The organism is Brevundimonas sp. 2YAF1 (genome assembly GCF_052114745.1).
Classification (GTDB): Bacteria; Pseudomonadota; Alphaproteobacteria; order Caulobacterales; family Caulobacteraceae; genus Brevundimonas.
In genome coordinates this window covers 164,391-222,061 of sequence record NZ_JBFRFI010000006.1, presented here as the reverse complement: position 1 = coordinate 222,061, position 57,671 = coordinate 164,391, and the positions used below count along the sequence as shown (strand labels likewise).

General features: G+C 67.3%; 44 protein-coding genes and 2 tRNA genes (2 of these 46 cut by a window edge). 26 read left to right on the top strand and 20 right to left on the bottom strand.

Annotated features, from left to right (window positions below; translation table 11 throughout):
- The 18 genes from AB4Y68_RS10430 to AB4Y68_RS10345 form a co-directional block, all read left to right on the top strand.
- Positions 1 to 20 carry the 3' portion of a hypothetical protein gene (locus tag AB4Y68_RS10430; RefSeq protein ID WP_441455554.1) on the top strand. The gene continues 415 nt to the left of window position 1, outside the view, so only the last 20 of its 435 coding nucleotides appear in the window; its start codon lies off the left edge, out of view; the stop codon is at positions 18 to 20.
- Positions 17 to 223 carry a hypothetical protein gene (locus tag AB4Y68_RS10425; RefSeq protein ID WP_441455552.1) on the top strand — a complete coding sequence of 69 codons (207 nt, stop codon included), beginning with the start codon at positions 17 to 19 and terminating at the stop codon, positions 221 to 223. The genes AB4Y68_RS10430 and AB4Y68_RS10425 overlap by 4 nt, the downstream gene beginning before the upstream one ends.
- Positions 224 to 285: 62 nt before the next feature.
- Complete coding sequence (locus AB4Y68_RS10420) at positions 286 to 1,146, top strand: AAA family ATPase (protein ID WP_441455551.1); 861 nt, start codon at positions 286 to 288, stop codon at positions 1,144 to 1,146.
- Positions 1,147 to 1,239: 93 nt separating this feature from the next.
- Complete coding sequence (locus tag AB4Y68_RS10415) at positions 1,240 to 2,130, top strand: methyltransferase type 11 (protein WP_441455550.1); 891 nt, start codon at positions 1,240 to 1,242, stop codon at positions 2,128 to 2,130.
- A gap of 156 nt (positions 2,131 to 2,286) precedes the next feature.
- Positions 2,287 to 2,880, top strand: coding sequence for a YfbR-like 5'-deoxynucleotidase (locus AB4Y68_RS10410; RefSeq protein WP_441455625.1), 594 nt, complete (start codon positions 2,287 to 2,289; stop codon positions 2,878 to 2,880).
- 7 nt (positions 2,881 to 2,887) lie between these two features.
- Complete coding sequence (locus AB4Y68_RS10405; RefSeq protein ID WP_441455548.1) at positions 2,888 to 3,844, top strand: NUDIX hydrolase; 957 nt, start codon at positions 2,888 to 2,890, stop codon at positions 3,842 to 3,844.
- A 95-nt stretch (positions 3,845 to 3,939) separates the two neighbouring features.
- A tRNA-Ser gene (locus AB4Y68_RS10400) sits at positions 3,940 to 4,029 on the top strand.
- 247 nt (positions 4,030 to 4,276) lie between these two features.
- Positions 4,277 to 5,725 (top strand): aldehyde dehydrogenase family protein, encoded by a 1,449-nt coding sequence (locus AB4Y68_RS10395; protein WP_441455547.1) that lies wholly within the window; start codon positions 4,277 to 4,279, stop codon positions 5,723 to 5,725.
- A 12-nt stretch (positions 5,726 to 5,737) separates the two neighbouring features.
- On the top strand, positions 5,738 to 6,502 hold the full coding sequence (locus AB4Y68_RS10390; protein WP_441455545.1) for a glucose 1-dehydrogenase: 765 nt from the start codon (positions 5,738 to 5,740) through the stop codon (positions 6,500 to 6,502).
- Positions 6,486 to 7,607: a 3-isopropylmalate dehydrogenase gene (leuB, locus tag AB4Y68_RS10385; protein WP_441455543.1), complete on the top strand. Its 1,122-nt coding sequence runs from the start codon at positions 6,486 to 6,488 to the stop codon at positions 7,605 to 7,607. The genes AB4Y68_RS10390 and leuB overlap by 17 nt, the downstream gene beginning before the upstream one ends.
- Positions 7,608 to 7,617: 10 nt before the next feature.
- Entirely contained in the window at positions 7,618 to 8,904 is a 1,287-nt protein-coding gene (locus tag AB4Y68_RS10380; RefSeq protein WP_441455542.1) for an acetylornithine deacetylase/succinyl-diaminopimelate desuccinylase family protein, read from the top strand.
- 5 nt (positions 8,905 to 8,909) lie between these two features.
- A complete protein-coding gene (locus tag AB4Y68_RS10375; protein ID WP_441455540.1) occupies positions 8,910 to 9,479 on the top strand; it encodes a cupin domain-containing protein in 570 nt (189 codons plus the stop codon).
- A 292-nt stretch (positions 9,480 to 9,771) separates the two neighbouring features.
- A complete protein-coding gene (locus tag AB4Y68_RS10370) occupies positions 9,772 to 11,967 on the top strand; it encodes a TonB-dependent receptor (protein WP_441455539.1) in 2,196 nt (731 codons plus the stop codon).
- A 181-nt stretch (positions 11,968 to 12,148) separates the two neighbouring features.
- Complete coding sequence (locus tag AB4Y68_RS10365; RefSeq protein WP_441455537.1) at positions 12,149 to 13,468, top strand: aspartate aminotransferase family protein; 1,320 nt, start codon at positions 12,149 to 12,151, stop codon at positions 13,466 to 13,468.
- A 64-nt stretch (positions 13,469 to 13,532) separates the two neighbouring features.
- Positions 13,533 to 16,103, top strand: coding sequence for an ABC transporter substrate-binding protein (locus tag AB4Y68_RS10360; protein WP_441455535.1), 2,571 nt, complete (start codon positions 13,533 to 13,535; stop codon positions 16,101 to 16,103).
- Positions 16,100 to 16,960 carry an ABC transporter permease gene (locus tag AB4Y68_RS10355; protein WP_441455533.1) on the top strand — a complete coding sequence of 287 codons (861 nt, stop codon included), beginning with the start codon at positions 16,100 to 16,102 and terminating at the stop codon, positions 16,958 to 16,960. Before AB4Y68_RS10360 ends, AB4Y68_RS10355 begins: the two co-directional genes overlap by 4 nt.
- A gap of 2 nt (positions 16,961 to 16,962) precedes the next feature.
- On the top strand, positions 16,963 to 18,591 hold the full coding sequence (locus AB4Y68_RS10350) for an ABC transporter ATP-binding protein (RefSeq protein WP_441455532.1): 1,629 nt from the start codon (positions 16,963 to 16,965) through the stop codon (positions 18,589 to 18,591).
- A complete protein-coding gene (locus AB4Y68_RS10345) occupies positions 18,588 to 19,715 on the top strand; it encodes a P1 family peptidase (protein ID WP_441455531.1) in 1,128 nt (375 codons plus the stop codon). Before AB4Y68_RS10350 ends, AB4Y68_RS10345 begins: the two co-directional genes overlap by 4 nt.
- A 176-nt stretch (positions 19,716 to 19,891) precedes the next feature.
- Here the strand turns inward: AB4Y68_RS10345 and AB4Y68_RS10340 are convergent, their stop codons facing one another.
- Both AB4Y68_RS10340 and ggt read right to left on the bottom strand, forming a co-directional pair.
- On the bottom strand, positions 19,892 to 22,357 hold the full coding sequence (locus AB4Y68_RS10340; RefSeq protein WP_441455529.1) for a zinc-dependent metalloprotease: 2,466 nt from the start codon (positions 22,355 to 22,357) through the stop codon (positions 19,892 to 19,894).
- 34 nt (positions 22,358 to 22,391) lie between these two features.
- Positions 22,392 to 24,131 carry a gamma-glutamyltransferase gene (gene ggt, locus AB4Y68_RS10335; RefSeq protein ID WP_441455527.1) on the bottom strand — a complete coding sequence of 580 codons (1,740 nt, stop codon included), beginning with the start codon at positions 24,129 to 24,131 and terminating at the stop codon, positions 22,392 to 22,394.
- Positions 24,132 to 24,529: 398 nt separating this feature from the next.
- Between ggt and AB4Y68_RS10330 the strand changes: the two genes are divergently transcribed.
- Complete coding sequence (locus AB4Y68_RS10330) at positions 24,530 to 27,583, top strand: TonB-dependent receptor domain-containing protein (protein WP_441455526.1); 3,054 nt, start codon at positions 24,530 to 24,532, stop codon at positions 27,581 to 27,583.
- Positions 27,584 to 27,668: 85 nt separating this feature from the next.
- Positions 27,669 to 29,120 carry an amidohydrolase gene (locus AB4Y68_RS10325; RefSeq protein ID WP_441455524.1) on the top strand — a complete coding sequence of 484 codons (1,452 nt, stop codon included), beginning with the start codon at positions 27,669 to 27,671 and terminating at the stop codon, positions 29,118 to 29,120.
- 356 nt (positions 29,121 to 29,476) lie between these two features.
- Here the strand turns inward: AB4Y68_RS10325 and AB4Y68_RS10320 are convergent, their stop codons facing one another.
- Positions 29,477 to 30,793 carry an amidase gene (locus AB4Y68_RS10320; protein ID WP_441455624.1) on the bottom strand — a complete coding sequence of 439 codons (1,317 nt, stop codon included), beginning with the start codon at positions 30,791 to 30,793 and terminating at the stop codon, positions 29,477 to 29,479.
- 239 nt (positions 30,794 to 31,032) lie between these two features.
- Entirely contained in the window at positions 31,033 to 33,351 is a 2,319-nt protein-coding gene (locus AB4Y68_RS10315) for a S9 family peptidase (RefSeq protein WP_441455523.1), read from the bottom strand.
- 70 nt (positions 33,352 to 33,421) lie between these two features.
- Here AB4Y68_RS10315 and AB4Y68_RS10310 point away from each other — a divergent pair, with 70 nt between their 5' ends.
- Together AB4Y68_RS10310 and AB4Y68_RS10305 are read left to right on the top strand one after the other, a co-directional pair.
- Positions 33,422 to 34,249 carry a ferredoxin--NADP reductase gene (locus AB4Y68_RS10310; RefSeq protein ID WP_441455521.1) on the top strand — a complete coding sequence of 276 codons (828 nt, stop codon included), beginning with the start codon at positions 33,422 to 33,424 and terminating at the stop codon, positions 34,247 to 34,249.
- A 4-nt stretch (positions 34,250 to 34,253) separates the two neighbouring features.
- Positions 34,254 to 34,586, top strand: coding sequence for a chorismate mutase (locus AB4Y68_RS10305; protein ID WP_441455520.1), 333 nt, complete (start codon positions 34,254 to 34,256; stop codon positions 34,584 to 34,586).
- Between the two features lie 139 nt (positions 34,587 to 34,725).
- Here the strand turns inward: AB4Y68_RS10305 and AB4Y68_RS10300 are convergent, their stop codons facing one another.
- Together AB4Y68_RS10300 and AB4Y68_RS10295 are read right to left on the bottom strand one after the other, a co-directional pair.
- The gene (locus AB4Y68_RS10300) at positions 34,726 to 35,079 is read right to left on the bottom strand and encodes an Hpt domain-containing protein (protein ID WP_441455519.1); all 354 of its coding nucleotides are present in this window, start codon (positions 35,077 to 35,079) and stop codon (positions 34,726 to 34,728) included.
- The gene (locus AB4Y68_RS10295; protein WP_441455518.1) at positions 35,079 to 36,488 is read right to left on the bottom strand and encodes an amino acid permease; all 1,410 of its coding nucleotides are present in this window, start codon (positions 36,486 to 36,488) and stop codon (positions 35,079 to 35,081) included. The genes AB4Y68_RS10300 and AB4Y68_RS10295 overlap by 1 nt, the downstream gene beginning before the upstream one ends.
- A 195-nt stretch (positions 36,489 to 36,683) precedes the next feature.
- Here AB4Y68_RS10295 and AB4Y68_RS10290 point away from each other — a divergent pair.
- Positions 36,684 to 36,759, top strand: a tRNA-Lys gene (locus tag AB4Y68_RS10290).
- Positions 36,760 to 36,819: 60 nt separating this feature from the next.
- Here the strand turns inward: AB4Y68_RS10290 and AB4Y68_RS10285 are convergent.
- The 7 genes from AB4Y68_RS10285 to cyoA form a co-directional block, all read right to left on the bottom strand.
- A complete protein-coding gene (locus AB4Y68_RS10285) occupies positions 36,820 to 37,356 on the bottom strand; it encodes a response regulator transcription factor (RefSeq protein WP_441455623.1) in 537 nt (178 codons plus the stop codon).
- 5 nt (positions 37,357 to 37,361) lie between these two features.
- Positions 37,362 to 38,684 (bottom strand): ATP-binding protein, encoded by a 1,323-nt coding sequence (locus AB4Y68_RS10280; protein ID WP_441455516.1) that lies wholly within the window; start codon positions 38,682 to 38,684, stop codon positions 37,362 to 37,364.
- Entirely contained in the window at positions 38,681 to 39,394 is a 714-nt protein-coding gene (locus AB4Y68_RS10275) for an SURF1 family protein (RefSeq protein ID WP_441455514.1), read from the bottom strand. Before AB4Y68_RS10275 ends, AB4Y68_RS10280 begins: the two co-directional genes overlap by 4 nt.
- A gap of 69 nt (positions 39,395 to 39,463) precedes the next feature.
- Positions 39,464 to 39,841, bottom strand: coding sequence for a cytochrome o ubiquinol oxidase subunit IV (gene cyoD / locus AB4Y68_RS10270; protein WP_441455513.1), 378 nt, complete (start codon positions 39,839 to 39,841; stop codon positions 39,464 to 39,466).
- On the bottom strand, positions 39,838 to 40,485 hold the full coding sequence (cyoC, locus tag AB4Y68_RS10265) for a cytochrome o ubiquinol oxidase subunit III (protein WP_441455512.1): 648 nt from the start codon (positions 40,483 to 40,485) through the stop codon (positions 39,838 to 39,840). The genes cyoD and cyoC overlap by 4 nt, the downstream gene beginning before the upstream one ends.
- On the bottom strand, positions 40,482 to 42,503 hold the full coding sequence (gene cyoB / locus AB4Y68_RS10260) for a cytochrome o ubiquinol oxidase subunit I (RefSeq protein ID WP_441455511.1): 2,022 nt from the start codon (positions 42,501 to 42,503) through the stop codon (positions 40,482 to 40,484). Before cyoB ends, cyoC begins: the two co-directional genes overlap by 4 nt.
- Before the next feature lie 13 nt (positions 42,504 to 42,516).
- Positions 42,517 to 43,722, bottom strand: coding sequence for a ubiquinol oxidase subunit II (gene cyoA, locus AB4Y68_RS10255; protein WP_441455510.1), 1,206 nt, complete (start codon positions 43,720 to 43,722; stop codon positions 42,517 to 42,519).
- Between the two features lie 211 nt (positions 43,723 to 43,933).
- On the opposite strand from cyoA, the gene AB4Y68_RS10250 reads away from it, so the two are divergent.
- Positions 43,934 to 45,277, top strand: a complete 1,344-nt coding sequence (locus AB4Y68_RS10250; RefSeq protein ID WP_441455508.1) for an MFS transporter — start codon at positions 43,934 to 43,936, stop codon at positions 45,275 to 45,277.
- A 438-nt stretch (positions 45,278 to 45,715) separates the two neighbouring features.
- Entirely contained in the window at positions 45,716 to 46,141 is a 426-nt protein-coding gene (locus AB4Y68_RS10245) for a hypothetical protein (RefSeq protein ID WP_441455506.1), read from the top strand.
- A gap of 71 nt (positions 46,142 to 46,212) precedes the next feature.
- On the opposite strand, the gene AB4Y68_RS10240 is transcribed toward AB4Y68_RS10245, so the two are convergent.
- From AB4Y68_RS10240 to AB4Y68_RS10215, 6 genes are all read right to left on the bottom strand, one after another.
- Positions 46,213 to 47,160 carry a hypothetical protein gene (locus AB4Y68_RS10240; RefSeq protein ID WP_441455505.1) on the bottom strand — a complete coding sequence of 316 codons (948 nt, stop codon included), beginning with the start codon at positions 47,158 to 47,160 and terminating at the stop codon, positions 46,213 to 46,215.
- Positions 47,157 to 49,676 carry a hypothetical protein gene (locus AB4Y68_RS10235; protein WP_441455503.1) on the bottom strand — a complete coding sequence of 840 codons (2,520 nt, stop codon included), beginning with the start codon at positions 49,674 to 49,676 and terminating at the stop codon, positions 47,157 to 47,159. Before AB4Y68_RS10235 ends, AB4Y68_RS10240 begins: the two co-directional genes overlap by 4 nt.
- Positions 49,677 to 49,681: 5 nt before the next feature.
- Positions 49,682 to 50,437 (bottom strand): hypothetical protein, encoded by a 756-nt coding sequence (locus AB4Y68_RS10230; protein WP_441455501.1) that lies wholly within the window; start codon positions 50,435 to 50,437, stop codon positions 49,682 to 49,684.
- Between the two features lie 119 nt (positions 50,438 to 50,556).
- Positions 50,557 to 51,168 (bottom strand): hypothetical protein, encoded by a 612-nt coding sequence (locus AB4Y68_RS10225; RefSeq protein ID WP_441455500.1) that lies wholly within the window; start codon positions 51,166 to 51,168, stop codon positions 50,557 to 50,559.
- A 95-nt stretch (positions 51,169 to 51,263) separates the two neighbouring features.
- The gene (locus tag AB4Y68_RS10220) at positions 51,264 to 51,575 is read right to left on the bottom strand and encodes a hypothetical protein (protein WP_441455499.1); all 312 of its coding nucleotides are present in this window, start codon (positions 51,573 to 51,575) and stop codon (positions 51,264 to 51,266) included.
- Between the two features lie 514 nt (positions 51,576 to 52,089).
- A complete protein-coding gene (locus AB4Y68_RS10215; protein WP_441455498.1) occupies positions 52,090 to 54,243 on the bottom strand; it encodes a malate synthase G in 2,154 nt (717 codons plus the stop codon).
- A 103-nt stretch (positions 54,244 to 54,346) separates the two neighbouring features.
- Between AB4Y68_RS10215 and AB4Y68_RS10210 the strand changes: the two genes are divergently transcribed.
- A complete protein-coding gene (locus AB4Y68_RS10210) occupies positions 54,347 to 55,237 on the top strand; it encodes a LysR family transcriptional regulator (protein WP_441455497.1) in 891 nt (296 codons plus the stop codon).
- A 154-nt stretch (positions 55,238 to 55,391) separates the two neighbouring features.
- Here the strand turns inward: AB4Y68_RS10210 and AB4Y68_RS10205 are convergent, their stop codons facing one another.
- On the bottom strand, positions 55,392 to 57,671 hold the 3' portion of the coding sequence (locus AB4Y68_RS10205) for a prolyl oligopeptidase family serine peptidase (protein WP_441455496.1). 183 nt of this gene lie beyond the right edge of the window; only the last 2,280 of its 2,463 coding nucleotides appear in the window; the start codon falls outside the window, past its right edge; the stop codon is at positions 55,392 to 55,394.

Below are 57,671 nucleotides of genomic sequence, written 5' to 3'. Positions count from 1 at the left end.
ACAGCGAGGAGAAGCCATGACGGAGCGTCATCCTACCAAGGCCCATGAAGACGCCGACCCCAACACCCCGCCGTCCAAACACGCGGAACGGGAAGTGGGCAAGCCGGACCAGTTGAAAGACAAGACGAAGGGGGCCGAAAGCCGTCAGGAGGCCCTGATCGACGAAGCCGTCGAGGAGACCTTCCCGGCCAGCGACCCGGTGTCGGCCAAGCGCATCACCTGACCTGTTCAGGCGTGTCCTGATAAGCTACCTGCTCCCTTCCCCCCGATTGGAGCAGGGTTCGCATGAGCCGGTTCGAAGGCACGTCCGACTATATCGCCACCGAGGATCTGAAGGTCGCGGTGAACGCCGCCGTGGCGCTGGAGCGCCCGCTGCTGATCAAGGGCGAACCCGGCACGGGCAAGACGGTGCTGGCCTATGAACTGGCCCGCGCGCTGAACGCCCCGCTCATCACCTGGCACGTCAAGTCCACGACCAAGGCCCATAGCGGCCTTTATGAATACGACGCCGTCAGCCGCCTGCGCGACAGCCAACTGGGCGACGAGCGGGTGCATGACGTCCGCAACTACCTGAAGAAGGGCAAGCTGTGGGAGGCCTTCACCGCCCCCGTTCGCCCCGTCCTGCTGATCGACGAGATCGACAAGGCCGATATCGAGTTTCCAAACGACCTGCTGCAGGAACTCGACCGCATGGAATTCTATGTCCAGGAAACGGACGAGACGATCCGCGCCGAGGTTCGCCCCGTGGTCGTCATCACCTCGAACAACGAGAAGGAACTGCCGGACGCCTTCCTGCGCCGTTGCTTCTTCCACTACATCCGCTTCCCCGACGCCGGGACCATGCAGGACATCGTCGAGGTCCACTTCCCCGGCATCAAGCCGCGGCTGGTCGCCGAGGCGCTGAAGACCTTCTACGAAATCCGCGATACGCCGGGGCTGAAGAAGAAACCTTCGACGTCGGAATTGCTCGATTGGCTGAAGCTCCTCCTGGTCGACGACGTCAGCCCGGACACCCTGCGTGAAAAGGCGCCCGGCAAGCTGATCCCGCCCCTGCACGGCGCCCTGCTGAAGAACGAACAGGACGTGCATCTGTTCGAGCGGCTCGCCTTCCTGAACCGCCGCGAAGGCATCCGCCCCGGGTCCTGAAGACGCGCCGCGCTCCCGCCGCCTTCGATTACCGCGATTTCACTGGATAAGGCGCGCCTTGCGCGCACAATCGGACCCGAACTGGAGCCGACCATGCATCAGATTCTCTGGCCCATTTGCGCCCTCGCGCTGATGACCGCCGCCTGCGACAACGGGGGGAGCGTGCGGATCACCACGACCTCGTCCGGCAATGAGCCGCGCGGCGTGCTGAAGGTCGTGGATACGCTCCAATGTCCCCAGAACCAGGGCGTGCTGACGCGCAAGGGATCGGCCCGGGCCGATGGGGCCACCTGCATCTACAGCGGCCCGCGCGGCGCCGAGGTCACCCTGCATCTAGTGCCGCTGAACGGGGCCTCGGTCCATGACACGCTGAAGGCGTTCGAGAACCGTCTGGCTGCCGCCCTGCCTGAAGCCATGGCCGAGGTCAGAGGCTCGGAAGACAGCGCGCGCGCCGATGCGGCCGACGCCGACGCCGACGCCGCCAAGGCCGAGGGCGACGCTCAGCGCCCCGAAGTCGCGGCCGCACAGGCAGAAGCGATGGCGGACGCCGCGGGCGATTCCGCCCACGTCAGCGCGCCCGGCCTGCGGGTGGACGCCCAGGGCGACAAGGCTTCGGTGCGCCTGCCCGGCATGCGGATCGACGCCGATGGCGACCGCGCCAATATCAAGATCGGCGGCATCACCATCCGCGCCGACGACCGGAACAGCCAGGTGAACCTCGCCTCCGACAAGGCGACGGTCTCCATCGACGCCCGTAATGGCGGGGCCCGAATTCGCACCAGCGCGCCGGGCGAGGCCGTCCGCGCCACCTTCCGGATGACCGCCGACCAGTCCTCCACGACCGGCTGGCGCATCGTGGGCTATGAAGCGCGCGGCCCGTCGGGCGGGCCGATCATCGTGGCCACCGTGCGCGGCAAGGATCGTAACGAAAACCGGGTGTTCGACGCCGCCAGGGCTCTGGTGACGCTGAACGTCGGGGATTAACCCCCACGAATCGCAACGCTTGCCCTTGATCGGGCGTTCGGGATGCGTCACCTCACCTGCCCCATGCGCAGGATTCCGAACTTGCCCGAAGACTACGAAGACCTGGTGCCCAAGCCCAAGCCGAAGACGCCCAAGCCCCCGCGTGCCTGGCAGAGGATGCTGTCGGGCCGTCGCCTGGACCTGCTCGATCCGTCGCCGTTCGACATCGAGATCGAGGACATCGCCCACGGCCTGGCCCGCGTCGCCCGCTGGAACGGCCAGACCATCGGCGAGCACGCCTTCTCGGTCGCCCAGCACTCGCTGGTGGTCGAGGAGATCGCCGCCCATATCCGCCCCGGGCTGGAGCCGAAATGGCGCCTGGCCGCCCTGCTGCACGACGCCTCGGAATACGTCATCGGCGACATGATCTCGCCGTTCAAATCCGCCCTGGGCGCCGGCTACAAGGATTTCGAGGCCCGGCTGGAAGCCGCCATCCACGTCCGCTTCCAACTGCCGCCCAAGACGCCGCAGACGATCAAGACCCTGATCAAGAAGGCCGACCGCGCCTGCGCCTTCTACGAGGCGACGCAGCTGGCCGGGTTCAACAAGCGCGAGTCGCTGCAGATCTTCGGCACGCCGCCCGCCGGTTACGACCTGATTATCGACCCCCTGCCCGCCTCGGTGGCGCAGCAACGCTATCTGGACCGCTACCGCGTTCTGGCCGAAGCTGTCGGCATCCTGCCCGGCGCCGACGCCTGGCACACGGAATAGGGACTGCATGACGCAAGGGGGGGCGATCCAGGGCAACGAACAGGGCGTGCGGATCGGCCTGTCGGCCGTGGTCATCGCCCTGCGCGCCGGTCAGGCCGTGGTCCTGACCACCCACGCCGCCGACGGCGCCCCGGCTCTTCCCTTTGGCCCCTTCGACCCGGCGCGCGACCGCACGTTTGAGCTCGCCCTACGCGCCTTCGTCACCGAGCAGACGGGCTTTCCCCTCGGCTTTGTCGAACAGCTCTACACCTTCGGCGACGCGGGCCGCGCCTCGCCCCGCGCCACCCCCGGCCCCGAGCGCGCGCGCGAGGTCTCGGTCGGCTACCTGGCCCTGACCGCCGACGCCCCCGAAGCCCCCGGGCTGGACGCCGCCTGGACCCCCGTCTTCGACATCTTTCCCTGGGAGGACTGGCGCGACGGCCAACCCCCCGTGATGAAGACGCTGGAGCCCGCCCTGCGCGCCTGGGCCGACGGCGACGCCCGTCGCCTGGGTCGCGCCGAGACCCTGTTCGCCCTGACGCCCGAGCGCCGCTGGAACGAGGAACGGGTGCTGGAACGCTATGAGTTGCTCTACGAGGCCGGCCTCGTCGCCGAGTCCGCTCGCGACCATGACCGCCCGGCGCCGCCAGCCATGTCCGACCTGCCGATGGCCTCCGACCACCGCCGCATCGTCGCCACCGCCCTGGGGCGCCTGCGCTCGAAGTTGAAGTACCGCCCGGTCCTGTTCGACCTGACACCCGACACCTTCACCCTGTCCGCCTTGCAGGCCGCCGCCGAGGCCGTGGCGGGCCTCTCCCTGCACAAGCAGAACTTCCGTCGCGGCGTCGAACGCGCCGGTCTGGTCCAGGCCACGGGCGTGTTTTCCAGCGACACCGGCGGCCGTCCCGCCGAGCTGTTCCGCTTCGCCGGAGCCGATCCCCTGGGCGGCCCCGCACCCGGCCTGACCCTGCCCGGACAGCGCTGAAACTTTTATCGATTTTCTCGTCTCGAATCGCTTGCGGCCAGCGCCGCCTTTGACTAGAGAAGCCCCTCGCTCGACCAAGCGAATATCGGCCCCGCGGAGAGGTGGCAGAGTGGTCGAATGTACCGCACTCGAAATGCGGCGTAGGTGGAAGCCTACCGTGGGTTCGAATCCCACCCTCTCCGCCACCGGCCTTTGGCCATTTCAACGCATCGATAGCGACTAGGACAGGCCTTCGGGCCAGCGACCGCTGGGCGCGATGTCAGCCCGCCGATCATGATCATGAACGGCCAGGTCGCTCAGAATATCGATCGGTCAGAACGACAAATCAGTCACTTGCGCCGCGGCCATAAAGGGCTTGTTGCGTAATCGATAATTGTGCCCACTGGCCGTCGAGCGTTCGCTGCTGCGCGCGATGATGGTGAGCACGGATTGATGGTCGCGCCCTTTCCTACGGATCAGGTCTTCATCGGCGGCGAGTGGCGCGCGGCGACGGAGGAACGAACACTCCCCATAGAGAACCCCTCGACGGGCGAAACCCTGGGTGCGCTGGCGGCAGGCGGGGCCGAGGACATCGACGCGGCGGTTCAAGCTGCGCGCGCGGCGCTGGACGGTCCGTGGGGCCGGATGACGGCGGCTGAACGCGGGCGGGTGCTGGCGCGCATGGGCCGCGAGGTCGAGGCGCGCATCGACATGCTGGCGCAGTTGGAGGCGCTGGACGTCGGCAAGCCGCTGAAACAGGCGCGCGCCGATGTGGTCGCCCTGGCGCGGTATCTGGAGTTCTACGGCGGCGCGGCGGACAAGCTGCACGGCGAGACCATCCCCTTCCTCGACGGCTATACGGTCTACACCCTGCGCGAGCCGCACGGGGTGACGGGCCACATCATCCCCTGGAACTATCCGATGCAGATCATCGGCCGGTCCGTGGTCGCGGCCCTGGCGGTCGGCAATGCGGCGGTGTTGAAGCCCGCCGAGCAGGCCTCGCTGACGGCGCTCGCCTTTGCTCATATCGCCGAGGACTGCGGCCTGCCCGCAGGCGCCCTGAACGTCGTCACCGGCACGGGCGCCGAGGCGGGCGCGGCCTTGGCGACGCATCCGGGGGTCAATCATCTGTCCTTCACCGGCTCGACCGGCGTGGGCGTGGCCATCCAGCAGGCGGCGGCGGTCAACGCCGTGCCGGTGACGCTGGAGCTGGGCGGCAAGTCGCCTCAGCTGGTGTTCGACGACGCCGATCTGGACAAGGCCCTGCCCTTCCTCGTCAACGCCGGGGTCCAGAACGCGGGCCAGACCTGTTCGGCCGGCTCGCGCGTGCTGGTTCAGCGCGGCGTCTATGACGAGGTGGTCGCGCGGATGTCGGAACGCTATCGCGCGCTCAAGGTCGGCGCCGCCATCGACGACCTCGACGTCGGGCCGCTGATCTCAGCCAAGCAGAAGGCCATGGTCGACCGCTATCTGGACCTTGGCGCCCAAGCCGGCCTGATCGTGGCTCAGGGCGAGATCGCCGCCGACGCCCCCGCGGGCGGCCACTATGTGCGCCCCACCCTGTTCGCGGGCGTGGCCCCGGATCATGCCCTGGCGCAGGAAGAGATCTTTGGTCCCGCCGTCGTCGTCATCCCCTTCGACACCGAGGAGGATGCGGTCGCCATCGCCAACGGCACCGAATACGGCCTGGTCGCCGGGGTCTGGACCGCCGACGGCGGGCGGCAGATGCGGCTGGCGAAACGGCTGCGGGCCGGACAGGTCTTCATCAACAACTACGGCGCGGCGGGCGGGGTCGAACTGCCCTTCGGCGGCGTCGGCAAGTCGGGCCACGGTCGCGAAAAGGGGTTCGAGGCGCTCTACGCCTTCACCACCCTCAAGACCGTCGCGGCCCATCACGGCTAGGGAGTAGGCGTCTTGGGGGAGAACAGAACGAAGCGGCTGGAGGGCAAGCGAGCGATCGTCACGGGCGGAGCCTCCGGCTTCGGCGCCGGGATCGCACGCCGCTTCGCCGAGGAAGGCGCCCGCGTCATCGTCGCGGACCTGAACGCCGACGCGGCCCGCGTCCTAGCGGCTGAACTGGGCGACGCCGATCTTGGCGTGAAGGTCGATGTGGCCAACCCCGCCGACGTGGCCGCCCTGGCCGAGGCGGCGAACCGCCTGCTGGGCGGGGTCGACATCATCGTCAACAACGCCGGGGTCGGCCACACGCCCCAGCCGCTGGACGAACTGTCCGATGAGATGTTCGACCGCATTTTCAACGTCAACGCCCGCTCCATCTACCTGATGTCCAAGGCCTTCGTGCCGGAGATGAAGGCGCAAGGGTCCGGCGCCATCCTCAACATCGCCTCGACCGGCGGGGTCAGCCCCCGCCCGAACCTGACCTGGTACAACGCCTCGAAGGGCTGGGTCATCACGGCGACGCGGGCCATGGCGGTCGAACTGGCCCCCTTCCAGATCAGGGTGAACGCCCTCAACCCGGTGGCGGGCGAGACGCCGCTGCTGAAGACCTTCATGGGCGAGGACACGCCCGAGGTGCGCGCCAAATTCCTCGCCTCCATCCCGCTGGGCCGCTTCTCGACGCCCGAGGACATGGGCGCCGCCGCCGCCTTCCTCTGTTCAGACGACGCCTCGATGATCACCGGCGTGGCGATGGAGGTGGACGGTGGCCGCTGCATCTGACCGCCCCTTCAAGCTGCTGGTCCTGCCCGGCGACGGCATCGGGCCTGAGATCATCCGCGAGACCCTGCGCGTCGCCGACTGGTTCGGCCGCAACGCCGGCCTGCGATTTGAATTGAGCGAGGGATTGGCCGGGGGGGCCAGCATCGACGCCGTGGGCGCGCCTATCGCTGAGGACGTGGTGGATCAGGCCCGGGCCTCCGACGCCGTCCTGTTCGGCGCGGTCGGCGGACCCAAGTGGGACCATCTGCCCCGCGCCCAGCGGCCCGAGATGGGCATTCTGCGGCTGCGTCAGGCGCTGGACCTCTACGCCAACCTGCGGCCCGCCGTCTGTTTCGACGAACTACTGGACGCCTCGGCGCTGAAGCCCGACTTGATCCGGGGCCTCGACATCCTGATCGTGCGCGAGGCCACCGCAGGCGTCTATTTCAGCCTACCCCGCGCCAATGAGGTCGGTCCCGACGGCCAGCGTCGCGCCTATGACACCCAGGCCTATACCGAGGCCGAGATCGCCCGCGTCTGCCGCGTCGCCTTCGAGATCGCGCGCGGCCGCCAAGGCCGCGTCTGCTCGGTGGACAAGGCCAACGTCATGGAGACGGGCGCCCTGTGGCGGACGGTGGCCAGCGAGGTCGCGGCCGACTACCCCGACGTGGAGTTGAGCCACATGTACGCCGACAACTGCGCCATGCAGTTGGTCCGGCGGCCCGACCAGTTCGACGTCATCGTCACCGACAACCTATTCGGCGACATCCTGTCCGACGCCGCGGCGGCCCTGACCGGGTCGCTGGGCCTGCTGCCCTCGGCCTCCCTGTCCGGCCTTGGGCAGGGCGGGCGCAGCCGGGGCCTGTATGAGCCGATCCACGGCTCGGCGCCGGACATCGCGGGCCAGGGCGTCGCCAACCCCATCGCGACCATCCTGTCCTTCGCCCTATGCCTGCGCTGGTCGTTCGACCGCGCCGATCTGGCCGATGCGCTGGAGCGCGCCGTCCGGCAGGTCGTGTCCAGCGGCGTGCGCACCCCTGACATTGCGGCGCAAGGCGTCGCCCCCGTTTCCACCCTTCAGATGACCGACGCGGTGCTGGCCGCGTTGGACGCAGAGTTCGCGTGAGGTTCGACCGATGAGCGCCCCCACAATGCAGACCGTCATGGACCTGATCGACGGGCGCACCGACGAACTGGTCGCCCTGACCCAGGACCTGATCCGCTTTCCCACCGTCAATCCGCCCGGCGAGGCCTATCGCCCTTGCGCCGAATACATCGGCGAGCGGCTGAAGAAGCGCGGCTTCGTCGTCGAATACGTGCGTGGCGAAGGCTCGCCGGGCGACAGCGACGCCTATCCCCGCACCAATATCATCGCCCGCTGGACGGGGGCCGAGCCCGGCCCCTGCGTCCACTTCAACAGCCATATCGACGTGGTCGAGGTCGGCGCCGGCTGGACCGTCGATCCCTTCGCAGGCGTAGTGAAGGACGGCCGCGTCTATGGCCGGGGCGCCTGCGACATGAAGGGGGGCCTGGCCGCCTCCATCATCGCGGTCGAGGCCCTGATCGATTCCGGCCTGCCCCTGCCCGGCGCGCTGGAGATTTCCGGCACGGTGGACGAGGAATCCGGCGGTTACGGCGGCGTCGCCTATCTGGCCGAGCGCGGCTGGTTCTCCACCCCCCGCGTCGATCACGTCATCATCCCTGAGCCGCTGAACGTGGACCGGGTCTGCATCGGCCACCGCGGCGTCTGGTGGGCCGAGATCGAGACCAAGGGCCGCATCGCCCACGGCTCCATGCCCTTCCTCGGCGATTCCGCCATCCGTCACATGAATGCGGTGATGCAGGCCTTCGAGGACAAGCTCTATCCGGCCATGGCGGGCCGTCATTCGGACATGCCGGTCGTGCCCGAGGGCGCGCGCCAGTCGACCATGAACATCAACTCCGTCCACGGCGGCCAGGCCGAGGGCTTCGACGGCCTGCCCGCGCCTTGCGTCGCGGATTCCAGCCGCATGATCATCGACCGCCGCTTCCTGATCGAGGAGACGCTGGACGACGTGAAGGGCGAGGTGAAATCCATCCTCGACGGGCTGGCGGCCCAGCGCCACGGCTTCCGCTACGAAATGCGCGACCTGTTCGAAGTGGCGCCCAGCATGGCCGACCGCGACGGGCCGGTGGCCAGCACCACCGCCGCCGCCATCGAGACCGTTCTGGGGCGCAAGGCCCAGTTCGTCTGCTCGCCCGGCACCTATGACCAGAAGCACATCGACCGCATCGGCAAGCTGAAGGACTGCATCGCCTATGGCCCCGGCGTGCTCGACCTGGCGCACCAGCCCGACGAATGGGTGGGGATCGAGGACATGACCAACTCGGCCAAGGTCATGGCCCGCGCGGCCTATGGCCTGCTGACCCGCAAGCGAGGATGACGCAGATGGCGCGCGGCGATGCAGATGACGGCGACAACATCATCGGCCCGCGCCTGCGGGCGCTGCGGGACCGACTGGGCCTATCGCAACGCGCCCTGGCGCGAAAGGCGGGCGTGCCGTCCAGCACGGTCAGCCTGGTCGAAAGCGGCCGGACCAGCCCCTCGGTCGGCTCGCTGAAACGCCTGCTGGACGCGGCGGGCGTCTCGCTGGGCGAGTTCTTCAGCTCCGAGTTCGAAAGTCCGACCAAGCACTTCTATCGCCACGATGAACTGACCGAAATCTCGCGCGGCGAGGTCTCGTATCGCCAGCTTGGCTCGGGCCAGGACAGCAGTCTGCAGATCCTCCACGAAACCTATCAGCCCGGCTCCGACAGCGGGCGGGTCATGCTGTCCCACGAGGGCGAGGAAGGCGGCCTGATCATTTCCGGCCGCCTGGAAGTCACCGTCGACGGCCAGTCGCGCGTGCTGAAGGCGGGCGACGGCTACCTGTTCGCCAGCACCCTGCCGCACCGATTCCGCAACATCGGCGATGTCCCCTGCGTCGTCATCAGCGCCTGCACGCCGCCGACCTTCTGACGCTGCGTTGCGATTGATCGGAATACTGAGCGAGAAAAATATAATTCCTCGACTTGTCAGTGAATTGGTCTGTTGAAGAAACAGTCTTGCCGACCGCCCCATTTCGCCAGCTACTTCATGCATGACACTTGGATGACACCGGGAGGATGGTCGAGACGCTGCAAAGCTTGCTGCATTGCACAACGTCCTGGACCTGAGGAGTATGCAGGGGTGGCGGGCCCTTCGTCCCGCTCACGGCCGTAACGAGATCGCTCAGAACGATCCGTGCGGTTTCATTGGGAGGGATGAGGCGATGAATCGTCTGTTGGTCAGCGTATCCGCCGGGGCGCTCGCGGCCCTGTGCTCCACCACCGCCATGGCGCAGCAGGCGCCGCCCGAGCGGGCCACGACGGTCGACGAAGTCATCGTCACCGCCCAGCGCCGCGAACAGGCGGCCCAGGACGTGGGCATCGCCCTCAGCGTGCTCAGCGGCGAGAGCCTGATCCGGCAGGGCGTCACCAACGTCAATCAGCTTCAGAACGCCACGCCCAACCTCGAGGTCGAACCCGCCTTCGGCGGCGGTGCGGCCCAGTTCCGCATGCGCGGCGTGGGGTTTCAGGACTACGCCTCGAACAACTCGCCCACCGTGGGCGTCTATGTGAACGAGGTGGCCTATCCGGTCCCGGTCATGACCCAGGGACTGATCTTCGACATCGACCGGGTCGAGGTGCTGCGCGGCCCCCAAGGCACCCTCTATGGCCGCAACACCACCGGCGGGGCCATCAGCTTCGTCACCAAGCGCCCGACCGAGGAACTGGCCGCCGGTCTGATCTCCGAATGGGGCAGCCAGGAGCAGTTTCGCGCCGAGGGCTTTGTCTCCGGCCCGCTGGCATCGACCCTGCGCGGCCGTCTGGCCGTCTCGACCGAACAGGGCGGGGCCTGGCAGCATAACCGCGTCACCGGCGAGAGCATCGGCGACGCCGACCGCACCGGCGCCCGCGCCCTGCTGGCCTGGGATCCGAACGAGACCCTGTCCCTGCTGCTCGACGTCCACGGCGGCGTCGACAAGTCCGAGAACCAGGCCCTCTATCTGTTCAGCGACCTGAGGACGCGCGGCGGAACGGGCGTCCTGATTCCCGCCGACAAGGATCACTCCCATACCGGCTGGGGCCTGTCGCCGCGCTTCGCCGCCTCGATCGGGCGCGACGTGAAGGCCAAGCCGGGTCGGGACAACTCCTCCTGGGGCACGTCGCTGAACGCCAATCTGGCGCTCAAGGATATGAACCTGACCAGCATCACCAGCTATGAAACGCTGAAACGCAGCGAATACGGCGACTGGGATGCGTCATCCTCAGTCGAGGCCGACACCTTCTTCGGCAGCGACGTGGACGTGATCTCGCAGGAAATCCGCCTGGCTTCGGACAATGACAGCCCCCTGACCTGGGTCGCCGGCCTCTATTATTCGAAGCAGGACCTGCACGAGCGCTACTTCTCGGACTTCATCGACATCTACGGCACCTACGGTCAGGTGACCTATGATCAGAAGGTCGAGTCAATCAGCGCCTTCGGTCAGGCGGAGTACGCCTTCAGCCAGCGCATAAAGCTGATCGGCGGCCTGCGCTACGAGGAGGAAACGCGCGATCTGGACGGCTTCGGCACGGCCTTCGGCGGCGCCACCGCCCTGCCGCCGACCACGGTCTCGACCAAGATGACGCCCCTGACCGGCAAGGCGGCGCTGGAGTTCAAGCCGATCGACAACCTCCTGCTGTACGGCTCCGCCAGCCGCGGGGCCAAATCGGGCGGTTTCACCACCTACAACACGGGCAACTCCAGCTCGATCCAGCCCTTCAACCCGGAAATCCTCTGGGCCTACGAAGTTGGCTTCAAGGCCGATCCGTCGCGGGCGGTCCAGATCAACGGCGCGGCCTACTACTACGACTACACCGACCAGCAGGTGCTGTCGGCGGTCTGGGGCCAGAACGGACCGGTCGGCCGCTTCACCAACGTCCCGTCCTCGCACATCTGGGGCGCCGAACTGGAAGCAGTGGTGAAGCCGGTCCAGGGCCTGCGGATCAGCCAGTCGCTCAGCTACAAGAGGGGCGAATACGACCAGTATGAAGCGCTGGACGTCCCGGCCTCGCGCGCGGCGAACATGGCCATCTACGTCGACAAGGCCGGCGATCCGATCCTGTTCCCGAAATGGAGCTACGCCGGGTCGGCCAGTTACGACTGGACTGTCAGCGGCTTCGCCGTCACGGCCGAGGCCAACTACAGCTATCGCGACGACTATCCCTCGTGGCTGGGCGCCAAATACGACGTCGAGGCCTACTGGCTGGCCAACGCCAGCGTGACCGTCGGCCCCGAGGCCGCCAACTGGTCCGTCACCTTCTGGGCGCGCAACCTGTTCGATCAGGAATACGACCTGACGCGCAACTTCTTCACCAGCGCCGACATCGCCCAGCCGGGTCGGCCGCGCACCATCGGCGCGCGCCTCAGCCTGCAGTACTGAGGAAGGCCCGGGCCGGAAGGCGGCGCGTCCGCCTTCCGCGCCCGCCCCTTGATCGGGGCGCCCACGATCCTGATCGTCGACCGCCCAACAGACGAAAAATCAGTCGCTTAGGGCGTACGAATAACAGACTTCCCTTCCCCCGCCATTCATCCGCTACTGGGCGTTCTGAAAGGATGCATGCATGACCGCTCGGGCCGCCAACGACCTCGATCCCTTCTGGATGCCGTTCACCGCGAACCGCAGTTTCAAGGCGCATCCGCGGCTGCTGGCCTCGGCCAAGGACATGCACTACTTCACGCCCGAGGGGCGTCCGATCCTCGACGGCACGGCCGGCCTGTGGTGCGTCAACGCCGGCCACGCCCGCCGGCCCATCGTCGAGGCCATCCAGCGCCAGGCCGAGGTTCTGGACTACGCCCCGACCTTCCAACTGGGGCATCCGCTGGCGTTCGAGCTGGCCGCGCGACTGGCGATGCTGTTCCCCGCCGATATCGACCATGTCTTCTTCGCCGGCTCGGGCTCCGAGGGCGTCGACACCGCCCTGAAGATCGCCCTCGCCTATCAGCAGGCGCGCGGCCATCCCGAACGCACCCGCCTGGTCGGGCGGCAAAAGGGCTATCACGGCGTCGGCTTCGGCGGCATTTCCGTGGGCGGGCTCGAGAACAACCGGCGCGGCTTCCCCACCCTGCCCGGCGTCGATCACCTGTCGCACACGCTGAACCTCGAAGAAGCCGCCTTCTCGCGCGGTCAGCCGACCTGGGGCGCACATCTGGCCGACGAACTGGAATCCCTGATCTGGTCACACGGCGCCGAGACCATCGCCGCCGTCATCGTCGAGCCTCTGTCGGGGTCGGCGGGCGTGATCGTGCCGCCTGTCGGCTATCTGGAGCGGCTGCGCGAGATCGCCACCCGCCACGGCATCCTGCTGATCTTCGACGAAGTCATCACCGGCTTCGGCCGCGTCGGCGGGGCCACGGCGTCCGAGACCCTGGGCGTCATCCCCGACATCCTGGTCTGCGCCAAGGGCCTGACCAACGGCGCGGTGCCGATGGGCGCGGTCGGGGTGCGCGGCGAAATCTATGAGGCCGTGGTCAATCAGGCGACTGCGCCGGGGATCGAGTTCTTCCACGGCTACACCTATTCCGGCCACCCGCTGGCCGCCGCCGCCGGTCTGGCGACGCTCGACGTCTACGAGGACGAAGGCCTGTTCCAGCGCGCCACAGACATGGCGCCCTATTGGGAAGAGGCGGTGCACGGCCTGAAGGGCCTGCCCCACGTCATCGACATTCGCAATCTGGGCATGGTCGCCGCCATCGAGCTGGCCCCGCGCCCCGACGCGCCCGGCGCCCGCGCCACCGAGGTCTTCCACCGGGCCTTTGACGAAGGGGCGCTGATCCGCGTCACCGGCGACGTCATCGCCCTGTCGCCGCCGCTGATCATCAGCCGCGAACAGATCGACGAACTGATCGGACGGCTGGCCGACATTCTGCGAAACACGCCCTGACGCCGCGCGCGTTTTGGGCGATGCTGAATCTTCAAACGGGAGGCAGGACTGCGTGAAGCGGAGTGTGGGGCGTAAGACATGGCTGGGTCGCACCCTGCTGGCGGCTGCGCTGCTGGTCGGCCTGACGGTCTTCGCGCCCGCGCAGAACGCCACTGCGGCGCCCGTCCGCGACCGTCTAGTGCTGGGCCTGCCCCTGGAGCCGCCGAACCTCGACCCGACCTCGGGCGCGGCGGCGGCGGTGGACGAGGTCGTCTATGGCAACGTCTTCGAGGGCCTGACCAGGCTGACCCAGAACGGCGCCGTGGCCCCGGCCCTGGCGGAATCGTGGGAAGCCGCGCCCGACGGCCTCAGCTGGACCTTCCACCTGCGGCGCGGCGTGACCTTCCAGGACGGTTCGCCGTTCGACGCCTCGACCGCCAAGTTCTCACTGGACCGGATCACGGCCGAGGGGTCGACCAACGCCCAGAAGGCCCTGTTCGCGCCGATCCAGAGCGTCGAGGTCGTCGATCCGGCGACCCTGCGCATCCACCTGTCCCGGCCGATGGCGACCCTGCCCTATGTCCTGGCCTGGGGCGACGCGGTCATGGTCTCGCCGAAGAGCGCGGCGACCAACGCGGTCGCCCCCATCGGCACCGGCCCCTTCCGCTTTGACAGCTGGCAGCGCGGCAGCCAGCTGACCCTGAACCGCTGGCCCGGCTACTGGGGCGCCGCCCCGCGCCTGAACACTGTCGTTTTCCGCTTCATCAGCGACCCGACCGCCGCCTTCGCCGCCGTCAGCGCCGGCGATGTCGACGCCTTTCCCAACTATCCCGCGCCGGAAAACGTGGCTCAGTTCCAGCGCGACCCGCGCTTCCGCGTCGTCGTCGGCGCGTCCGAGGGCAAGGTCATTCTGGGGATCAACAACACCAAGGCACCGTTCAACGACGTGCGGGTGCGCCGCGCCCTGTCCTACGCCATCGACCGAGACGCTCTGATCCAGGGGGCCATGTTCGGCTTCGGCCAGCCCATCGGCAGCCACTATTCGCGGCAGGCGCCGGGCTATGTCGACCTGACCGGCGCCTATCCGCACAATGTCGCCAAGGCGCGGCAATTGCTGGACGAGGCGGGCTATCCCGACGGCATCGACGTGACGCTGCGCCTGCCGCCCCGCCCCTATGCCCGACGCAGCGGCGAGGTCCTGGCCTCGCAACTGGCCCAGGCCGGCATCCGCGTGAAGATCGAGAATCTGGAATGGGCCCAGTGGCTGGATCAGGTGTTCAAGCGCCGCCAGTTCGACCTGACCATCGTCGAGCATGTCGAGCCGATGGATTACGACATCTATGGCCGCAAGGACTATTACTTCGGCTACGACAGCCCGGCCTTCGACGCCCTGCTGGCTCAGGTTCAGGCGGCCCCGGACGAACCGACGCGGCTGCGCCTGCTGGGCGATCTGCAACGCCGCATCACCGAGGATGCGGTCAACGGCTTCCTGTTCCAGTCCTCGCGCATCGGCGTGTGGAAGGCGGACCTGAACGGCCTGTGGATCAACGCCCCCATCGCCGCCAATGTCGTGTCGGGCGCCTACTTCACCGGCGCGGGCGCAGCCGGTGCAACGACCGCCGAGCGAACTGGCGGCGGCCTGCCCTGGGGCTGGATGTCCGTAATCGCGGGCGCGGCGCTGCTGGCCTTCGTCGGCTGGCGTTTCGGGATCAGTTGGCTGTCGCGCAAGCTAGGCGGCCACGCCCTGACGCTGCTGGCCGCCACGGTCGTCATCTTCCTGCTGCTGCAGGTCGTGCCCGGCGACCCCGCCAGCTACATGATGGGGCTGAACGCCAGCCCTGAGTCCATCGCCGCCCTGCGTCAGCAGATGGGGTTGGAGGGCTCCGGCGTCGAACGCTACCTCGCCTGGCTCGGCGATCTTCTGACCGGCCAGTTCGGGACCAGCTACACCTATCAGGTGCCGGTCGGCGGCCTGATCGCCGAGCGGTTGGCGGTCTCCGCGCCGCTGGCCTTGATGGCGACGATCCTGTCGCTGGCCGTCGCCCTGCCCGTCGGCGTCATGGCCGCCAGCCGACGCGGCACGGCGGTCGACACCGGCCTGATCGGCGTGACCCAGGTGGGCGTCGCCCTGCCCAATTTCTGGATCGCCATGCTGCTGATCCTGCTGTTCTCGGTGAACCTCGGCTGGTTCTCAGCCGGCGGCTTCCCGGGCTGGGGTCAAGGCTTCTGGCCCGCCTTCAAGGCCCTGATCCTGCCCGCTGTAGCCCTGGCCGCACCGCAGGCCGCCATTCTGGCCCGCGTCCTGCGCACCGCCCTGCTCGACACGATGAACGAGGACTATGTCCGCACCGCCCGCGCCAAGGGTCTGTCGGTCAATCAGGCCCTGTGGCGACACGCCCTGAGGAACGCCTGGATTCCCGTCCTGACCATTCTGGGGCTGCAGTTTCCCTTCCTGCTGGCGGGCGGCATCATCATCGAGAACGTCTTCTCCCTGCCCGGTCTAGGTCGACTGGTCTTCCAGGCCATCACCCAGCGCGACCTGATCGTGGTGCAGGGCGTGGTGGTGGTGCTGGTCTTCGCCGTGGTTCTGGTCAGCTTCCTGATCGACCTGGCCTATCTGTTCGCCGATCCGCGCCTGAGGGGACGCCGCGCATGACCGACGCCCCCGTTCCTCTCGCCTTGGCCGCCAAGCCGCTTTCCCGCTGGCCGCTGTCGCTGGTCGTCGGCGGTGCCCTGACCGCCGTGGTGGTGCTGACCGCCCTGATCGCCTTCGTCTGGACCCCCTATGACGTCGAAGCGGTGAACATCGCCGCCAAGCTGACCGCCCCCTCGACGGCCCACCCGTTCGGCACCGATCATTTCGGCCGCGACGTCCTGTCGATGATCATGGTCGGGGCGCAGAACTCGTTGGCCGTGGCTCTGATCGCCGTCGGCATCGGCGCGGGGGTCGGCGTGCCGCTGGGCCTGACCGCGGCGGCGCGTGGCGGCTGGGTCGATGAGCTGGTGATGCGCGGCAACGACCTGATCTTCGCCTTCCCCGCCCTGCTGCTGGCGGTGATGATCACCGCCGTCTTCGGCCCCGGCGCGATCAACGCCATCATCGCCATCGGCCTGTTCAACATCCCCGTCTTCACCCGCGTCGCGCGCGGCGCGGCCATGGGCCTGTGGACGCGCGAATACGTCCTGGCGGCGCGCACGGCGGGCAAGTCCAAGGCCCTGATCTCCATCCAGCACATCCTGCCCAATCTGATGAGCCTGCTGGTCGTGCAGGCGGCGATCCAGTTCGCCGTCGGCATCGTCGCCGAGGCCGGGCTCTCCTACGTCGGTCTCGGCGCCCAGCCGCCCATGCCGAGTTGGGGCCGGATGCTGGCCGAGGCCCAGACCATGATCGGCTTCGCCCCCTGGCTGGCCGTCATGCCCGGCGTGGCCATCTTCGTGACCGTGCTCGGCCTCAGCCTGACCGGCGACGGCCTGCGCGACCTGTTCGACCCGCGCGTGCGGCGGGAGCGTTGACCATGAGCGTCCTGAGCATCCGCGACCTCAACCTGTCGATCGGTCGGGTGCCGATCCTCAAGAACGTCAGCCTGTCCGTCGCCCCCGGCGAAATCCTCGGCCTGGTCGGCGAAAGCGGCTCGGGCAAGTCCATGACCGCGCTGGCGGTACTGGGCCTGACGCCGCCGCGCGCGACGATGACCGGCGAGATCCGCCTGAACGGCCAGCTCATCTCAGGCGCGTCCGACGCCGCCTTGCAAAAGGTGCGTGGCCGCGACGTCGGCATCATCTTCCAGGAGCCGATGACGGCCCTGAACCCCGTGATGACCATCGGCGATCAGGTCGCCGAGACGGTGCGCCTGCATAAGGGCGCGTCGCGCAAGCAAGCCCTCGCCGTCGCCCGCGCCGTGCTGGACCGGGTCGGACTGCCCGCCGAACGCTTCCCGCTGGGCCGCTTCCCGCACGAGTTGTCGGGCGGCCAGAGACAGCGCGTCGCCATCGCCATCGCCATCGCCCTGACGCCCAAGCTGCTGATCGCGGACGAGGCGACGACGGCGCTGGACGTGACGACGCAAGCCCAGGTGCTGGAGCTGCTGAAGCGGCTGGTGCGCGAGGACGGCATGGGCCTGATCCTGATCACCCACGACCTCGCTGTGGTGGCCGAGACCGCCGACCGGGTGGCGGTGATGAAGGACGGCGAACTGGTCGAAGAGGGCGATACCCGCCGCATCTTCACCGGCATGACCCACCCCTATTCGCAGCGGCTGCTGGCCAATGCGACCCACGCCCCGACGCGCAAAGCCGCCGTCCAGCACGACGCCGCGCCGGTGTTGCAGGTCGAGGGACTGGTGCGCGAATACGCCGGCGCGCGGCGCCTGTTCGGCAAGGCGGACGCCTTCCGCGCCGTGGACGAAGTCAGCCTGTCGATCCAGCCGGGCGAGAGCGTCGGTCTGGTCGGCGAGAGCGGCTGCGGCAAGTCCACCCTGCTGCGCGCCGTCCTGGCGCTGGAGACGCCGCAAGCGGGCCGGGTTCTAGTCCGCGGCCGCGACATCACGTCGGCCAAGGGCGCGGCGCTGAAGGCCATCCGTCGCGACATTCAGGTGGTGTTCCAGGACCCCTACGGCAGCTTCGATCCACGCTGGACCGTGGCGCGGCTGGTCGCAGAAAACTTCCATCTGCTGGACCAACAGCCCTCGCCCGCCGAGGCCCGTCGTCGCGTCGATCAGATGCTGGAACAGGTCGGCCTGCCCGCCTCGGCCGGCGACAAGTATCCGCATGAATTCTCGGGCGGTCAGCGCCAGCGCATCGCCATCGCCCGCGCCCTGATCACCGACCCGGCGGTCATCGCCCTGGACGAGGCAGTGTCGGCGCTGGACGTGTCGATCCGGGCGCAGATCCTCGACCTGCTGGCTGACCTGTCCAGCCGCCTGGGCGTGTCCTATCTGTTCGTCTCCCACGACCTGACCGTGGTGCGCGCCGTCACCGACCGGCTGCTGGTCATGCAGGCCGGGCGGATCGTGGAACAGGGCGACACCGCCGCCGTCTTCGCCGCCCCTTCGCACCCCTATACGCAGAAACTACTGGCGGCGACGCCGGATCTGGCCCGAAATATCGGCGCGCTCGACGCCGCGCATAAGGAGACCGTTCGATGAACCGCAGAACCCTGCTGGGCTCGGCCCTGATCGGCGGCGTCGCCTCGGCCGCTGGCGCGGCTTCTGCCGCCCCCAACACCGAGCAAGCCGCCGCGCCGCGCGCCAGCGGCCGCACCGGCCCGCTGAACCTGATCACAGATGTCGAAGGCATCAAGATCGGTCAGGCCCATGACGCGGGCGTCCGCACCGGCGTCACCGTCATCCTGGCCGAAAAGCCCGCCGTGGCCGCCGTGGACGTGCGCGGCGGTGGTCCCGCCGGACGCGAAACCGACGTGCTAAAGCCCGAAAATCTGGTGCAGGAGGTGGACGCCATCGTCCTGTCGGGCGGCTCGGTTTACGGCCTGGCCTCGGGCGACGGCATCGCCGCCTGGATGGGGATGCGCGGGCGCGGCTACGGCATGGGGGGCGCGCCCGGCGTGCCGCCCTCGCCCATCATCCCGACCGCCTGCCTCTATGATCTGGCCAATGGCGGGAACAAGAAGTGGGAGATGGACCCGCCCTATCGCCGTCTGGCCGTCGAAGCGTTGGAGGCCGCAGGCGACCGCTTCGATCTGGGCACCGCCGGGGCCGGCTATGGCGCCGAGGCCGGCGCGCTGAAGGGCGGCATCGGCTCGGCCTCGGCCCTCATGGCCAATGGCTGGACCGTCGGGGCCATCGTCGCGGTCAACAGCGTCGGCGCTGTCGTCGCCCCCAACGGCAAGACCTTCTGGGCCTCCCCGTTCGAGATCGGCGACGAGTTCGGCGGTCTGGGTTCGGCAGGCCTGGCCGCCTCGGCCGAGGACTGGGGCCTGTCGAAAGGCCGCGCTCGCCCGCGCGAGAACACCACCATCGCCTGCATCGCCACCGACGTGGCCCTGACGCGGGTGGAGTGTCAGCGGCTGGCCATCATGGCCCAGGACGGCATGGCCCGCGCCATCCGCCCCAGCCACGCGCCGTTCGACGGCGATACCCTGTTCTGCCTGTCTACTGGCAAGAAGCAGATCACCGACCCGGCCATGCGCCAGATCGCAGTGGCCCAACTGGGCAATGTCGCCGCCGACGTCCTGGCCCGCGCCATCGCGCGCGGCGTCTATCACGCTACCAACTACGAGGGTCGGACCGGCCAGACCTGGCGGGAGCTTTAAGCCGGCCCCGACCCTTCTCCCCTCGGGGGAGAAGGTGTCATGCGCAGCATGACGGATGAGGGGGCGGTCGGCAGTACCTTAATGGCCGAAGGTCGAGAGGCAGCAAAACTCCCCCTCATCCGACCCGCTAACGCGGCCCACCTTCTCCCCCGGAGGGGAGAAGGGTTCATCGCATTTTACAGCCAGTCGTCGCTGCCGATCGGGGCGCCGGGGGGAATGGGCTGAACCGCCCGTTCGCCTTCGGTCAGCGCCTTCAGTCCCTCGACCGGGCCGGTCAGCAGTTCGGCCAGATAGGCGCACTGCGCCGTTTCCAGTCGGTCGCCGCGGCAGCGTTTCAGTTGTTCGCCGAAACGACGCGCGCCGTCGCGCACCACGCCCTGAGCCGTGGACGACAGGTCCTTGCCTTGAATCAGGGTGGCCAGATCGGCGGCGTAGCGGGCGCGCACGGCGCGGCGCAGTTCCATCTGGCGCGGGCTGAGGCCGACGCCGTTACCAAGCGTCGACGACACACGATCCAGCACCTCGGGCAGGCCCAACTGACCCGCATCGCGGCGTTGCTGCTCCACCAGACGATTCAGGCGCTCGGGCGCCAGCAGGGATTCGAACACCACCTCGGACGCGGTCGCGGCCGCCGAGGACGGGTCGAACACGGCGTCCGTCTTGCCAGCGAACAGTTCGATCTCGGTCTGGCGGTCGGTATTGCCCGACTGGGCCGAGGACAGCAGGTCGATCAGCGGATCACGCAGGTCCAGCACCTCGGGCGACAGGGCCTGCATCAGGGCGTCCAGCGCCGCGCGCTGACGGTCGGCGGGGACGACCTGGGCCGTCTCGGCGCCGTCGCCCTTGACCGCATAGCGATAATCGACCCCGGCGATCAGCCGCGCCACCGCCGTCGTCTGATAGCGGTGATAGAGGTAGATGGGCACGATCACGCGCTGCAGGTCGGCCGCGGCAGCGCCATCGGGGATGTTGTCCAGGCCGAAGCGATCCAGGGCGATCTTGCGCACCGCCATGACATTGGCGAACTCGGCCACCGGATCGGTCCCGTTGTCCCACATGGCGCTGTAGGGCTGGGCCCCGCCCAGCGTCCGCGTGTCGCTGTCGGAGACGAAGCGATAACCGCGCGCCTGCCCGTCGGCGATCAGGGCCGCGCGGCGCGCCGCCTGATCCTGCCCTGGCCTGTCGCCATACAGCCAGTCCACGACGTATCCGTCCCAGGCGCCGACGCCGGTCGTATAGGCGCGGCTGAAGTCCAGCCGGTCGCCGTCCGCGATCACCCAGGGCGCCGGATAATCCATGACCGAGGCGCGGTCGGCGAAGGTGCTCGCCGCGAAATTGTGGGCGAACCCGAGAGCATGGCCGATCTCGTGCGCCGCGAGGTGTCGCAGGCGCTGATAGGCCAGACGGTCCGGGTCGTCCTCGCCGCCGGTGCCGCTCTTGGCGGCGCCGACCAGGCCTTCGAAGATCATCTTGTCCTGCCGGTCGCGCAGCGAGCCCAGTTGCACCACGCCCCGCACGATCTCGCCGGTGCGGGGATCGTTGACGCTGGTGCCGGTGGACCAGCCGCGCGTCTCGCGGTGGACCCAGGAGACGATGTTGTAGCGCGCATCCATCGGATGCGCCCCCTCGGGCAGAAGCTCGACCCGGAAGGCGTGGATGTAACCTGCCCGATCAAAGGCTTGGGCCCACCAGTTGCCGCCTTCAACGAGAGCCTGCTGAATGGCCGGAGGCGCCGCACGGTCGACGTAGAAGACGATGGGCTTCTTGACCGGCGAACGGGCAGCGGTCGGATCGGTCTTCTCCAGTCGGAAGCGACGCGCCAGACGGCTGACCACCGGCTGATCCAGATCGGCGGCGAAGTCCGTCACCAGCACCTGGGCCGAGGCCCCCGCGCGCGGATCGTGCGGCGCTGTGATAAAGCCCTCGTCCGGCAGGCGGATGAAGGAGTGGCGCACGGCGATGGTGACCGAGCGGGCGTCGGGCGCGACGCGCGACAGCTCCATGCCCGGCTCGTCGCTGGTGAAGGTCTGGACGGTCTGGAACTCGACATTGTCGGGGAAGACCAGGGTCTGGTCGAGGTCCAGATAGCCCAGGGTCGGCGCCGGCTTGAAGGTCCCCTGCCGGCCGCGTTTCAAACGTCCGGCCGCGTTGACCGCGTCGCGCTCGAGGAAACCGGACAGGTCCACTGTCACCGAACCGTCAGGGTGAGTCTCGGCCACGTCAGCGGCCCAGATCACCGAGGGGGCGAAGGATGCGGCCACCGCATTCTGCTGATCCGCTCCGGCGCCGACGGCGCGGAAGCGGGTGTTCTCGAACCGGGCCAGAACGCGGTTGCCCACCTTCTGGAAGGCGACGATCTGGGTCTGGCCCAGACCCGAGCGGTCCAGCCCGACGCCGTCCATGCCCAGCCCCGCCGACAGGCCGGGCTGGTAGAGATAGCGGCCCAGCACGCCGCCTTCGCCGGGCGCAGGCAGGCGCACCAGAACCTTGCCCTTTTCGCGATCCAGCCGAACCCCGAACAGGCCTTCCTGGAAGGCCGCCGTCGCCGCGGGACGCGAGGCCCCCGCCTCGGCCATCACGGGCGCGGCGCCCGCGATCAGAACCAGGCCGGCGACGCTCGCCAACAGAACCTTGCGCAACATGGGCCGCCCCCGCGGATGACTGAGACTGAAACGCTTACTGGACGCCGAGCGCCAGGGCGTCGGGCCGACGCGTGTCGGCGGCGCCGAGGAATCGGTCGCCTTCGATCATGATGGACTGGGTGCTGCCCATTGTCATGGACGGACGGACCGTGTGGCCGCGCGCCGTCAGCAGGCGTTCGACGTCGGGCGAGAAGCCGCCTTCAAGCTCCAGCGGGCTGTCGCCGCCGGCCTGATTGAGGCGCGGACGCATGGCGGCCTCGGCGATGTTCAACTGGTGGTCGATGACGTTGACGATCAGTTGCACCATGGTGGCGATGATATAGCCGCCGCCCGGCGTGCCGGTGACCAGCCAGGGCTTCTCGTCGTCGAAGACGATCATCGGCGTGATGGTCGAGCCCAGACGCTTGCCCGGCGCCGGCGAGTTCGGCTCGCCCCGCGTGCCCCACGAGAAGTTGTCGAGCGAGTTGTTCAGCAGCACCCCCGTCCCCGGCGCCGCGACGTGCGCACCGTAGGAGTTGGACAGGGTGTAGGTGTTCGCCACCGCATTGCCGTGGGCGTCGGCCACCGAATAGTGGGTCGTGTCCTGGCTCTCATACGGATAGGGGTTGCCTTCGGGGATATCGGCGGCGTCCAGCGAACGGTCCATCGCGATCAGCTTGACCCGCTCGGCGGCGAATTCCTTGCTGGCCAGGCCGCGCGCCGGCGTCGTCCACTGCGGCGCGCCGCCGATCAGGCGACGGTCCGACGAGACGATCTTCATCGCTTCCGAGATCAGGTGCAGGCTGTCGACGCTGCCCCAGCGCAGGTCGCGCATGGGGAAATGCTCCAGCAGGTTCAGCCCCTCCGCGACGCTGACGCCCGAGGCGGTCGGCGGCATGTAGGCGATGCGATGGTCGCGATAGGTCGACCAGATCGGCGCCGAGACATCGGCGCGGTAATCGGCAAGATCCTTCTCGTCCATAATCCCGCCGCCGGCGCGGACGCCGGCGACGATCTTCTTGGCCAGTTCCCCACGATAGAAGGCGTCGGCTCCGCCCTGCTGCACCTGGCGCAGGCTCCAGGCCAACTGCGGCTGCTTGAACAGGTCGCCCGCGCGATAAGGCGTGCCGTCCGCCTTCAGATAGGCTTCGCGCGCGCCGGCGTCGGTCGCCAGAACGGTCGCGCGGCCTGCGGTGGCGTCGGCCTCGCCGTCCGACAGGATCACGCCGTCCTGGGCCAGCTTGACCGCAGGGGCCACGACCTGGGCCCAGGTCAGGGCGCCGAAGCGTTTGTGCGCCTCCCACATGCCCGCGACGGTGCCGGGCACGGCGACATTGCGGAAGCCCGAGGGCGCGCGCCGGTCGAATTTGCCGTTGTCGTCCAGCAGCAGGTCCGGCGTCGTCGCGCGCGGAGCCGTGCCGTAATAGTTGATGGCGACGTCCTGGGCCGGGCGATCCGCCGTCGCGGCCATGTGCACGATCATATAGCCGCCGCCGCCGATATTGCCGGCGCGCGGCAAGGCCACGGCTTCGGCGAAGGCCACGGCCACGGCGGCGTCCACGGCGTTGCCGCCCTGTTTCAGAATATCGACGCCGACCTGGGTCGCGATGGCGCTCTGGCTCACCACCATGCCGCCGCGACCAACGGTCGGGCTGTGGATCTGGCCGTAGTTGACGATGTCGCCGCCGCTGCCGACCGCGGGGCGCGTCTGAACCGGCGCCTGCTGCGCCATCACCGGCATCGCCATCAATAGGGCCGCTGAGGCGACCGCCAGAACCGTCATATGAGAACGCATCGCCACCCCGTCATATTTGAACTCGACCGGCGGACGCTCAGAAACGAGATTCCGTCTCCGCCCACCGTAAATATCGAAGCGAGAGCGATAGCATTGCCCAAACCGCAACAACAAGGGTGATTTCAGGTGATTATTGGGTCCAATATTCAAATAACGGCAATATTTTTTCTGCCGCGGTTGACGTGGTCATTGTGTCCGTTTCTAGTTCTAAACGGGGTGGAATCTCCGGGCGCCGTCGAATCCAAGAGACGACCGGCGGATCGCGAAATCGCCTTTCCAAAAATCAAACACCGGCCGCCGCCGGACGAGCATCGAGGGGACTTCGGGCTCGATGATCAATAACTGGGGATGAAATGACCATGCGTGCAGCCTTCGCTCGTCGAAGCTTGAAGACGGCCATGTTGGCCACCACGGCGCTGTTCGGCGCCGCCACAGCCGCGGCCGCCCAGGACGCGCCGCAGCAAGACGCCACCCAGGTCGACGAAATTGTCGTCGTCGGCTCGCAGATTCGCGGCGCCAAAGTGACCGCCGCCCTGCCCGTGACCGTAGTCGGCGAGGAACAGATTCTGGCCTCGGCCGCCGTCTCGGGCGACGACCTGATCCGTTCGATCCCGCAGATGGGCGACGTCACCTTCAACTCCGCCTACCTGCCCGCCAGCTCGAACTCGGCGCGCGGCGACACCGGCTCGGTCAACCTGCGCGGCCTCGGTATCGGCAACACCCTGGTGCTGCTGAACGGCCGTCGCGTCGTCGGCCACCCGACCAGCCAGGCCAACGAGCATCTGGTCCCGGTCCTGACCTACAACACCAACGCCATTCCGGTGACCGGCCTGAAGCGTCTGGAAGTCCTGCGTGACGGCGCCGCCGCCATCTACGGCGCCGACGCCGTGGCCGGGGTGATCAACACCGTCCTGCGCGACGACCTGAACGGCCTGACCGTCTCGGCCCAATATGGCGGCGCCGAAGGCACCGGCATGCGCGAGACCAATCTCAGCGCCTATGGCGGCCGCGACTTCTTCGACGGTCGGGGTAATCTGTCGGTCTTCGTGAACTACGACCAACGCACCGAGCTTTCGACCACGGATCAGGACTACACCGCGTCGCTGGACAAGCGCCCGCTGTTCGCCGGGACCGGCTATGAGAACAACACCACCCTGAACGGCCGCTCGTCGCTGACGCCCTGGGGCCTGTTCCGTCCGACGGGCGGCACGGTGAAACTGACTCCCGGCGGCGCCAATGTCACCGCCTTCACCATGCAGCCGTCCAGCTTCACGGGCTGCTCGGCGCCGGCGGCCAACGGCCTGTGCCTCAAGTCCGCCACGAGCACCGATGCGCGCCTCTACTCGGACTCGGCGGCCCAGGGCCTGACCGTCATGCCCGAGGTCGAACGCCTGAACGTGTTCCTGAACGGCAAGTACAAGCTGAACGACAGCATCGAGGCCTTCGGCGAGCTGGGCTATTACCAGGCGGAAACCACGGCCTGGCAGGCGCCCATCAGCACCCTGTCCTCGATCATCCTGACCATCCCCAAGGCCAGCTATTACAACCCGTTCGGCCCGATCACCTTCGCTAACGGATCGGTCAACCCGAACCGCCTGCCTGGAATCACCGCACCGGCCGGCGGCGTGGATCTCCAGCTCAGCGGCTATCGCTTCGACGACCTCGGCCCGATCGAGGTCAACGTCACCAACAAGCAGTATCGCGCCCTGGGCGGCCTGCGCGGCGAGTTCGCCGGTTGGGACTGGGAAAGCGCCCTGGTCTACTCCGAGGCCAGCGCCCTGGATATCAGCGACAACGTCTCGACCACCGCCCTGCAAAAGCAGCTCGCCCTGTCGACGCCCGACGCCTACAATCCGTTCAACGGCGGCGACCTGAACAACCTCAGCTTCGGCGACGGCACGCCCAGCAACAAGGCCGCGCTGGACGCCATCCGCGTCAAGATGCGCCGCTACACCGAAACCACTCTGGCCCTTTGGGACTTCAAGGTTTCGCGCCCTGACCTCTTCGCCCTGCCGGGCGGCGACCTCGGCATGGCTGCCGGGGTCGAGGCCCGCCGCGAGACTCAGCTGGACGACCGCGACCAGCGCATCGACGGAACCATCACCTTCACGGACGTCTCTGGCGCGGTTTACGGCGACCTGATCAACGGCTCGTTGAACCCGGACACCACGGGCGACCGCACTGTCTATTCGGCCTACGCCGAGCTGGCTGTGCCGATCGTCTCGCCGGAGATGAACATCCCGTTCGTGCACAATCTGGAAGCCCAGATCGCCGGCCGCTACGAGCACTATTCGGACTTCGGCGACATCGCCAAGCCCAAGGTCGCCGTGGCCTGGGACCTGGCCGAAGGTCTGCGCCTGCGCGGCTCGTGGGCTCAGGGCTTCCGCGCCCCGAACCTGGAACAGATCAACGCCACCGTGGTGACCCGTTCCAATTCGAGCACCGACTGGGCCTACTGCGAGGCCCTGACCCGTCGCGGCGCGATCACGGGCCTCAACAAGTGCGTCAGCCCCACCATCACCCCCGGCTTCTCGGACGCAAGCTCGGTCAACACCGCCCGCATCCGTCGCAACGTCGCCGAACAGCGCGCCGGCAACCCGAACCTGAAGCCGGAAGAGTCGGAAACCCTGTCGTTCGGCACGGTGATCCAGCCCGACTTCACGCCCGCCCAACTGGGCAACTTCACCTTCACCATCGACTGGTGGAACGTGAAGCAGACCGGCATGGTCGGCGTGTTCCGCGGCCAGAACGCCCTGACGCTGGACTACCTGCTGCGTAAGCAGGGCAGCTCCAACCCGAACGTGGTCCGCGCTGCGCCGACGCCGGAAGACGTCGCCATCTTCGCCGGCACCGGCATGCAGGCCGCCGGCGAGATCCTCTACGTCAAGGATCTCTACGACAACCTGCAGCCGCAGGAAGTCGAAGGCATCGACCTGGGCGTCATGTGGAACCTGCGCGGAACCAACATCGGCGACTTCAGCGTCAACCTGAACGCCTCGCACCTGCTGAAATATCATCTGGAGCCGTCGCCGGCCGTTCAGGCTCTGATGGACGCCAAGGCCAAGGGCGACATCGACGCGGCCGTCGCCTTCAGCGGCAGCGCCGGCGACCTGATCCGCGCCGGCGGCCGGCCCGAATGGAAGTGGTCGGCCTCGGCCACCTGGCGCTACGAGAACGTCACGGTCGGCGCCTACACCGCCTATACCGGCAGCGTTAAGCAGGACGGCCTGACCAACTCGGTCGGCGAGATCTGGACCGTCGATTCGCAGATCACGGCCAACCTCTATGGCGAGTATGAGTTCAACGACGGCCTTCTGGGCGGAACCGCCGTACGCCTCGGCGTCCGCAACCTGACCAACGAAGCCCCGCCGCTGGCCTCCGACGGCTACCTGGGCACCGTTTATCAGCCCTACGGCCGCTACTGGTACGCCAACATCCGCAAGTCGTTCTAACGGTCCTTGCTTCTAATCGGGGCGGAAGGCGAGCGATCGTCTTCCGCCCTTCTTTCTATCTTGATGCCTGTTTGTGGAGTTCCCGATGAAATCCGTCTCGATGCGCGTCCTCGCCGTCGCCGCTGCCCTGGCTGGCCTTGCCGCCCCAGTCGCCGCCGCCGAACTGTCGCCTCAGGCCCGCGCCCAGATCACCGCCACGGTCGATCACAACCAGGCCGCCCTGGACACCGCCGCGCTCGAAATCTGGAAGTTCGCAGAGCTGGGCTATCAGGAAACGCAGAGCACGGCCCTGCTGCAGGGCCAGCTGACCCAGGCGGGGTTCACGGTCACGCCCGGCGTGGCCCATGAGCCCACCGCCTTCATCGCCAGTTTCAAGAACGGCGCCGGCCCGGTCGTCGCCGTCCTGGCCGAGTATGACGCCCTGCCCGGCCTGTCGCAGACGATGAACCCGGTGCAGGAATCGGCGGGCGGTCACGCCGGCCACGGCTGCGGCCACAACCTGTTCGGCGCCGCCTCGGTTCATGCCGCCATCGCAGTCAAGGACTGGATGGTCGCCAACAACATCAAGGGCGAACTGCGCGTCTATGGCACGCCCGCCGAAGAAGGCGGCTCGGGCAAGGTCTATATGGTCCGCGACGGCCTGTTCAACGACGTCAACGTCGCCGTCCACTGGCACCCGGGCAACGTCAACAGCGCCCGCCAGGGCGACACCATGGCCAACGTCAGCGGCAAGTTCCGCTTCTACGGCGTCTCGTCCCACGCCGCCGCCGCGCCGGATCGCGGCCGCTCGGCCCTGGACGCGGTCGAGGCCATGAACGCCATGGTCAACCTGATGCGCGAGCACATCCCTGACCGCACCCGCATCCACTACGCCATCACCGACGGCGGCAAGGCGCCGAACGTCGTTCCCGCCTTCGCCGAGAGCTACTACTACGTCCGCCACACCGACCCGACCATCGTCCGCGACGTGCTGGAGCGTGTGAAAAAGGCCGCCGAGGGCGCGGCCATGGGCACCGGCACCCGGGTCGAGTTCGAAGCCATCGGCGGCGTCTATTCCATGCTGCCGAACGAGACCCTGATGAAGGTCATGGACCGCAACCTGCGCGCGGTCGGCGGCATCACCTGGACGCCCGAGGAAATCGCTCTGGCCACCGAGATCCAGAAGACCCTGCCGTCCAAGCCGGCGCTGTCCAGCGTCGGCGAGATCGAACCGGCGGTGATCGGCGGCGACTTCGGCGGCTCGACCGATGTGTCGGATGTCAGCTGGGTCGTGCCGACGGTGGGCCTGTCCACCGCCACCTTCGTTCCGGGTTCGGCCGGCCACAGCTGGCAGAACGTAGTGGCCGCTGGTTCGACCATCGGCCTGAAGGGCGCGCATCTGGCGGCCAAGACCCTGGCGCTGACCACCGCCGAACTGTTCCAGAGCCCCGAGACGATCCAGACCGCCGCCGGCGAATTCCAGCGCCGCCGTGGTCCCGACTTCAAATACGAAGCCCTGCTGGGCGATCGCACCCCGGCGCTCAACTACCGCGACTAGAACCATCCTGGCCCACGGGCTCGTCCCCAGGGACGTTTCCTTCTTGCCGTCATCCCCGGGCTTGTCCCGGGGATCCAGACACTCAACCTTGGCTCGCCGCCCGCGCGCCTTGGGCTCAAACCTCGAGTCTATGGAGTCTCGGGACAAGCCCGAGAATGACGGGAGAAGAAGACAGGCTGAGCGCTCCGAATTGGGGTCGCCATCCTAATGCCGCGCCCCAATCTCAGTGAATTCGCGGCCTTGCGCCCTTCCGCAAGCGCTTTTGCCCGCCGCCTTCCGCCCGTGCGTCATCATGCCCCTCGGTCAGCACTGCCGAGGGGATTTCAGACGATTCAGACGAATTGGACTCTGTTTTTCTAGCCGCCCGAAGCCTCTGACCTCGGCGGCGCCCGGCGCGCATGGGTGACTTGCTCATAGGCATAGCCCAGCGACAGGATGCGGGCGTCGTCCCACCGGCCGCCGAGGAAGCTGAGACCCACCGGCATGCCCCGGTCGAAGCCCATCGGGACCGTCAGGTGCGGATAGCCCGCCACCGCCGCCAGCCGACTGGCCGAGCCCTTCATATCGTCATCGTCCTTGGGATCATTGGTCCAGGCCCGCGAGGTCGTCGGCGCGATCAGGGCGACGACGCGGTGTTCGGCCATCATCCGGTCGATACCGTCCGGTCCCGCCGCCCGCAGCGACTTCGCCCGCGCCTCGACATAGGCGGGTTCGGTCAGGCCGCCGGTCGCCTGCGCCCGTTCGAACAGATCCTGCCCGAACAGCACCGTCTCGCGCGGTTCGGCGGCGTTGAAGGCGATGACGTCGGCCAGCGTCCGGGTCTTCACCTGCATCGGGTCGGTCGAGGCCAGATAGGCGTTCAGATCGTGCTTCAACTCGGTCAGCAGGACCGTCAGCTCCCAGCCGCCGATGGCGCGCATGTCGGCCGGTCCCTGCTCGATCTCGACGACTTCGGCCCCGGCAGCGCGCAGGGCGGCCAGCGCCTTGTCGAACTCCGCCCGCGTCTCCTCGGAATAGTTCGGCAGCAGGAAGCGCATGACGCCGATCCGCGCGCCGCTCAGGCTGCCGGCGTCGAGGGCGGCGCGATAATCGACCTTGCGTGCATCCGCCTCAAACGTGGCCAGATCGGCGGGATCGGAACCGGCGAGGACGGTCAGGACGATAGCCGCGTCCTCGACCGTCCTGGCGATGGGACCGGCAGTGTCCTGAGAGTGGCTGATCGGAATGACGTGGGTGCGACTGACCAGGCCCACGGTCGGCTTGAACCCGACCACGCCGTTGACCGAAGCTGGACAGGTGATCGACCCATCCGTCTCCGTGCCGATGGCGACCGGGGCCAGGCCGATGGCGACCGCCACGGCGCTGCCCGAGGATGACCCGCAGGGCGTCCGCTCCGGGTCATGGGGATTGCGCGTCTGGCCGCCGACCGCGCTCCAGCCGCTGATGGACTGCGACGAGCGGATGTTGGCCCACTCCGAAAGATTGGTCTTGCCCAGGATCACCGCCCCCGCGTCTCGCAGCCTGGCCACTATGGGGGCGTCGCGGCCGGGCGCGTTGTCGGCCAGTGCCAGAGAACCCGCCGTGGTCGGCATGTCGCGGGTCTCGATATTGTCCTTCAGGAGAACAGGGAGGCCTCTGAGGGGGCCGCGTGGGCGCGGCGCCTTTCCCTCCATCAGCGACGGCGCGACGACAATGACCGCCGCGGGCGGCCCCGGCACGGTCTGATCGGCGCTCAACGTCACCTCTATCGCCCCAGTCAGGGCGGCATGCGAGGGGTAGAGGCCGTCAACGACCGCAGCAGCGGTCGGAGGCTGGAATATCCGGCCTCCGTTGTCGCCCTCGAGGGTCCAGGTGCCGTCGCCGTTCGGCGTGGCGCAGGCCGTCAGCGCCAGGGCGCTGACGGCGGCGACGATCAGTCCGCCTTTGCGGGCGCCCGCGTGCCAATCGTGCGGTCGAGGAAGTCCAGATAGGTGCGCCACAGGTGAAGCTGCCTTTCGTTGCCGCGCACGCCGTGACGCTGACCCGGATAGAGCATGGTCTCGAAGGGGATGCTCTTTTCCTGCAGCGCGTTCAGCACTCGCGTGGTGTTTTCGAAGATGACGTTGTCGTCGGCCATGCCGTGCAGCAGCAGCAGACGTCCGGTCAGGCGGTCGAGGCGGCCCAGCACGTCGGACGCGGCATAGCCTTCCACATTGGCCTGCGGCGTTGACATGTAGCGCTCGGTATAGGCCGTGTCGTAGAGGCCCCATTGCGTCGGCGGAGCGCCGGCCAGGGCCGAGGCCAGACCCATCTTGGGCTCGGTCAGGGCCATCAGGCTCATGAAGCCGCCGTAGGACCAGCCCATCATGGCGATGCGGCTGTCGTCGACGTAGGGCAGCGACCGCAAATAGTCGGCGGCGATGACCTGATCCTCGATCTCGGGCTGGCCCATCTTCAGATAGAGGGCCTGCTTGAAGGCCGCCGAACGGTCGCCCTCGCCCCGGTTGTCCAGGCGGAAGACGATATAGCCGGCTTCGGTCAGAAGCTGGTTGGTCGCGCCCTGCCAGGCGTTCTTCACGCCGCCGGCCGAGGGGCCGCCGTAGACCTGCATGACGACCGGATAGGTCTTGGACGGATCAAAGTCCGGCGGCGTCGTCATCTGCCACATCAGGGTCTGGCCATGACTTTGCAGCGTGCCGAAGGTCGGCTTCTGCTGGCGCTGGGCGTAGGGCCAGAAGGGGTGGCCGGGCTGGAGTTTGTTCTCCTCGATCCAGCGCACGCGCTTGCCGTCGATCCCATAGAGGGCCGACTGCGGCGGCGTGTTCACGTCGCTGTAGTTGCCGACATAGGCCGTGCCCGTGCCGTTGACCGAGGGGCTCCACCAGCCGCCGCGCGGCGTGACCTCGGCGGGCGCGCCCGTCCGTTTCAGGCTGGCGCGGAACAGTTGCTGCTCGATGGGATATTCCTTCCCGTCGCGCATGGAGGCGGTGAAGAAGACCTCGCCCGTCGCCTCGTTGACGCCTTCCAGCGCCTTGACCGGATAGTCGCCCTGCGTGATCGCGCGCAGGCGGCGGCCGTCGCGGTTGTAGAGGTAGAGGTGCTTCCAGCCGCTCTCTTCCGACGCCCAGATGAAGTCGCCGTTCTTCAGCGCCTTGAAGTCGTGGCTCAGCGGCACCCAGGCGTCCGAGCGCTGGCTGGCGATGACGCGGCTGGCGCCGGTCGACGGATCGACGCTCAGCAGGTCCAGCGTCTTCTGATCGCGCGACAGCCGCTGGACGAACAGGGTCCGCCCGTCCTTGGCCCAGTCGACGCGCGCCAGATAGATGTCGGCGTTGGCGCCCAGGTCGACCTTGACCCGCTTGCCCGCCTGAACGTCCTGGACATAGAGCTCGACCACGGCGTTGGGCCGCCCCGCGCGCGGATAGCGCTGCTGCGTCACCGAGGCGCCGCCGCCGGTGATGTCCAGGCGCGGAATGATATCCACCTGCGTCTCGTCGGTGCGTTGCAGGGCGATGAAACGCTCGTCCGGGCTCCACCAGTAGCCGGTGTCGCGGTCCAGTTCTTCCTGGGCGATGAACTCGGCCGTGGCCCAGGTGATCAGGCCGTCGCCGTCCGTCGTGATCGCCTGCTCGGCGCCCGAGGCCAGGTTGAGGATGACCAGATCCTGATCGCGCACGAAGCTGACATAGGCGCCCTTGGGCGAGACCTTGGCGTCGATCTCGTCCGCCGCCGTCTGGGTCAGGCGACGCACGCTGCCGTCGGCGCGGTTGGCCAGGAAGACGTCGCCTTCCAGCGGGGCCAGGATGTAGCGGCCCTGCTCGTCCCACGAATATTCAACCACGCCGCGCTGCGAAATCCGCATCCGCTCGCGCCGCGCCTTCTCGGCCTCGGACAGCTCGCCTGCGTCAGGGACCAGGGCGCGAGCGTCGATCAGTTTGAACGGCTCGCCGCCGGCGACCGGCGCGGCCCACAGGTCCAGCACGTCCACGTCGTCGGGCCGCGAACGCAGGAAGGCGACCAGTTCGCCGTCCGGCGACAGGCTGACGCCGCGCGCCACCGGCCCGGACAGGGACGGATTGGCGAAGACCCGCTCGACCGTCAGAATCGAGGACGCCGGCGCGGTCGCGGCGAGCGGGGCTGCCGGCTGCGGTGCGGATTGGGCGAAGGCCGAAGTCGCGGCCATCAGGATCGTCGAGGCGAGAAGTAATGTGCGCATAGCGGCGAAGCTAGAGGCGGAATCTTCTGTCGTCATCTGTAATTCTCGCGCGCCTGCGACCCCCGCGAGCCTTTCGCAAACCGCTCCGACCGCCTAGTTAGGTGCCATGACTGACGCTCCCCTCGCCGCGCCTCCCGTCAAGGCCAGCCCTTTCCACAATCTGGAAGTCCTGTGGGTCCGCCACTGGACCGACCAGTTGTTCAGCTTCGGCCTGAGACGGCCGGAGGATTTCCGCTTCCGTTCGGGCGAGTTCGTCATGATCGGCCTGCCGGGCGAAGCCCACGAAGGACCGGGGGCAAAGCCTGTCCTGCGCGCCTACTCCATCGCCAGCCCCTTCTGGGCCGAAGAACTGGAGTTCTTCTCGATCAAGGTCGCCGACGGCCCCCTGACCTCGCGCCTGCAGAAGATCCAGCCGGGCGATAGCGTGCTGATGGGCAAGAAGCCGACCGGCACCCTGGTGCTGGACGCCCTGACCGGCGGGGAACGCCTCTGGCTGATCGGCACGGGCACCGGCCTGGCGCCCTGGCTGTCGGTGGCGCGTGACCCGGACACCTATTCGCGCTTCAAGCAGGTCATCGTCTGCCACACGGTGCGCAATGTCGCCGACCTGGCCTACCGCGACTTCTTCACCCACGAGATTCACGAGGACCCGCTGATCGGCGACGAGGCCAAGGCCCAGCTGACCTATTATCCGACCGTGACCCGCGAACGGTTCGAGACCCACGGCCGGATCACCGACCGCATCAAATCGGGCGACGTCTTCGCCGACCTGCAACTGCCCATCGGCTTCTCGCCCAACAGCGACCGCGTCATGCTGTGCGGCTCGATGGCGATGATCAAGGAGACCGGCGAACTGCTGGAATCCTACGGCCTGAAAGAAGGCTCGAACGCCGAACCCGGCGACTATGTTCTGGAGCGCGCCTTTGTCGGCTGATCTGATGACTTCTCCCGCCGCCGTATCCATCGACGAGCGCAAGGCGCCCGAGGATTGCCAGACCATGGTCGACGTGCGTCAGGGCGTCGACGCCCTGGACCGGGCGCTGGTGGCCCTACTGGCCGAACGCCAGCGCTACATGGACGCCGCCGCCCGCATCAAGCCGAACCGCGACGCCGTCTTCGACCAGGCCCGCATCGACGACGTGGTGGCCAAGGTGCTGGTTGCCGCCAAGCCCGCCGGCCTGTCGCCCGACATCGCCGAGCCGGTCTGGCGCCTGCTGATCGACCGCTGCATCGCCCACGAGTTCGCCAAATACGACCAGACGCGGGGCTAGACCCGCCTTTCCTCCCCGCTCCGCGGGGAGGGGGACCGCGAAGCGGTGGAGGGGCCTCGCTTGCGTTAAAGCGGCCATCCGTCACGTCCGCTATCGCGCCCGCGCCACCTCCCCATGAAATGGGGAGGAGAAAGCGCCCTCACCCCTTCAGGCTTCTCAGCATCAGTTCGTGGCGATAGGCGGCGACGTCCGTCAGGGCCGCATCCAGAGCCGTCCTGACCCGTTCCAGACCCGCCGAGGCCGACGCCTGCTCCCCGTGCTCGACTTCGGCGCAGAGCGCCGCCAGATCGCGCGCGCCGATGCCGGCGCTCGCCCCGCGGATGGTGTGGACGGCGTCGCGCCAGCCCTCGGACGAGGCGTCCAGAAGGGAAGACCACAATGCAGCCTGCTGGGCGAACAGGCCCAGGACCTCTTCGGTGATGTCGTCCATGCCGCCGGTCATGGTCTCGAGGACGGTGAAATCCACCGCCCCCGTCAGATCACGCCGCGCCATCAGGCCTCCGGGCTCTTGGCCAGACGCGCGTTCTTCGACGACCACAGCAGGTAGATGGCCAGACCGAACAGGTTCCACAGCAGGAAATAGAGCTGGGTCGAGGTCTTCAGGCTGAAGAAGAAGATGATGCAGCCGACGATGGCGATGCCGCCCACCAGCCACCACAGGGGCGTCTTGAACGGACGCCGGCGGCCCGGCTCGCGCAGACGCAGGACAATCAGGCTGACCCCAACGGCGAAGAAGGCCATCAGGGTGCCGGCGTTGGCCAGCGACGCCAGTTCGTCCAGACGCATGATGCCCGCCAGGATAGCGACGACGATGGCGGTGAAGATGGTGACCACGGCAGGCACGCCGCGCGTCGAGATCTTCGCCAGCCGGTTAGGCAGCAGGCCGTCGCGGGCCATGCCCAGGAAGATGCGGCTCTGGCCGAACAGGAAGGCCAGCAGGACGGTCGGCAGGGCGACCACTGCGGCCGCCGCGATCCACTGGGCCGCCACGCCCTGGCCCAGGCCGCGCATGATCAGGGCCAGAGGTTCGGGGCTGTCGGAGAAGGAAGCCACCGGCGCCGCGCCGATGGCCGCCGCCGCGACGACGATATAGAGGATGGTGCAGATCACCATGGAGCCGATGATGCCGATAGCCAGGTCGCGCTCGGGCTTCTTGGTCTCTTCGGCCGCCGTGGCGATGGCGTCAAAGCCGTAGAAGGCGAAGAAGATGATGGCCGCCGCCGCCATCACCCCTGTCTGAACAAAGGGCGCGCCGAAACCGTGGGGCATGAAGGGCGTGAAGTTGGCGGCGTCAAAGCGCGGCAGGGCGATGGCCACAAAGGCGACTAGGGCCGAAATCTTGACCACCACCAGCACGACGTTCAGCGTCGCGCTCTCGCGCGTGCCCAGCAGCAGCAGGCCGGTCACCACGGCGATGATGAAGACCGCCGGCAGGTTGATCAGACCGCCCTGGACGTGCGGGCCGACCGTCAGGGCCAGCGGCAGGTCCAGACCCAGGCCGTGCAGGAAGGGAATGGCGTAACCGGACCAGCCCACGGCCACGGCCGAGACGACCAGCGAATATTCAAGGATCAGGCTCCACCCCACGACCCAGGCGAAGGCCTCGCCCAGCACGGCGTAGGAATAGGTGTAGGCACTACCCGAGGCGGGCATGACGGTCGACAGCTCCGCATAGGCCAGGGCCGCGCAGGCGCAGACCAGGCCGGCAAGGGCGAAGCTGATCAGAACCGCCGGCCCGGCCAGACCGGCGCCGACGCCGATCAGTGTCAGGATGCCGGTGCCGACGATGGCGCCGACGCCCAGCGCCATCAGGTGCGGCCAACTCAGCGTCTTCTTCAGCGCGGGGCCTGTGTGCGGGGCTAGCATCGCATCGATCGACCGCCGACGGTTCCAGAACGCCATATGTAGATTTCCCCAAGGCCGCGTCTGTCGGCGGCTGATTCCGACCGCGACCTTAGCGCGCGTCACAAACTTTATAAAATGCCGCGATCAGCCCTTGCGCCCCCCCGGCATCCTGAGTAATAGGACGGCCCTTCGGGCAACCCAACGGGTCGCAGCGAAGGACCGGCGCCACACCAAGGGCGCAGACGACGGTACGGGTGATTAGCTCAGTTGGTAGAGCAGCTGACTCTTAATCAGCGGGTCCACAGTTCGAACCTGTGATCACCCACCATCGTCTTCTCAAGCACATGACAGATACTCAGCCCTTCGGGGCCGATGATCGCGTGCGTGGTCAGGTGACCTGACGCTTCTCCAGTTTTCGAGCCAGGGTGCGGCGGTGCATGCCCAGGCGGCGGGCGGTCTCGGAGATGTTGAAGTCGGTCTCGGCCAGCACCTCGTGAATCCGCTCCCACTCCAGCGTCTTGATCGAGGTCGGGCGGGCGCTCAGGGCCGCGTCGGGATCGCCGTCCTGCCGGGCGAAGGCGGCCTCGATCTCGTCCGTGCCGGCGGGCTTGGCCAGATAGTGCCGAGCGCCCAGCTTGATGGCCTCGACCGCCGTGGCGATGCTGGCGAAACCGGTCAGGACGACGATGTTCAGTTCGGGGTCGAAGGCGTGGAGCGTCTGCACGCAAGTCAGACCCGACGCAGCCCCCAGCTTCAGGTCCACCACGGCGTATTGCGGATGATGGATGGCCAGCAGATCGACCAGTTGTTCGTGGCTGCGCGCCGACACCACAGCATAGCCGCGCCGTTCGAACGACCGGCGCAGGGTCTTGGCGAAGGCCTCGTCGTCCTCGACGATCAGCAACTGTCGGAGCGCGCCGGTCATATCGGTCATTTTGGAGCCAAGGCCTCCAGAGGCAAGGTCAGGCGGACGCAGGCGCCGCCGCCGCGTCGGTTGGTCGCGACGACCGTTCCGCCCATCTTGCGCAGCACATTGACCAGCAGGAAGAGGCCCAGCCCCGCCCCTGCCCGGCCCTTGGTGGACTGATAGGGCTGGCCGACGCGCTCAAGGATGTCCGGCGCGAACCCCGGGCCGTCGTCGTTGAACTCGACCGACAGCAGGTCGTCGGTCAGCGTCGCCGCGATGACCATGCGCTCGGCCCCTGCCTCATGGGCGTTGTCCAGCAGGGCGCTGAAGACCTGCTTCAGGGCGGGATCGGCGATGATGCGCGGATCGCGCGGCGACGGGCCGGTCAGCGACACAGCCATGGCCTCGCCCGACTTGTCGCGCCAGTCGGCAACGATCTCGGACAGGAAGCCGCCCAGTGTGGTGATGGTCGGCGCCTCGCCCCTCGCCTCGCCCGCCGACATCAGGATGCCGGTGACGATGGTCTTGCAGCGTTCGACTTCGGCCTGCATCTCGATGATGTCGGCGGCCAGATCGGCGTCTCGGGTCAGGTCCGGCATCCGCTTCCAGTCGCTGAGGATGACCGACAGCGAGGCCAGCGGCGTGCCCAGTTCATGCGCGGCGCCCGAGGCCAGCAGGCCCATGCGGACGATGTGATCCTGTTCCGCCGCCTGCTGCCGGGCGTCGGCCAGATAGGCGTCGCGCGCCCGCACGTTCTGGGTCGTTCGCGTGACGAAGGCGACCAGCAGCACGGCGATCAGGATGAAGTTGACCAGGGCGCCGGCCTGGATCAGTCCCAACCGCGCGTCGGCGCCCGGCGGCAACAAGAGCGGCCGATGCCAGAGCGCCAGCAGACCCAGACAGGCGCTGGTCACCAGCACAAAACCCCAGGCGTAGGGCGGGCGCAGCAGCACCGCCGCCAGCACGATCTGCATCAGATAAAGGGCCGCGAACGGGTTGCTCGCCCCGCCGCTGAAGAAGAGCAGCCAGGTCAGGGCCGCTACATCGACGAACAGGGCCAGCAACAGTTCGGGATCGGTCACGCTCTGACGGCGCAGCGTGACCGGGGCGCTGGCCAGGTTCATCAGCGCCAGCGCGGTCGGGGCCAGCAGCAGCATCCCCAACGGCAGAGGGATCTTCAGCCCCCAGTGGACCACCGCGATGGTCACGACCTGACCGATCACCGCCAGCCAGCGCAACTGGATCAGCAGCAGCATGTTGCGCCGCCCGGCCGCGCCCGGCGACACCGCAGCTTCGGCCCGGTCGTCCAGACCCAACAGGCTGCGCGCGACGCGGATCACGCTCATCGCGCCGCCCTCCGTCGCTGTTCCTCGCGCCAGAACAGGACGAAGCCCGCCGCCGCCATCAGGGCCAGACCGAACCAGGTCAGGGCGTAGATCAGGTGGCTGTTGGCGAAGCGCACCACCGTCAGCCCGCCTCGCGGCCAGCCGCCCGGATTGGGCGTGGCGTCGGCGTCGATGAAGTAGGGTGTAACCGGCCCCGGCAACCCCTTCGCCTTGGCGATGCCCGCCACGTCGCGCGAGAACCAGCGGTCGCCCGCCGGATCGTTGGCGCGCAGGAAGCCGCCGTCCGGCTCGGTCAGGCGCAGCAGGCCGACGACCGTCGCCTCGCCCTCGACCTGACCGCCCGCGCGATTCGTCGGCGCTTGGCGTTCCGGCGGGACGAAGCCCCGGTTGATCAGGACGGTGAAGCCGCGATCCGTCTTCAGCGGAGTCACCACCCAATAGCCGGGGCCGATCTCGGTCACCGCCTTCACCAAAGCCTCGCGCTGATGATCGAAACGGCCGCTGACGACGACCCTGCGATACTGATCCGCCTGACGCGTGATGATCTGGTCCGGCAGCGGCGCAGCGACGGGCGCGGCGTGGATGCGGGCGTCGACCTGCCGGATCAGCTCCTGCTTCCAGGCCAGCCGCTGCACCTGCCAGACGCCCAGCGCCGAGAAGCCCGCGAACAGGACAGCGAACATCACCGCGCCGAGGATCAACGCGGTCATCGAACGCGGCGGCCGTGCAGGTCGCGACGACGGTTCTATGGCTTTGTCCCCCCTGCGGCTCGGCGCGGCTCAGCCCATGGTGCTCATGTCGTGATTGGGCATCATATTGGTGTTCAGGTGGTACATGACCCACACCGAACCGGCCACGGCGATCACCACGATGACGAGGGTGAAGATCAGCGCCAGCATGTTCCATCCGCCCTCGGACTTATGGTTCATGTGCAGGAAGAAGATCATGTGCACCACGATCTGGATCACGGCGAAGGCGGTGATGATCAGACCGGTCGCCATAGGCGCCAGCGCTCCGGTCATGACCAGCCAGAACGGGATCGCCGTCAGCACGACCGACAGCAGGAAACCGATCATGTAGGTCTTGAACGAGCCGTGATCGTGATCCTCGGTGTCGTGATGATCGACGACATGGTCGTTGTGAGCCTCGGCGGTCATCGCAGCATCCCGAACAGATAGACGAAGGTGAAGACGCCGATCCAGATGACGTCCAGGAAGTGCCAGAACAGGCTGAGGCACATCAGCCGGCGCCGGTTGGCCGGGATCAGCCCCTTGCGCGCCACCTGCATCATCAGCGTCACCAACCAGATGATGCCGAAGGTGACGTGCAGGCCGTGGGTGCCGACCAGAACGAAGAAGGCTGACAAGAAGCCGCTGCGCTGGGGCGTGGCGCCCAGATGGATCATGTGGGCGAACTCATAGAGCTCGATTCCCAGGAAGCAGAGGCCGAAGACACCCGTGATCGCCAGCCAGGTCTGCATCTGGGCCGTGCGGTTCTTCACCATGGCCAGCATGGCGAAGCCGTAGGTGATCGACGACAGCAGCAGCATCGACGTGTTCAGCGCCACCAGCGGCAGGTCGAACAGATCCTTGGGCGCGGGGCCGGCCGCATAGTTGGCGCCGATGACACCATAGACGGCGAACAGCATGGCGAAGATCAGGCTGTCGCTCATCAGGTACAGCCAGAAGCCCAGCATGGTGCTGTGGCCTTCCGCGAGGTGCGGGTCCTCGACCGGGTGGTGGTAGATCGGCCGCCCGGACGCGTCGATATAGTCAGGGTGCAGGGAAGCTACGTGGCTCATCGGATCACCCCCTGCGAAACCGCTGCGGCCGCCAGGGCCTCGTTGTGCGCGTCCTCGGTCGCCTGAACCATCTCGGCCGGGATGTAGTAGTCGCGCTTGTAGTTGAAGGTGTGGAAGATGGCGTAGGCGATGAGGGCGAAGAAGCCCAGCGCCGCCAACCACCACATGTGCCAGATCAGGGCGAAGCCCATGACGGTCGACAGGCCGGCCAGGATGACCCCCGCCCCCGTGTTCTTGGGCATGTGAATGGGTTTGAAGCCCTCGAGCGGGCGCTCATAGCCGCGCGCCTTCATGTCCCACCAAGCGTCGCTGTCGTGGATGATCGGCGTCCGGGCGAAGTTGTAGTCTGGCGGCGGCGAAGACGTCGACCACTCCAGGGTGCGGCCGTGCCAGGGGTCGCCCGTCTCGTCGCGCAGCTTGTCGCGATTGATGATGCTGACGGCGAACTGGATCAGCATGGCCAGGATGCCGACGGCGATGATGCCCACGCCGATCGCCGCGATGACGAACCAGATCTGGTAGGACGGATCATCGAAGACCCGCATTCGCCGCGTCACGCCCATGAAGCCCAGGACATAGAGCGGAGCGAAGGCGACCCAGAAGCCGATCACCCAGCACCAAAAGCTGACCAGGCCCCACTTCTTCTCCAGCCGGAAGCCGAAGGCCTTGGGCCACCAGAAGTTGATGGCGGCGAACAGGCCGAACAGCACGCCGCCGATGATCACGTTGTGGAAGTGGGCGATCAGGAACAGGCTGTTGTGCAGGACGAAGTCGGCCGGCGGCACCGCCAGCATCACCCCCGTCATGCCGCCGATCACGAAGGTCAGCATGAAGGCGACCGTCCACATCATCGGCAGCTCGAAGCGGATGCGGCCGCGGTACATGGTGAACAGCCAGTTGAACAGCTTGGCCCCCGTCGGGATCGAGATGATCATCGTCGTGATCCCGAAGAAGGAGTTCACGCTGGCGCCCGAGCCCATGGTGAAGAAGTGGTGCAGCCACACCAGGTAGGACAGGATGGTGATCATCACCGTCGCATAGACCATGGAGGTGTAGCCGAAGAGCTTCTTGCCCGAGAAGGTCGAGGTGACTTCCGAGAACACGCCGAACAGCGGCAAGATCAGGATGTAGACTTCCGGGTGGCCCCAGATCCAGATCAGGTTCACGTACATCATCGGATTGCCGCCGAAGTCGTTCGTGAAGAAGTTGGTGCCGAGATAACGGTCTGCAGTCAGCAGGGCCAGAACGGCCGTCAGCACCGGGAAGGACGCCACGATCAGGACGTTGGCGCACAGCGAGGTCCAGGTGAAGACGGGCATCTTCATCAGGCCCATGCCCGGCGCGCGCATCTTCACGATGGTCGCGATCAGGTTGATGCCGGACAGGGTGGTCCCTACCCCCGCGATCTGCAGCGCCCATATGTAATAGTCCACGCCGACGCTGGGACTGTATCCGATGCCCGACAGCGGCGGATAGGCCAGCCATCCGGTGCGTGCGAACTCGCCGATGAACAGCGAGGCCATGACCAGTACAGCGCCCGCCGTCGTCATCCAGAAGCTGAAATTGTTCAGGAAGGGGAAGGAGACGTCCCGCGCCCCGATCTGCAGCGGCACGATGTAGTTCATCAGGCCGGTGATCATCGGCATGGCCACAAAGAAGATCATGATCACGCCGTGGGCGGTGAAGATCTGATCATAGTGGTGGGCGTTCAGATAGCCCTCGGACCCGCCGAAAGCCATGGCCTGCTGGAGCCGCATCATGATGGCGTCGGCGAAGCCGCGCAGCAGCATCACCGTGCCCAGGATCATGTACATGATCCCGATCTTCTTATGGTCCACCGTCGTGAACCACTCGGTCCAGAGATAGCCCCACAGCTTGTAGCGGGTGATCATGCCCAGCATGGCCAGCCCGCCCAGCACGACGACAGCGAAGGTGGCGACCAGAATGGGTTCATGAAGCGGCAGGGCGTTCCAGTCCAGCCGGCCGAAGATCAGGGATGCGATATGGTCTATGGACATGTCGGTCGGGCGCTCAGGATTGCGACGCGGGCGTTGCGTCGGCGACGGTCGGCGCAGGGGTCAAGGAGGGACGGGCGGCTTCGGCGATTTCGGTCAGGGCGGACTGGCCGGGGCGCGGCAGGCCCGCGCCCAGCATCTGGGCGGCCGAGGTCGATCGGGTCATCTGCACAGCCAGTTCCTGACGGCGGCGGGCGGCGTCGACGGCGGCCTTCTCGGCCTCCAGCGGAGTGCAGATCGCCATGACGTAGGACTCGCCTGAGCCGAAGGCGGCGTCGCCGCGTCGGGCGTATTTATCGTAAGCCAGCGGTAGGGTGGCGTGGACGGCGGTCAGGCCGAGGCCGCCCTTTCTGTCGATGGCCATCATCTCGCCCATGCACATCTTGCCCGGCTCGACGCACATGTTCAGCACGGCGTCGAAGAGGCCCTGATCGACCGAACCGTAATGGAGGACGGGGACCTTCTCGCTGGGCTTTTCAAGCTCCAGATAGGTCTCGCGGTCCAACCCCTGGCCGGCGGCGCGCACGCCCGCGACCCACTGGTCGAAGCCGGCCTGATCCAGCCCGTGGAAGGCGAAGCGCATGTTGGAGAAGCCGTCGCCGGAATAGTTGGCCGAGAAGCCGACATAGTCGCCTGGGCGGTTGATGACGGCGTGCAGCTTCGTCTCCATCCCCGGCATGGCGTAGATCTGGCCGGCCAGGGCGGGAATGTAGAAGGAGTTCATCACCGCCGACGAAGTGATGTGGAAACGGATCGGCCGGTCCACCGGCGCGGCCATCTCATTGACCGTGGCGATGCCGTACTCCGGGTAGATGAACAGCCATTTCCAGTCGAGGGCGACGACGTTGACCTGCAGCGGCTCGACCTCGGCGACCACGGCCTGTCCCTTGTTCAGCCGGTCCAGCGGCCGATAGGGGTCCAGCAGGTGGGTGCCCGACCAGGTGACGGCGCCCAGGCAGATGATGATCAGCAGCGGCACGGCCCAGATCACCAACTCCAGATGGGTCGAGTGGTCCCAGTCCGGCTCGTAGCGAGTCTCCTTGTTGGAGACGCGATATTTCCAGGCGAAGAAGACGGTCAGCGCCATCACCGGAAGGATGATGATCAACATCAGCCCCACCGACACCAGCAGCAGATCGCGCTGCTGCGCGGCGATATCCCCGGCGGGCGAAAGCACCACGGCTTCACAGCCCGGCAACAGGGCCAATAGGGGCAACAGCAAGAGAGGTCGCAGGCGGCGCACGTCGGTTCCAGTCGAAGAAGATGGCTCTGGCACGGTCATCGTGCTTGGCCCGTAGCGCCGCAGGCCCAAACCCGACATTGGACAATCCGTCCTATCCCGTCCGCAGACGTTAGGGAGCAAATCACGGCTTTCGCCATTCTTACCGTGTGGGCGCGCGTGTCGCGCTCGGGTCCAGGGAACGTCATCGGTCATGAACGCCACCAGCGGCGCGCCTTCTTCAGAGTCCCTCGAGCGGGACGCCAGCCAGATCAACGCGCGAAACGGCAAAATCGACGCCGGAGAAATCGCTATCGGGGTGATCATCGGTCGCACCTCGGAATTCTTCGACTTCTTCGTCTATGCGATCGCCTCGGTCGTAGTGTTTCCGCAGTTGGTCTTCCCCTATGCGGGACCGCTGGGCGGAACGTTGCTGTCGTTCGCGGTGTTCGCCGTGGCCTTCATCGCCCGCCCCTTCGGCACGGCCCTGTTCATCGCCATCGACCGGCGCTTCGGACGCGGGACCAAGCTGACCATCGCCCTGGTCCTGATGGGCCTGTCCACGGTCTGCCTCGGCTTCCTGCCCAGCTATGCGCAGGTCGGCCACTGGGCGGCGGTCGTCCTGATCGTGCTGCGCATCGGCCAGGGCGTGGCCCTGGGCGGCGCCTGGGACGGCATGGCGTCGCTGCTCGCTGTCAGCGCCCCGGCAAACCGCCGCGGCTGGTACGCGATGGTGCCCCAACTCGGCGCGCCCTTCGGCCTGATCGTGGCCAGCGCCCTGTTCGTCTATTTCATCAGCAAGCTGTCGGCGGCCGATTTTCTGGACTGGGGCTGGCGCTATCCCTTCTTCGTCGCTTTCGCCATCAACGTCGTGGCCCTGTTCGCCCGCCTGCGCATCGTGGTCACGCCCGCCTTCCAGGCCGCCTTCGAGACTCTGGAGCTGCACCCCACCCCCGTGACCAAAGCCGTGCGCGAAGAAGGGTCCAGCATCGTCATCGGCGCCTTCGCTCCCCTGGCCAGCTTCGCCATGTTCCACATGGTGACCGTCTTCCCCCTGTCCTGGGTCTTCCTGTTCACGCGCGAGGCGCCCAACCGCTTCCTGATCATCGAACTGATCGGCGCCGTGTTCGGCCTGGCCGCCATCATGGCCTCGGGCTGGCTGGCCGACCGCTACGGCCGGCGCGCCGTGCTGGCCGTCACGGCGGCGGGCATTGCGGCCTTCAGCGGCTTCGCGCCGCAACTTCTGGACGGCGGCGCGGCGGGCGAACTGGCCTATATGATCCTCGGCTTCGTGCTTCTGGGCCTGTCGTTCGGCCAGGCCTCGGGCGCCGTCGCCTCCAGCTTCAGCCTGACCAACCGCTACACCGCCTCGGCCCTGACCTCGGACCTCGCCTGGCTGTTCGGCGCCGGCTTCGCCCCCCTGGCGGCGCTCGCCCTGTCGAGCAAGTTCGGACTGGTTGCGGGCGGCGGCTACCTGCTGTCGGGCGCGATCTGCACCCTGCTGGCGCTGTGGCTGAACCGCGAGCTCGCCCAGGGGCGAGCCGGCGCCAAGACCTGAGCGCCTGACCAGACAGGCCCTACCCCATCTTATCGGGGGCGCGATCCGGATCGCGCCCCCTTTTTCATGCGTTCTGGGCAACGCTGCGTCGCGAGGCGAAACGCGGAAGGAACCAGCGGCAAAGCTATGGAACTGACATAGGGGAACACAGGTACAAAACGCCGACGGAGATGGCCGACATTCAACATCGCGCAGATGAATATCTGACGGAAGCCTAGTGAAGCCGCTTTAAGCTTCGCGGCTCGAACTGGTCACTAGCGGCTGGAATAAGGCGACATTATTTTCGAGCCCGCGTCGATCAAGATGCGAGCGGATGATGCCGTTCATCATCCCTAACCGCTGAAAACCCTGTTTGCTCAGCTAAGGTAAAGCACGTCTCTACGCGTGATTTTTACTCAGACCGGCGATCTATCGGGACGAACCGCAAGGAGAAGATTTGTGAACGCATTTCAGACTGCCGCTTTGGCCATCGCGTCACTCGCCGCCAGCACAGCCTTGTCGAACCCGGTCTCCGCCGCCGACGCCAGTGTCGGCCTTAACCTTGTAGCGGTGATCCAGCCCTTCTGCCGCGTGCAGTCGGAAGTCGGCGACGCTGCGCTGTTCATGCAGGACGGCACCATCGAACTTGGACTGGTTCGCGAGGTCTGCAACACTCAAGGCTATCGCATGGACATACAATTGGTGAACGTCACGAGCGGCCTGCTGTCGCATGGAGCCGAACACGCGCCGGTGGACTCGTCAGGCCAATTGCAGTTGTTCTCGTCTGAAGCTCGTGTCCGCACATCGAACTGGCGCCTGACTAACGCTGCCCTGACCGACGCCCAGGTGCCTGTCTTCATGCGCGTCTCGATTTCGCCATTGTAAGACACTCTCGACCGCGGCGGCATCGCCGCCGCGGGACTAGTGAAACTAACAATTAGACGCCACGACCCGCCTTAGACCGGAGCCGGTCCGCCGCCCAGCCGCGGGCTGATCTCGATGGTGAGGAAGTCCTGATAGGCGCCTGCCGGCTTCGAGTCGAACGGCAAAGCGGTGGCCTTTAGGTCGTGCGAGCGACGCCCAGTGCGCGGTTGGTCAAAGCGCAGCACAGAAGCCTCCCCGCCATCACGACGAACAAGGCGATCCGAGATGGCGACGCTATAGGGCACACCGGGTGCGTCCGCCGCGTTCGACCCGTCCAGGGTCATCCGCCACTGGTGATCCGAGCGCACCTTCAGCTCATAGCCGACATTCGAATAGGCGTTAAACGTCATGGGCTGGCTGGTGGCCTCCGCCGTCAGTTCCCCCAGGAACAAGCGCTGCTCGACGCCAGCCGCCAGACGAAACGACGGCTGGACCTCAATCTCAACGTAGAAAGGCGTTTCCACCACCTGCGTGGCCGTCCCCTCCGTGTCTATGGCGCGGGTCAGCAAGGTGGCGCGCGCGCGATAGCGACCGGGCGGCACGATCTGGCCATAGGGCGCGCTCACCCGCAGGCCCGGCCCGGTCACCGAACCCGATGCCGACAGCCGCCCGGCTGGAGCCGGGCTGGCGAAAGCGCTGAGCGGATCGGTCACGATCCGCGCCGGCCCCATCTGCGAGGTGAGTTGAACGACCACGCCGTTCGAACCCTCACGAGCCTCGAGCGAACCTGACGGACCGATGCTGTCAATGTCGGGGGCCACAACCATTTCGATCCGCGCGTCGGTGCAGGCGTCATTGGCGCTCAGCCGCACGCTGATCTCTCCGCGCGCGTCGTCCTGATCGAAGGGGTCATAGCGCAACACCACGCCGTCGGAGATCACGCGAACCGAGGCAAGGTCGCAGTTGGCCTGCGCGGCCCCGGAACCGGCTGCAGTCGCGACGGCCAAGGCCGCCGCCGTCATCAACGCCTTGCGATTCATCGCATTCCTCCTGCGGTTCCGGTCGGACGGACTTCGCCGGCCCGATACAGGGTCGTGTCCGGAACGACGATATCATAAACCAGCGAGGGCTGGCCGACCAATGTGATGCGCCACCGCCCCGCCGAAAGGCCGCTGACGGCGAAACGCCCCTGGCGGTTGGTGACCACCGCGGCCTGGGGCGCGTCGGGATCATCCAGCGAAACGGCCCGCCCCATGCGCAGACTCGCCGGCTGACCCTGGTCATCCAGCATCAGGCCGGCAGCCGTGACATAATAGGCCGACCCTACGGTGAGGGCGTAACCCGAGTGCAGGCGCGGCTGCACCTGGAACAGACCCGAACCCAGATCATAGCCGATCGGCAGGTCCTCGACGTCATAAGGAACGGACTGCGAATAGTAGGAACCCAGCGGCACCAGCGCCGGACCCAGTGGACCCGAGCGGCCGCTCTCCTCCAGGGCCGACACGCCCCGGATCAGAACCGGTCGATTCCCAAGGCTTGAGTGGCCCGACACAAGCGCGAAGGAATCATAGACCCGCCGCCCAAAGCCGAACCGGCCGCCAGCATAGCCCAGCGCCCCATAAGCCCTCAGCGACGTCTGCTGGTTGGCGATGTCGCCGCCATTGTCGAACACCGTGGCGTGGCTGATCTCGAACTCGCCGCGATTGGCGATGTAGACCGCCGCTCCGTTCAGCCCAACGGCTTCGTTGGTGCGCGAGACATCGACGCTGTAGGCCCAGTCGTTCAGCGACCGTTCTGGCGCTCGCGAATAACCGGTTCGCAGCAGTCCGTTGCGGCTTTCGGCGCCGGCCGAGAAGGTCGACCGGGCGCCGAAACGACGGGTCAAATTGACGAAAACGTTGGCCTCCGATCCGGCGAGGCCGCTGGAGTTGTAGGTCGCGCCGAAGTTAACGTTGGTGTCGTAGCTGACACGCCATGATACGAAAGCGGACAGGCCGTAACGGTCGCGCATCGCGTCACGTCCCTTGCCGTAGTCCGCCCCCACCGATGCGATCAGATTGCGACTGAGCGGGCGTGAGTAGCGGGCTGCGGTCTGAACGCTGTAGTTGGTGCTCGGCCCCAGGCTTTCGATCGGGCCAAAGTCGCGACTGCGCATCTCAATCGAGAAATCGAATGTCTCGCGACCCGGCAGGCTCTTCATCTCGCGGAACATGCGGTGCTCGAAACGCGCCGCATAGCCGGAACCCTGACCGCTTCGATTGCTGGCCGAAAGATCGAACGCGCTCAGCCCCAGCGGCCCTCCATAGACCAACTCACCGCCCGCCAGCGTCGCATCGCGCGTGGCCTGCAGGTTGGCGCCAACGGTGAACTGCTCGTTGATACCGCGACGGTAGAAGCCCGAGACGATCGGATCGTCGGTCTCGTAGCTGATTTCGTTGCCTTCGCGGGGCGCCCGGACGCCGCCGGCGAAGTAGAACTCATCGACTCCAGGCGCGAGCAACGTCGAGTCGCTGAAGAAATCGAAGGCTATGACCTCGCGGGCACCCGACGGCCCTTCGACGACGATCTCCACGGCGTTGGCGCCCTGCGTCAGAGGCAGGTCCCGCAGATCATATGTGCCGGGTTGAAGCATCAGCGTGCGCGCCACAACGCCGTTCACGCGGATTTCGACTGTCGAGGGCTCGCGTAGGGTCACAGTGCGCGACGACCGCGTAGTGATGAAGCGATCATTGGGCCGCAGACTGTATAGCCTCGAAACGCCGAGACCGGCGATATCGCTCGCGCTCTGAAACGAGGTCCCTTCGGGGGTCAGGTCGCCCAGGCTCCAGCGCAGGGCGTTGCCGGGCCGGTCGTAGATCAAACGCGAAGCGTTTCGCTGGACCGACTGATCGACGTCTGGGTCGATGGTAAGGAGGTTTTCGAACGCCACAGATCCGACGGAACCATTGAAGTCCAGGTCGAAGCGGGGCGATTGAAACCCCTCGTCTCGAGATCCCGTCGCCCGATGAAGATAATCGAGCGAAGCGCGGTAGTTGAGATAGGCCGCGACGCCGGAGGGGCGGCCAGTGACCTGCGGCGCTTCGGTCGCCGCGTCGAAGCCCAGGCCCAGGGTTTGGCGCTGTCGAGCTTCCAGCGGAATGGTCACCGCGACATCCAGCAGACCGGGGTTGAACACAAAGTCAAAGTTGGCGGCGCGCGCCGCTTCGGGCGTGAGGTAGCCGTCCGCATCGGCGGAGGTCAGCAGGGCAGCTACGGCCTCTCGCGTGATGATGCGGGACAACAGACCGATCAGGTCCGCAGCGCGAATTCGCACCTGGTCATCAGCGCCGATGACAACGGTCGCCTGCCCCAGCGGTCCACGTTCGCGGACGGGCACCACCAACTCGATGTCCGCCTGGTGGCCAGACCTCTGGGCGACCGGCCGGGGCGCCGTCATGATCGGGCCGTCGAAATTGGTCTCAATAACATTGCCAACGGCCGCACTAGCATGCGGTCCGGCCGCGAAAGCGGCCAGCACGGTCGCCCCCGCCAGCATCTTGTATTCCCCCCCCTTCATCGACGTCAGCTTTCTGAAACGCGCGGAACGTCGGCGTTGACGGAAATTTCGCCGCTTTCCGGCAGATCAGGCACGGGTAGGAACATGGCGCGTCGTCCCTGGGCGGGCACGAGGCCCAGTCCCACTGCGGCCGACATGTCACCGGGCGTGAACTTTCGCGACCAGCCGGGCGCGGACAGCGTTATGGTCGCCGCGCTGACCTGGCCATGCAGCGCGCCAGTGTTCTCGAAAGTGACGATAACGCCCTTGCTGCCGTCGGGCCGGGAGATGCGCTCTACCGAAATCGGCTCGATGTGAGCGCGCGCATTGGTCGGACCGATGCCGACGATCGTTTGAACGGCGTACAGTAGTTGAACGGCCGCCGTCGGTTCGCCGTCGATCTCCAGCGGCAATTCACTGGTGGTGAAGGCGAAAATCTTGCCTTCGGCCTGGGCGGGGTCACCGATCCAGCGCACGCGGAAAATCTGAGCACCGTTGGCCGGGATGTTGGCGACGGCCGGGAAGATCAGAAAATCCTCGCCCTCGATCGGGGTGAAGACGGCATCGCCGCGCTCGGGAACGTCCACAGAACTGACGGTGACTTCGACCGAAACGGGACGGTTGCGGTCATTCACCACGCGGATGCCCGCGTTCGACAGAATGCCGCTGTAGCGCATATCCAGAAAGACAGGCTGGACAAGAAGGGCGGCCGACGGCGTCGCCACGAAAACCAAAGCCAGGGTGGCGAAAGCCAGCAGCCGTTTCACAAAAGCGGGGAACATTCGAATCTCCGAACAGGAACCGCCGATCCTTGGCCGCACGCCGTTTCAAAACTGATAAGAAAGACAGGGCCCGGCCTCGTAGAGACCGGGCCCTGCTTAAAAGCTGACTTATGACCGCCTTAGATGGTCGGGGTCATCGTCACTTTCAGGAAGTCCGAATAAGTGCCTTGCAGCAGCAGGCGGTTCTGGGCGGGCACGTCCACGCTGAAGCGGAAGGTGCCGGCCGTCGCCTGCTGTTGGGCCCAGTTCAGGCTGAAGTCGCCAGCCGCGACGGCCCCACCCGTGTTCTGGGCGCCGAACTGCACGCCGACATTATACTTAACGAGCGAGGCGAAGGCCGTATCCGTGGTGGTGTTGGTCGAGTTCAGCAGGCCGCCGTTCTGCGAGTTGGCGGTGATGGTGAAGGGCGTGTTGCACTGCGAGTTGGCGTAGCTGATGAAGGCCGACGCGTTCTGGATGGTGTTGGTGGTCGGTTCCTGAATGCTCAGGCTCAGCGTGCCGTCCGAGTTGGCCGCGGTGCCGCCTTGGCCGTTGTCGCCCGGGGTGGCCGTGGCGCGGTAAGAGTTGATGGAGGGAGCCGCCGCGTTGATCTTGCAGAAGGTATCAACGCTGGAGTTCAGCGCCCAGTGAGCGGCACCGTCGTTGCCGTACTGTTGCGTCTGCCAGTTTTGAGCGGCGGCGGGGCTGGCGATCAGGGCGACAGCGGCGCCGGCGAGAAGCAGCTTTTTCATGGTCATTCTCTCCAAGATGAGGCCCATCGAGCCTCGTTCGTTGACGGGGCGCAGGCCCCAATATGGCGGCGGCGAAATCGCCGTCGTCACTTCTCTCAGTCCCTCTCCCCGCCCAGGATGGGCGACAGGCGAAGGACCAATCGATCTCGGTATTGGCCCGCCAGAACCGGCGACGGATCCGGGGCCATGGACAGCTTCACTGACGCAGCGCCCGAGGCGCCGTCGCGACCGTTGAAGCGGAAGACGCAGCCAGCGCGCTCGCCGGCCTCGCGTCGCATTTGTTCACTGCCGCAGGACGGCGTGGCGCGGCCGTTCGGCAGGGCCAGGGCGGCATCATAGATGATACGATTACGAAAGCCCGAGGCGGGCGAAGCGTCGGCCAGAAGCCCGCCGTTTTGCGAAGTCATCACGGCGCGAAAGGGACTGTTGCAGTCGAAGGTGAAATCCAGCTTCAAGCTACGGGCGAGAGTGCCGCCTCCAGCCATATCCAGCACTTGGCCAAACGAAGCCGAGCCTTCTGACTGCCCCACCGCACAACGCGGCGAGATCACTCCGGCTACTTCGACGCGCAGCCGGTTCGAGGTCGCCACAGGCGCCAAGTCCATGGCGTGGGCCTCGGTCGCGAGCCCCCCAACAATGCAGAGAGCGCTGAGCGCAGCAACGCGTGCATTGTGCCTCGTCATCCTAATCACCGCCCCCAGACCGCTTCGGCGGTCGCCCTGGCCACCACGGCAGGGCTTCGTCGGTCAGCGTTCCAAGAGACGTGCCATCCTATTTTGGCACACACCCGCAGCAAACATGGCCTCAGCCCCCTGCCGTAAGGGTTAATGAAACGTTAACGGACGCTGTTCTACGAGCGCCGTTAAGGCTTGACAAGCTTTCGCTTCATTTTGGGACAGCGAAGGTATTTCGCTTGAAAATTCAGACCGCCTTGGCGCGGCGTCGCCAGACGGTCAGCAGGTGTTCGGTGTAGCCGTTGGGCTGCTCCAGGCCCTTGAACACCAGGTCGCAGGCCGCATTCCAGGCCGCACCGTCAAAGGCCGGGGCCAGGGGGCGATAGGCGGGATCGCCCGCGTTCTGGCGATCGACCACGACGGCCATCCGCTCCAGCGCCGCCCTCACCTCGCCCTCCGTCACCACGCCGTGGCGCAGCCAGTTGGCCAGGTGCTGGCTGGAGATACGCAGCGTGGCGCGGTCCTCCATCAGGCCGACGTCGTGGATGTCCGGCACCTTGGAGCAGCCGACGCCCTGATCGATCCAACGCACAACGTAGCCGAGGATGCCCTGGGCGTTGTTGTCCAGTTCCTGGCGGATATCGTCGGCGCTCGGCGTTCCCGTCGCAAACGGCGGGGTCAGCAGCGGCGTCAGTCCCGTGGCGGGACGCATCCTTATCTCGGCCTGCCGCGCCCAGACGTCGACCTCATGATAATGCAGCGCGTGCAGGGTCGCTGCCGTCGGCGACGGAACCCAGGCGGTCGAGGCCCCGGCGCGCGGATGCGCCGCCTTGGTCGCCAGCATCTCGCCCATGCGGTCCGGCGCCGCCCACATCCCCTTGCCGATCTGGGCGCGGCCCGACAGGCCCGCCTTCAGACCGATATCGACGTTGCGATCCTCATAGGCCTTGATCCAGCCGGTGTTGCGGACAGCCTCTTTCCTGACCACCGGCCCGCCCTCCATCACCGAATGGATCTCGTCGCCGGTGCGGTCCAGGAAGCCGGTGTTGATGAAGGCCACCCGCCCCTTGGCCGCCGCGATGCAGTTCATCAGGTTGACGCTGGTGCGCCGCTCCTCGTCCATGATGCCCATCTTCAGCGTCAACGGCGGCAGGCCGACCATGGCCTCGACCGCGTCGAACACGGCGTCAGCGAAGGCGACCTCCTCCGACCCGTGCATCTTGGGCCGCACGACGTAGATGGAGCCCGCCGGGCTGTTGCGCTGATCCGCCGGCCGCTTCAGGTCGTGCAGGCCGATCAAGCCGGTCATGGCGATATCCAGCAGGCTCTCGGGGACCTCGCGCCCCTCCCCGTCCAGCACCGCGTCGGTCGTCAGGTGCAGGCCGACGTTGCGCACCATCAGCAGGCTGCGCCCCTTCAGGGCGAAGGCCGTCCCGTCCGCCGCCGCATAGGCCCGGTCGCCGTTCATGCGCCGCTGCACCGTCTGGCCGTCCTTGACGAAGCCTGCCGACAGGTCGCCGCGCATCAGGCCCAGCCAGTTGGCGTAGACCAGCCGCTTGTCCTCGGCGTCCACCGCCGCGACGCTGTCCTCGGCGTCGGCGATGACCGACAGGGCCGCCTCGACCACGACATCCGCCACGCCCGCCGGATCGGTGCGGCCAATCGGATGGGCGCGGTCGATAACGATCTCCAGATGCAGGCCGTTGTGACGCAGCAGCACGCCCGAGGGGGCCGCAGCCTCGCCCGCATAGCCGACGAAGGCGGCCGCGCTGGACAGGCCAGTCTCGATCCCGCCGTCCAGCGTCACGACCAGCCGTCCATGCTCGACGCGATAACCCGTCGCCTGGGCATGCGAGCCGACCGCCAATGGCGCCGCCTGATCCAGCAAGGCGCGGGCGCGCGCGATGACCTTGCCACCGCGCTCAGAGTCATATGCGCCGCCCTTGGGCGCTTCACCCAAGGCATCCGTGCCGTAGAGGGCGTCGTACAGGCTGCCCCAGCGCGCGTTGGCGGCGTTCAGCAGATAGCGGGCGTTGGTCAGGGGCACGACCAGTTGCGGTCCGGCCAAGGTCGCGATCTCGGGATCGACATTGGCCGTCTCGGCGCGCGCGTCGGTCCGCTCGGGCTCGATGTAGCCGATCTCACGCAGGAAGGCCTGATAGGCGTCGGGGTCCGGCGGACCCGGATGGGCGCGGTGCCAGTCGTCCAGCCGTGCCTGCAGGTCGTCGCGCCGCGCCAGCAGCGCCCGGTTCGTCGGCGCATGGTCGGCCAGAAACCCCTCGAACCCGGCCCAGAAGGCCTCCGCCGTCACGCCCGTCCCCGGCGCCGCCTCGTCGCGCACGAAGGCGTCCAATTCGGCGGCGACGTTCAGGCTTCCGTGGCGGACATAGATGGCGGACATGGCGGGTTCTCCTTGAGCCTCGACCCTAGCCGCGCGCCCGCGCCCTATCCACGACAAAGAAGGACGGTTATCTTTGCTGAATTAGCAATGATGAGACCCTGTCATGCTCGACGAGTACGAGATCTTCGTCCGCAGCCTGGAGGAAGGCAGCCTGTCCGCCGCCGCTCGGCGGCTGGACCTGTCGCCCGCCGTGGCCTCGCGGCGACTGGCGCGGCTGGAGGACCGGCTGGGGGTGCGGCTGATCGAGCGCACCTCGCGACGGCTGGCCCCAACCGAGGCCGGGCGGATGGTCTATGATCGCGCCGTGCGCATCCTCGACGGGGTGGACGATCTGGAAAGCCTGGTGTCGCGCCGCACCACCCAGGCGCGCGGCATGCTGCGGGTCTCGGCCCCGACCTCATTCGGACGGCGACGGCTGGCGCCGCTGCTGACGCCCTTCCTCGACGCCCATCCCCGGCTGACGCTGGAGTTGAACCTGACCGACGCCTTCGTCGATCTGATGGCCGAGGACGTCGATGTCGCCGTCCGCATCGGCAGTTATGAAGGCGACAACCCGGCCATGCACCGGCTGGCCCCAAACCGGCGGGTCCTGTGCGCGACGCCCGCCTATCTGGCCGAACACGGCGCGCCTCGGACGCTGGACGATCTGCGCGCCCACGCCCAACTGGCGGCCGAGAACCAGTCCGCCTGGCGGCTGGAAGGCCCCGACGGCCCTGTAACTTTTCGCGCCCGCAGCCGGGTGCGGACTAATTCATCAGAGGTGGCGCGCGAACTGGTTCTGGCCGGCGCCGGCATCGCCCTGCGCTCGACCTGGGACGTGGGCGAGGAACTGCGCGACGGGCGGCTGAGCCGGGTTCTGCCCCAGTATGCCGGGGCGTCGGACGTCGCCGTCTTCGCCCTGACCGCCGGACGGGCCCGCGCCGAGAACCGAGTCCGGGCCTTTATCGAGTTTCTGTCCGGCCTGTACGGAGATGTGCCAGAATGGGACAGGTAAGCCTTTCCTTCTCCCCTTGAGGGAGAAGGTGGCCCGCAGGGTCGGATGAGGGGTGTCAGCGCGACGCTGGGAAGCCGTGAGCCTAGCTTCCTCGCACCCCTCATCCGTCAGGCTTCGCCTGCCACCTTCTCCCTCAAGGGGAGAAGGGTCAGAATTACTGCGCCACCGCCGTCTTCGGCTTCAGATACCGATCCAGCCAGGTGACCATCTCCCACTGCGTATGGCCGACCGATTCCCGCGCGCGGTAGCCGTGGGCTTCCAGCGGCAGGACGACATAACGCACCGTGGCGCCATTGCCCTTCAGCGCCGCATAGAAGCGCTCCGACTGCACCGGGAAGGTGCCGGAGTTGTCGTCGGCCCCGCCGTGGATCAGCAGGATCGGCTCGTTGACCTTGTTGGCGTAGGTGAAGGGCGACATCTCGTTATAGGTCTCGGTCGCCTCCCAGTAGTTCCGCTGCTCGGCCTGGAAGCCGAACGGCGTCAGGGTGCGGTTATAGGCGCCCGAGCGGGCGATGCCGGTCTTGAACAGGTCGGTGTGGGCCAGCAGGTTGGCCGTCATGAAGGCGCCGTAGGAGTGCCCGCCCACGGCGATCCGGTCGCGGTCGGCGACGCCCAGGGCCACCACCGCATCGACCGCCGCCTTGGCGCTGGCCGACAACTGCTCGATATAGGTGTCGTTCGGCTCGGCCCCGTCCTTGCCGACGATGGGCATGGAGGGGTTGTCGAGGACAGCGTAGCCCTGGGTCAGCAGGAACAGGTGGCTAATGCCGCTGGGACGCACGAAGCGGTTCTCGGTATCCACCACCTGACCGGCCACGGCGGCGTCAGTGAACTCTGCCGGATAGGCCCACATCACCAGGGGCAGCGGACCGTCGCGATCCTTGTCGTAGCCGGCGGGCAGATACAGCGTGCCCGACAGTTGGACTCCGTCGTCGCGCGTATAGGTGATCAGTTCGCGCTTCACCTCGGCCAGTTGCGGGGCCGGATCGGGAAACTGGGTCAGTTGCGTCACGCCGCCGTCGAGGTCGCGCAGACGCAGGTTGGCCGGGTCGGTGCGGCTTTCGCGATAGGTGACCAGTTTACGGCCCGCGTCGTCCAGGATGCCGACGACGCTTTCGTATTCGCCCTGGGCCGAGCGCCAGACACGCGCCGTCTCGCCGGTTTTCAAGTCCAGAGTGTCGAGGAAGGGATACTCGCCCTGACGCGTCGCGCCGTCGCCCTCGACGAAGACCTTTGTACCGTCGGCGGTGAAGCGGATGACCGAGCGGCCGCGCGCGTTCGGCTCGACGACGACCGAGCCCGGATCGTTGTAACGGTCCTGATAGTTGCGATCGACCAGAACGCGGCCTGCGCCGGGGTTGGACGGATCGACGAGGGTGCGGGTCTCGTGGCGGGTGTTGAACCAGCGGCTGTTGACGATGGCCGTGTCGTCGCGGCCCCAGTTCACGCCGGAATAGCGTTCCTTCAGGTCGATCAGGGTGCGCGGACGGTCGTTGAACGGCGCTTGCAGCATCAGGACACGGTCGCGGACCTCCGCGGCGTTGCGCGGATCGCCGCCGTCCTGAGCCTCGACCCAGACCAGGGTCGCGTCGGCGTCGGCGCGCCACTGGGCCGCGCGGGGGCCGGGGGCCACGGCGTCGAACGGCGTCGGCACGTTGTCGCGCAGCGGCAGGTCGGCGACGCGGTGCACTTCACGCCCGTTCAGGTCGGTGATGACGACGTCCGCCGGGAACAGGTTGGCCGGCACGACATAGGAATAGGGCTTCTTGACCCGCGTCTGCAGGACATAACGGCCGTCCGGCGACACCGAAGCGCCCAGAATGACGCCGGGCTGGCCCAGGGTGCGGGCGCGGCCGTTCAGCGGCACGACGGTCAGTTGGCTGGTGAAGTAGTGCTCGAACAGGGCCTCGTCGCCGGCGTCGGCCAGCAGGTCCTGATAGGTGCGCACCGGCGCCGCGCGACCGCCGGTCTCGGCCACGGTCGGGCCCGAGGGCGGACGGGTCACGTCGGGCGCGGCGCGGCGGCCCGCGGGCACGGCCTGAACCAACAGACCCGAGGCGTCGGGCAGCCAGCTGAAGCCGGCGCCCGCTGCGGCGTTGACAGTCGGTCCCGTCAGGCGGCGCGCCTGGGCCGAGGCCACGTCGGCGGTCCACAGCTCAAGGCCGGTCGGCGTGTTCAGCAGGAAGGCCACGGCCTTGCCGTTCGGCGCCCAGCTGACGTTCGTCAGCCGCGCGTTGAGGGGCAGACCCGCCACGATGCGGGCCGCGCCGCCGTCGACCGCCTGGAAGCTGAGACCGGTCAGCCAGGTGACGCGGCTGTTGGCCGGGCCGTTGTTCTGCGGATTGATACGGTAGCCGGCCAGGCGCAGCATGGGCTCGGCCAGTTCGGCGATGGTCGGCAGGTTCGACCGGTCCTGCAGCAGCAGGGTGCGGCG

Bases quoted from the DNA above. Each gene is read 5' to 3' on its own strand.
- cyoC (WP_441455512.1), bottom strand. From the start codon at position 40,485: ATGAGCCACGTAGCTTCCCTGCACCCTGACTATATCGACGCGTCCGGG.
- ggt (WP_441455527.1), bottom strand. From the start codon at position 24,131: ATGCGTTCTCATATGACGGTTCTGGCGGTCGCCTCAGCGGCCCTATTG.
- AB4Y68_RS10215 (WP_441455498.1), bottom strand. From the start codon at position 54,243: ATGTCCGCCATCTATGTCCGCCACGGAAGCCTGAACGTCGCCGCCGAA.
- AB4Y68_RS10380 (WP_441455542.1), top strand. From the start codon at position 7,618: ATGAGCGCCCCCACAATGCAGACCGTCATGGACCTGATCGACGGGCGC.
- cyoB (WP_441455511.1), bottom strand. From the start codon at position 42,503: ATGTCCATAGACCATATCGCATCCCTGATCTTCGGCCGGCTGGACTGG.
- AB4Y68_RS10250 (WP_441455508.1), top strand. From the start codon at position 43,934: ATGAACGCCACCAGCGGCGCGCCTTCTTCAGAGTCCCTCGAGCGGGAC.
- AB4Y68_RS10305 (WP_441455520.1), top strand. From the start codon at position 34,254: ATGACTTCTCCCGCCGCCGTATCCATCGACGAGCGCAAGGCGCCCGAG.
- AB4Y68_RS10275 (WP_441455514.1), bottom strand. From the start codon at position 39,394: ATGACCGCGTTGATCCTCGGCGCGGTGATGTTCGCTGTCCTGTTCGCG.
- AB4Y68_RS10340 (WP_441455529.1), bottom strand. From the start codon at position 22,357: ATGTTGCGCAAGGTTCTGTTGGCGAGCGTCGCCGGCCTGGTTCTGATC.
- AB4Y68_RS10320 (WP_441455624.1), bottom strand. From the start codon at position 30,793: ATGGAGGGAAAGGCGCCGCGCCCACGCGGCCCCCTCAGAGGCCTCCCT.
- AB4Y68_RS10280 (WP_441455516.1), bottom strand. From the start codon at position 38,684: ATGAGCGTGATCCGCGTCGCGCGCAGCCTGTTGGGTCTGGACGACCGG.
- AB4Y68_RS10375 (WP_441455540.1), top strand. From the start codon at position 8,910: ATGGCGCGCGGCGATGCAGATGACGGCGACAACATCATCGGCCCGCGC.
- AB4Y68_RS10300 (WP_441455519.1), bottom strand. From the start codon at position 35,079: ATGGCGCGGCGTGATCTGACGGGGGCGGTGGATTTCACCGTCCTCGAG.
- AB4Y68_RS10370 (WP_441455539.1), top strand. From the start codon at position 9,772: ATGAATCGTCTGTTGGTCAGCGTATCCGCCGGGGCGCTCGCGGCCCTG.
- AB4Y68_RS10315 (WP_441455523.1), bottom strand. From the start codon at position 33,351: ATGACGACAGAAGATTCCGCCTCTAGCTTCGCCGCTATGCGCACATTA.
- AB4Y68_RS10310 (WP_441455521.1), top strand. From the start codon at position 33,422: ATGACTGACGCTCCCCTCGCCGCGCCTCCCGTCAAGGCCAGCCCTTTC.
- AB4Y68_RS10325 (WP_441455524.1), top strand. From the start codon at position 27,669: ATGAAATCCGTCTCGATGCGCGTCCTCGCCGTCGCCGCTGCCCTGGCT.
- AB4Y68_RS10220 (WP_441455499.1), bottom strand. From the start codon at position 51,575: ATGACTTCGCAAAACGGCGGGCTTCTGGCCGACGCTTCGCCCGCCTCG.
- AB4Y68_RS10350 (WP_441455532.1), top strand. From the start codon at position 16,963: ATGAGCGTCCTGAGCATCCGCGACCTCAACCTGTCGATCGGTCGGGTG.
- AB4Y68_RS10420 (WP_441455551.1), top strand. From the start codon at position 286: ATGAGCCGGTTCGAAGGCACGTCCGACTATATCGCCACCGAGGATCTG.
- AB4Y68_RS10225 (WP_441455500.1), bottom strand. From the start codon at position 51,168: ATGAAAAAGCTGCTTCTCGCCGGCGCCGCTGTCGCCCTGATCGCCAGC.
- AB4Y68_RS10405 (WP_441455548.1), top strand. From the start codon at position 2,888: ATGACGCAAGGGGGGGCGATCCAGGGCAACGAACAGGGCGTGCGGATC.
- AB4Y68_RS10365 (WP_441455537.1), top strand. From the start codon at position 12,149: ATGACCGCTCGGGCCGCCAACGACCTCGATCCCTTCTGGATGCCGTTC.
- AB4Y68_RS10395 (WP_441455547.1), top strand. From the start codon at position 4,277: ATGGTCGCGCCCTTTCCTACGGATCAGGTCTTCATCGGCGGCGAGTGG.
- AB4Y68_RS10330 (WP_441455526.1), top strand. From the start codon at position 24,530: ATGTTGGCCACCACGGCGCTGTTCGGCGCCGCCACAGCCGCGGCCGCC.
- AB4Y68_RS10230 (WP_441455501.1), bottom strand. From the start codon at position 50,437: ATGTTCCCCGCTTTTGTGAAACGGCTGCTGGCTTTCGCCACCCTGGCT.
- AB4Y68_RS10355 (WP_441455533.1), top strand. From the start codon at position 16,100: ATGACCGACGCCCCCGTTCCTCTCGCCTTGGCCGCCAAGCCGCTTTCC.
- AB4Y68_RS10240 (WP_441455505.1), bottom strand. From the start codon at position 47,160: ATGAATCGCAAGGCGTTGATGACGGCGGCGGCCTTGGCCGTCGCGACT.
- AB4Y68_RS10235 (WP_441455503.1), bottom strand. From the start codon at position 49,676: ATGAAGGGGGGGGAATACAAGATGCTGGCGGGGGCGACCGTGCTGGCC.
- AB4Y68_RS10295 (WP_441455518.1), bottom strand. From the start codon at position 36,488: ATGGCGTTCTGGAACCGTCGGCGGTCGATCGATGCGATGCTAGCCCCG.
- AB4Y68_RS10285 (WP_441455623.1), bottom strand. From the start codon at position 37,356: ATGACCGGCGCGCTCCGACAGTTGCTGATCGTCGAGGACGACGAGGCC.
- cyoD (WP_441455513.1), bottom strand. From the start codon at position 39,841: ATGACCGCCGAGGCTCACAACGACCATGTCGTCGATCATCACGACACC.
- AB4Y68_RS10425 (WP_441455552.1), top strand. From the start codon at position 17: ATGACGGAGCGTCATCCTACCAAGGCCCATGAAGACGCCGACCCCAAC.
- AB4Y68_RS10415 (WP_441455550.1), top strand. From the start codon at position 1,240: ATGCATCAGATTCTCTGGCCCATTTGCGCCCTCGCGCTGATGACCGCC.
- AB4Y68_RS10210 (WP_441455497.1), top strand. From the start codon at position 54,347: ATGCTCGACGAGTACGAGATCTTCGTCCGCAGCCTGGAGGAAGGCAGC.
- AB4Y68_RS10410 (WP_441455625.1), top strand. From the start codon at position 2,287: ATGCTGTCGGGCCGTCGCCTGGACCTGCTCGATCCGTCGCCGTTCGAC.
- AB4Y68_RS10345 (WP_441455531.1), top strand. From the start codon at position 18,588: ATGAACCGCAGAACCCTGCTGGGCTCGGCCCTGATCGGCGGCGTCGCC.